This window comes from Sphingomonas yunnanensis (genome assembly GCF_019898765.1).
GTDB lineage: Bacteria > Pseudomonadota > Alphaproteobacteria > Sphingomonadales > Sphingomonadaceae > Sphingomonas > Sphingomonas yunnanensis.
Map to the genome: position 1 here is coordinate 564,158 of NZ_JAIOKB010000002.1, position 57,377 is coordinate 621,534.

The 57,377-nt window shown below is 71.5% G+C and carries 45 protein-coding genes and 1 pseudogene (2 of these 46 running past the window's edge); 17 read left to right on the forward strand and 29 right to left on the reverse strand.

What is annotated here, in order from left to right; genetic code table 11:
• Both K7957_RS08815 and K7957_RS08820 read left to right on the forward strand, forming a co-directional pair.
• Positions 1-787 carry the 3' portion of an MFS transporter gene (locus K7957_RS08815; RefSeq protein WP_343228353.1) on the forward strand. It extends 446 nt beyond the left edge of the window, so the window shows 787 of its 1,233 coding nt (coding positions 447-1,233); the start codon falls outside the window, past its left edge; the stop codon is at positions 785-787.
• A gap of 77 nt (positions 788-864) precedes the next feature.
• Positions 865-1,518, forward strand: a complete 654-nt coding sequence (locus tag K7957_RS08820) for an NADPH-dependent F420 reductase (RefSeq protein ID WP_223011586.1) — start codon at positions 865-867, stop codon at positions 1,516-1,518.
• Between the two features lie 141 nt (positions 1,519-1,659).
• On the opposite strand, the gene K7957_RS08825 is transcribed toward K7957_RS08820, so the two are convergent.
• Positions 1,660-3,807 carry an AsmA family protein gene (locus K7957_RS08825; RefSeq protein ID WP_223011587.1) on the reverse strand — a complete coding sequence of 716 codons (2,148 nt, stop codon included), beginning with the start codon at positions 3,805-3,807 and terminating at the stop codon, positions 1,660-1,662.
• 195 nt (positions 3,808-4,002) lie between these two features.
• Here K7957_RS08825 and rpmI point away from each other — a divergent pair, with 195 nt between their 5' ends.
• The 6 genes from rpmI (at position 4,003) to K7957_RS08855 (ending at position 9,591) form a co-directional block, all read left to right on the forward strand.
• On the forward strand, positions 4,003-4,206 hold the full coding sequence (rpmI, locus tag K7957_RS08830) for a 50S ribosomal protein L35 (protein ID WP_223011588.1): 204 nt from the start codon (positions 4,003-4,005) through the stop codon (positions 4,204-4,206).
• Between the two features lie 20 nt (positions 4,207-4,226).
• Positions 4,227-4,592, forward strand: a complete 366-nt coding sequence (gene rplT / locus K7957_RS08835; RefSeq protein ID WP_223011589.1) for a 50S ribosomal protein L20 — start codon at positions 4,227-4,229, stop codon at positions 4,590-4,592.
• A 306-nt stretch (positions 4,593-4,898) separates the two neighbouring features.
• The gene (locus tag K7957_RS08840; RefSeq protein ID WP_425517184.1) at positions 4,899-5,201 is read left to right on the forward strand and encodes a GIY-YIG nuclease family protein; all 303 of its coding nucleotides are present in this window, start codon (positions 4,899-4,901) and stop codon (positions 5,199-5,201) included.
• Positions 5,198-6,307 carry a phenylalanine--tRNA ligase subunit alpha gene (gene pheS / locus K7957_RS08845; RefSeq protein WP_223011591.1) on the forward strand — a complete coding sequence of 370 codons (1,110 nt, stop codon included), beginning with the start codon at positions 5,198-5,200 and terminating at the stop codon, positions 6,305-6,307. Before K7957_RS08840 ends, pheS begins: the two co-directional genes overlap by 4 nt.
• A gap of 25 nt (positions 6,308-6,332) precedes the next feature.
• Positions 6,333-8,723, forward strand: a complete 2,391-nt coding sequence (gene pheT, locus K7957_RS08850; protein WP_223011592.1) for a phenylalanine--tRNA ligase subunit beta — start codon at positions 6,333-6,335, stop codon at positions 8,721-8,723.
• Entirely contained in the window at positions 8,716-9,591 is an 876-nt protein-coding gene (locus K7957_RS08855) for an aldose 1-epimerase family protein (protein WP_223011593.1), read from the forward strand. The genes pheT and K7957_RS08855 overlap by 8 nt, the downstream gene beginning before the upstream one ends.
• A 297-nt stretch (positions 9,592-9,888) precedes the next feature.
• Here K7957_RS08855 and rpoZ read toward each other — a convergent pair whose 3' ends face one another.
• Positions 9,889-10,233, reverse strand: a complete 345-nt coding sequence (rpoZ, locus tag K7957_RS08860; protein ID WP_183922344.1) for a DNA-directed RNA polymerase subunit omega — start codon at positions 10,231-10,233, stop codon at positions 9,889-9,891.
• 136 nt (positions 10,234-10,369) lie between these two features.
• Here rpoZ and K7957_RS08865 point away from each other — a divergent pair, with 136 nt between their 5' ends.
• Entirely contained in the window at positions 10,370-11,542 is a 1,173-nt protein-coding gene (locus K7957_RS08865; protein WP_223011594.1) for a phospholipase D-like domain-containing protein, read from the forward strand.
• Between the two features lie 115 nt (positions 11,543-11,657).
• On the opposite strand, the gene K7957_RS08870 is transcribed toward K7957_RS08865, so the two are convergent.
• The 15 genes from K7957_RS08870 to K7957_RS08940 form a co-directional block, all read right to left on the reverse strand.
• Positions 11,658-13,250, reverse strand: a complete 1,593-nt coding sequence (locus K7957_RS08870) for a methyl-accepting chemotaxis protein (RefSeq protein ID WP_246616846.1) — start codon at positions 13,248-13,250, stop codon at positions 11,658-11,660.
• Positions 13,247-13,552 carry a hypothetical protein gene (locus K7957_RS08875; RefSeq protein WP_246616847.1) on the reverse strand — a complete coding sequence of 102 codons (306 nt, stop codon included), beginning with the start codon at positions 13,550-13,552 and terminating at the stop codon, positions 13,247-13,249. Before K7957_RS08875 ends, K7957_RS08870 begins: the two co-directional genes overlap by 4 nt.
• A 48-nt stretch (positions 13,553-13,600) precedes the next feature.
• Positions 13,601-15,019 (reverse strand): amino acid permease, encoded by a 1,419-nt coding sequence (locus tag K7957_RS08880; protein ID WP_223011595.1) that lies wholly within the window; start codon positions 15,017-15,019, stop codon positions 13,601-13,603.
• A gap of 277 nt (positions 15,020-15,296) precedes the next feature.
• Entirely contained in the window at positions 15,297-16,295 is a 999-nt protein-coding gene (locus tag K7957_RS08885; protein WP_223011596.1) for a 4-hydroxyproline epimerase, read from the reverse strand.
• A gap of 13 nt (positions 16,296-16,308) precedes the next feature.
• Entirely contained in the window at positions 16,309-17,223 is a 915-nt protein-coding gene (locus K7957_RS08890; RefSeq protein ID WP_223011597.1) for a dihydrodipicolinate synthase family protein, read from the reverse strand.
• 75 nt (positions 17,224-17,298) lie between these two features.
• Positions 17,299-19,020, reverse strand: a complete 1,722-nt coding sequence (locus K7957_RS08895; protein ID WP_223011803.1) for a DUF885 domain-containing protein — start codon at positions 19,018-19,020, stop codon at positions 17,299-17,301.
• Positions 19,021-19,052: 32 nt separating this feature from the next.
• Positions 19,053-20,072, reverse strand: a complete 1,020-nt coding sequence (locus K7957_RS08900; protein ID WP_223011598.1) for an Ldh family oxidoreductase — start codon at positions 20,070-20,072, stop codon at positions 19,053-19,055.
• Positions 20,069-22,450 (reverse strand): glycoside hydrolase family 127 protein, encoded by a 2,382-nt coding sequence (locus tag K7957_RS08905; RefSeq protein ID WP_246616848.1) that lies wholly within the window; start codon positions 22,448-22,450, stop codon positions 20,069-20,071. Before K7957_RS08905 ends, K7957_RS08900 begins: the two co-directional genes overlap by 4 nt.
• 297 nt (positions 22,451-22,747) lie before the next feature.
• Complete coding sequence (locus tag K7957_RS08910) at positions 22,748-23,503, reverse strand: gamma-glutamyl-gamma-aminobutyrate hydrolase family protein (RefSeq protein WP_223011599.1); 756 nt, start codon at positions 23,501-23,503, stop codon at positions 22,748-22,750.
• A 2-nt stretch (positions 23,504-23,505) separates the two neighbouring features.
• Entirely contained in the window at positions 23,506-24,456 is a 951-nt protein-coding gene (epsC, locus tag K7957_RS08915; RefSeq protein ID WP_223011600.1) for a serine O-acetyltransferase EpsC, read from the reverse strand.
• Positions 24,457-24,561: 105 nt separating this feature from the next.
• On the reverse strand, positions 24,562-26,043 hold the full coding sequence (gene rpoN, locus K7957_RS08920) for an RNA polymerase factor sigma-54 (RefSeq protein ID WP_223011601.1): 1,482 nt from the start codon (positions 26,041-26,043) through the stop codon (positions 24,562-24,564).
• 28 nt (positions 26,044-26,071) lie between these two features.
• Positions 26,072-26,866, reverse strand: a complete 795-nt coding sequence (gene lptB, locus K7957_RS08925; RefSeq protein ID WP_223011602.1) for an LPS export ABC transporter ATP-binding protein — start codon at positions 26,864-26,866, stop codon at positions 26,072-26,074.
• 287 nt (positions 26,867-27,153) lie between these two features.
• Entirely contained in the window at positions 27,154-27,702 is a 549-nt protein-coding gene (locus K7957_RS08930; RefSeq protein ID WP_223011603.1) for an LptA/OstA family protein, read from the reverse strand.
• A gap of 12 nt (positions 27,703-27,714) precedes the next feature.
• On the reverse strand, positions 27,715-28,347 hold the full coding sequence (lptC, locus tag K7957_RS08935; RefSeq protein WP_223011604.1) for an LPS export ABC transporter periplasmic protein LptC: 633 nt from the start codon (positions 28,345-28,347) through the stop codon (positions 27,715-27,717).
• Positions 28,340-28,960 (reverse strand): ribonuclease D, encoded by a 621-nt coding sequence (locus K7957_RS08940; protein ID WP_223011605.1) that lies wholly within the window; start codon positions 28,958-28,960, stop codon positions 28,340-28,342. The genes lptC and K7957_RS08940 overlap by 8 nt, the downstream gene beginning before the upstream one ends.
• 265 nt (positions 28,961-29,225) lie before the next feature.
• On the opposite strand from K7957_RS08940, the gene K7957_RS20540 reads away from it, so the two are divergent.
• Both K7957_RS20540 and K7957_RS08950 read left to right on the forward strand, forming a co-directional pair.
• Positions 29,226-30,056, forward strand: coding sequence for a cold-shock protein (locus tag K7957_RS20540; RefSeq protein ID WP_223011606.1), 831 nt, complete (start codon positions 29,226-29,228; stop codon positions 30,054-30,056).
• Positions 30,057-30,197: 141 nt separating this feature from the next.
• A complete protein-coding gene (locus K7957_RS08950) occupies positions 30,198-31,025 on the forward strand; it encodes an endonuclease/exonuclease/phosphatase family protein (protein WP_223011607.1) in 828 nt (275 codons plus the stop codon).
• 150 nt (positions 31,026-31,175) lie between these two features.
• Here the strand turns inward: K7957_RS08950 and K7957_RS08955 are convergent, their stop codons facing one another.
• The 5 genes and pseudogenes from K7957_RS08955 to K7957_RS08975 form a co-directional block, all read right to left on the reverse strand.
• A complete protein-coding gene (locus K7957_RS08955; RefSeq protein WP_223011608.1) occupies positions 31,176-32,276 on the reverse strand; it encodes an arabinan endo-1,5-alpha-L-arabinosidase in 1,101 nt (366 codons plus the stop codon).
• Between the two features lie 63 nt (positions 32,277-32,339).
• Positions 32,340-35,246: a TonB-dependent receptor gene (locus K7957_RS08960; RefSeq protein WP_223011609.1), complete on the reverse strand. Its 2,907-nt coding sequence runs from the start codon at positions 35,244-35,246 to the stop codon at positions 32,340-32,342.
• A 512-nt stretch (positions 35,247-35,758) separates the two neighbouring features.
• Positions 35,759-36,805, reverse strand: a pseudogene (locus K7957_RS08965) (glycoside hydrolase family 43 protein); the annotation flags it as partial.
• 11 nt (positions 36,806-36,816) lie between these two features.
• Complete coding sequence (locus K7957_RS08970) at positions 36,817-38,385, reverse strand: alpha-N-arabinofuranosidase (protein WP_425517185.1); 1,569 nt, start codon at positions 38,383-38,385, stop codon at positions 36,817-36,819.
• A gap of 103 nt (positions 38,386-38,488) precedes the next feature.
• Entirely contained in the window at positions 38,489-39,682 is a 1,194-nt protein-coding gene (locus tag K7957_RS08975) for a carbohydrate porin (protein WP_223011611.1), read from the reverse strand.
• 602 nt (positions 39,683-40,284) lie between these two features.
• Between K7957_RS08975 and K7957_RS08980 the strand changes: the two genes are divergently transcribed.
• The 3 genes from K7957_RS08980 to K7957_RS08990 are packed head-to-tail and all read left to right on the forward strand — an operon-like array spanning position 40,285 to position 42,208.
• Positions 40,285-40,869 (forward strand): EF-hand domain-containing protein, encoded by a 585-nt coding sequence (locus K7957_RS08980; RefSeq protein WP_223011612.1) that lies wholly within the window; start codon positions 40,285-40,287, stop codon positions 40,867-40,869.
• Entirely contained in the window at positions 40,866-42,014 is a 1,149-nt protein-coding gene (gene tgt, locus K7957_RS08985) for a tRNA guanosine(34) transglycosylase Tgt (protein WP_223011613.1), read from the forward strand. Before K7957_RS08980 ends, tgt begins: the two co-directional genes overlap by 4 nt.
• Positions 42,011-42,208: a hypothetical protein gene (locus K7957_RS08990; RefSeq protein ID WP_183922385.1), complete on the forward strand. Its 198-nt coding sequence runs from the start codon at positions 42,011-42,013 to the stop codon at positions 42,206-42,208. The genes tgt and K7957_RS08990 overlap by 4 nt, the downstream gene beginning before the upstream one ends.
• 114 nt (positions 42,209-42,322) lie before the next feature.
• Here K7957_RS08990 and K7957_RS08995 read toward each other — a convergent pair whose 3' ends face one another.
• From K7957_RS08995 to K7957_RS09015, 5 genes are all read right to left on the reverse strand, one after another.
• Positions 42,323-43,042, reverse strand: a complete 720-nt coding sequence (locus K7957_RS08995) for a GDSL-type esterase/lipase family protein (RefSeq protein WP_343228354.1) — start codon at positions 43,040-43,042, stop codon at positions 42,323-42,325.
• The gene (locus K7957_RS09000; protein ID WP_223011614.1) at positions 43,039-44,523 is read right to left on the reverse strand and encodes a carboxylesterase/lipase family protein; all 1,485 of its coding nucleotides are present in this window, start codon (positions 44,521-44,523) and stop codon (positions 43,039-43,041) included. Before K7957_RS09000 ends, K7957_RS08995 begins: the two co-directional genes overlap by 4 nt.
• Positions 44,524-44,762: 239 nt before the next feature.
• Positions 44,763-48,167, reverse strand: a complete 3,405-nt coding sequence (locus tag K7957_RS09005) for a glycosyl hydrolase 2 galactose-binding domain-containing protein (protein ID WP_246616849.1) — start codon at positions 48,165-48,167, stop codon at positions 44,763-44,765.
• Between the two features lie 46 nt (positions 48,168-48,213).
• On the reverse strand, positions 48,214-49,722 hold the full coding sequence (locus K7957_RS09010; protein WP_223011616.1) for a tryptophan halogenase family protein: 1,509 nt from the start codon (positions 49,720-49,722) through the stop codon (positions 48,214-48,216).
• A gap of 58 nt (positions 49,723-49,780) precedes the next feature.
• A complete protein-coding gene (locus tag K7957_RS09015) occupies positions 49,781-52,909 on the reverse strand; it encodes a TonB-dependent receptor (RefSeq protein WP_223011617.1) in 3,129 nt (1,042 codons plus the stop codon).
• Positions 52,910-53,218: 309 nt separating this feature from the next.
• Between K7957_RS09015 and K7957_RS09020 the strand changes: the two genes are divergently transcribed.
• The 3 genes from K7957_RS09020 to K7957_RS09030 all read left to right on the forward strand — a co-directional run bounded on the left by K7957_RS09020 (position 53,219) and on the right by K7957_RS09030 (position 55,657).
• A complete protein-coding gene (locus K7957_RS09020) occupies positions 53,219-54,250 on the forward strand; it encodes a methyl-accepting chemotaxis protein (protein ID WP_223011618.1) in 1,032 nt (343 codons plus the stop codon).
• A 48-nt stretch (positions 54,251-54,298) separates the two neighbouring features.
• Complete coding sequence (locus tag K7957_RS09025) at positions 54,299-55,177, forward strand: type 1 glutamine amidotransferase (protein WP_343228355.1); 879 nt, start codon at positions 54,299-54,301, stop codon at positions 55,175-55,177.
• Between the two features lie 63 nt (positions 55,178-55,240).
• Positions 55,241-55,657 carry a cupin domain-containing protein gene (locus K7957_RS09030; RefSeq protein ID WP_223011619.1) on the forward strand — a complete coding sequence of 139 codons (417 nt, stop codon included), beginning with the start codon at positions 55,241-55,243 and terminating at the stop codon, positions 55,655-55,657.
• Positions 55,658-55,705: 48 nt separating this feature from the next.
• Here the strand turns inward: K7957_RS09030 and K7957_RS09035 are convergent, their stop codons facing one another.
• Complete coding sequence (locus tag K7957_RS09035) at positions 55,706-55,948, reverse strand: glutaredoxin (RefSeq protein WP_246616850.1); 243 nt, start codon at positions 55,946-55,948, stop codon at positions 55,706-55,708.
• 71 nt (positions 55,949-56,019) lie between these two features.
• Positions 56,020-57,377, reverse strand: the 3' portion of a protein-coding gene (locus K7957_RS09040) for a coiled-coil domain-containing protein (RefSeq protein ID WP_223011620.1). Its footprint extends 370 nt past the window's final position; 1,358 of the gene's 1,728 nt are visible here — the last part of the coding sequence; the start codon falls outside the window, past its right edge — the gene reads right to left on this strand; its stop codon occupies positions 56,020-56,022.

Here is a 57,377-nt window from a genome sequence, read left to right on the forward strand (position 1 = left end):
CGGCGGGATGGGCGGGCGGCTGGTCGCCAGCCTCGTCGCCGCGGTGGCGGACTGGCGCTGGGCGCTGGCGAGCGTCGGGCTGATCGGGCTCGCGCTGGCCGAGGCGTTCCGCCGGCTCGCGCCGCCGTCGCGGCGTTTCGCGCCGGGCGACGCCGGCTGGCTCGCGCTGCCTCGCGGCGCCGCGGCGCTGTTCCGCGACCCCGGACTACGGCTGCTCTATCTCGAGAGCTTCCTGCTGATGGGCGCGTTCGTGACCATCTACAATTACGCCGGCTTCCACCTGCTCGCGCCCCCGTACGGGCTGGGGCAGGCGACGATCGGCGCGGTGTTCCTGCTCTACGTGCTCGGCTCGATCAGCTCGCGGCTGTTCGGTGGGCTGGCGGGGCGGCTCGGGCGCCGCCGCGTCTTCTGGGTCCCGGTCGTGCTGCTGATGGCGGGCGTGGCGCTCACCGCCGCGGCGCCCTTGTGGCTGGTGATCCTCGGCATCGCGGTGCTCACGATCGGCTTCTTCGGCGCCCACTCGATCGCGAGCGCCTGGGTCGGTCGCCGCGGCGGCGCCGCGCGCGGACAGGCGGCGGCCTGGTATCTTTTCTTCTATTACCTCGGGTCGAGCCTGCTGGGATCGGCCGGCGGTATCGCCTGGACACGCCACGGCTGGCCTGGGGTCGTCCTCTTCTGCACCGCGCTCGGCGGAATGGCGCTCCTCGGTGGCCTGCTGCTGGTGCGGGTGCGGCCGCTCCCCACGCCCGAGGACGCCATGACCCAGCCGCCGCCCGCCTCGGCGTGAGCCCAACACTCCCGACCGGGGCGACCGTCACGCTCCGCGAGCCTCTATAACGCTCTGAGGTGAGTGCGGGGTGAGCGGTGCGGGTCGGGATCATCGGGGCGGGTCAGCTCGGCCAGGCGCTGGCGCGGCGCGCGGTCGTGGCGGGGCATGAAGTGACGCTCGCCAACGCGCGCGCGCCCGAGACGATCTACGACCTCGCCGCGACGATCGGGTGTGCCACCGCGCGCGCCGACGACGTGCCCGGGCTGAGCGAGCTGGTGGTGCTCGCCATCCCCTTCACCGCGGTGTTCGCGCTCGCGCCGGGGCTGCTGGCGGGGCGAGTCGTCGCCGACGCCAACAATTACTACCCCGATCGCGACGGCCGGATCGCCGCGCTTGACTCGCGCTCGACCACGACCAGCGAGATGGTGGCGCGCCACTTTCCCGCGGCGACCGTGGTGAAGGCCTTCAACGCCATCCTCGCGCGCGACCTGCGCGCGCCGCCGGTGCTGCCGGGCGGGGCACGCCGCGCGCTGCCGATCGCGGGCGACGACGAGGGCGCCTGCGCGCAGGTGGCGGCGCTGCACGGGTCGCTCGGCTATGCCGCGGTCGACGCCGGACCGCTGCCGGAAGGGTGGCGCTTCGAGCGCGCCAAGCCGGCCTATTGCGTGCCGCTCGACCGCGCCGGGCTGGTCGCCGCGCTCGACCGCGCCGAGCGCGACGTCGACCTGCCCGAGGGATCGTGGCGGTGACCGCGGCCCAACGTCCGCTCCACCCCATCTGACCGGCAGCGTGCTCCGGCGGACACCGGAGCCCGGGGCCACCCACGTGACGTCCGCCGCTCTGGGATCCCGCGGGCGCGGGAGCACGTGTCCGCATCGGTGAGGCGGACGCTAGAAGATCCCCAGGAACTTCTTCCGCTTCGGCGCCGGCGCCTTGCTGGGTGTGCCGTTGCCGACGTCGGTGCGCGGCTCGCCCTTCTCGTCGCGCTGCGCCGCCGCGGTCTTCCCCGCGAGGATCGGAGCGCACTGCGCCGCCCTGGCGTCGCCCGGGTCGACGAACGCCAGCAGCGCCGCGACGGGCGTCGCCACCACCGCCAGGCCGAGCCCGACGCCGGCGCGCGCCACCAGCTGCGGCGAGATCACGTTGAGCTGCGGCTGCGCGAAATAGCCGCCGAGCCCGACCGGCGATTGCCCCGAGAAGAGGCTGAACTTCTTGGAGTCGGCGCGGAAGGCGAGGTCGAGCGCCTCGGTCTTGAAGCTGAAGCCGCCGCGCGCCAGGATCACGTTGTTCTTGGTGTCGATGAGGATAGGGTCGGTCGCAGCCACGCCGTCGCGCACGGTGAAGGCGATCAGCCCGCAGTTGATCTGCACCGGCTCCTTGAGCTCCTGCTGGAACATCTTCTGGACGAAGGTGCCGAGGTCGATCTCGGCGAGCTCGACGTTGCGCGTCCACATCGTGCCCGCCGGCATCACGAAGGCGATCCGGCCGCGCGCGCTGGCGAGTGAGTCGTGGATCGTGTCGCCGCGCCCCGCGAGCTGGATTCGGCCGCGGATCGTCCCCGACGTGCCCGATTCGGCGACGCCATAGCCGGCGAGCAGCCGGCCCATCGGCGTCGGGGCGAGGCGGATGTCGTAGCGGACCGCGCTGGGCCGCTCGCGCGTGTCGAAGATCGCGTCGGCGGCGACGTTGCCGCGCGCCATCGCGAAGGTGAGCGGCGACAGCGCCAGCCGGCCGCGCTCGAGATCGAGCACCATGTCGATGTCGGCGATCGGCACGCGCCGTGAGCGCACCACGCCGACGTGCCACTTCAGGTCGGCGTCGAAGCGCTGCATCGTCGCCACGGGCAGCGCGGCGTCGGGCAGGATCCGCGCCGGCGCCGCACCGGTCGCTGCGGCGGCGGCGATGGCGCCCTTCTCCGCGACGATGTCGGGATTGTAGCCGATGAACGGCGCGGCATCGACGATGTCGAGCCGCCGTGTCGTCAGCGTCGAATCGAGGTGGAGCCGCGCGCCGTTGGTGACGGTCAGCCGCCCGGCGACGTCGCTGGCGCCGAACGTGCCGCTCATCCGCGTGAAGCGATATTCGTTGCCGCTCTGCACCAGCTGCGCGCGCAGCCGGTAGGTGCGCGTGTTGGGGATCACCACGCCGATCACGTCGAGCAGAGTCGACAGGTTGCGCCCGGTCGCGCGCACCGCCAGCGGCACGTTCTCGAACTCGGCGAGGCTGGGGAGGGTCCCGGCGACGTCGATCGTGTTGCCCGCCGCCCGCGCACGCGCGACAAGCTGGTTGCGGCCGCGCGCGACGGTCGCGTCAGGCGAGAGCAGCCGCGCCGCCAGCGTGAAGGGCGTGTCGCGCAGCTGCCCGGTGCCGCTGAGCCCGACCGCCTGACCGATACGCGCGTCGGAGGAGCGGATCGTGTCCAGCGTGAGGTCCGCGAGCAGCTTCATCCGCGGGTCGCGGTAGCGCACCTGCGTCCCCGTGACGGTGGCGCGGTCGATCCGCGGCAGATCGAGCGGCCTGCCCGAGCCCTTGTCCTCGCTGAAAGTCCAGGTGTTGCGGGTGTGGGCGGGATCCCACTCGAGATCGGCCGCGCCGTTCGTGAGGTCAAGCCGGTAGAGCCGGCGCTTGCCGAACAGCAGCGACAGCGGCGCGATCCGCGAATCGATCCGCTCCGCGGCGAAGAGGTCCGGCCGGGTGGCCCAGGCGGGATTGGCGATGGCGAGTCGCTCGGCGTAGAATTTGATCTGGAGCGGCGCGAAATAGAGCTGGAAGTCGCCGCCGACGGTCACTTGGCGGTGGGTCAGCTTGCCGACGACACTCTCGAACGGGCGTTTGAGGAAGCGCCCTTTGGTGACGAAGAGCACCAGCCAGACCGCGGCGAGCAGCGCGACGAGCCCCAGGGCGACGTTGCGCGCGATCCGCCAGCCGCGCCCGCGTGAGGGTGCGCCAGGCGGCGGAGGGGACGGTGGCGGGCCACTCGCGCCGGCCGACACCGCGGTGGGAGCGGGCGCGACCGTGTCGGGCGGGATCGTTGCCATGGCGGTCCAATCGCGTGACCGGGCGGCGCGGTTCCCGCTCGCGCGCGCGCGACCGTGCCAGATGCGGGCGGTTGCTTTCCGCGGTGAGCGCAGCTAAGGCGCGCGCTTCTCCGAGCGATCGGCGGTGACGAACGGCCCGGCCATCCAGGGCTGCCGCGGCCGTTCCAGCCGAACGCTCCAGCAGAAAGGACGAAAATGCCCAAACTCAAGACCAAGAGTGGCGTCAAGAAGCGCTTCAAGCTGACCGCCAGCGGCCTGCTCAAGCACGGCGTCGCCGGCAAGCGCCACCGCCTCATCAGCCACAACGCCAAGTACATCCGCCAGAATCGCGGCACCAAGGTGCTGTCGAAGGCCGACACCGCCGCGGTGAAGGCCTGGGCACCGTACGGTCTCAGCTGAGCGACGAGGAGGAATAATCTATGGCACGCGTCAAGCGGGGCGTAACCACTCGCGCCAAGCACAAGAACATCCTGGAGCAGGCGAAGGGCTATCGCGGCCGTCGCAAGAACACCATCCGCGTCGCGCGGCAGGCGGTCGAGAAGGCCGGCCAATATGCCTATCGCGACCGCAAGGTGAAGAAGCGGACCTTCCGCGGCCTGTGGATCCAGCGCATCAACGCCGGCGTCCGCGCCGAGGGTCTGACCTACAGCCAGTTCATGCACGGGCTGAAGCTCGCGGGCGTCGAGCTGGACCGGAAGGTGCTGGCCGATATCGCGATGAACGAGGGCGCCGCCTTCGCCGCGATCATCGCCCAGGCGAAGGCCGCGCTGCCGCAGGCGGCGTGAGGCTTCCTCCACGATGAGATCGGGGGCGCTGGTGGCAACACCGGCGCCCTTTCTCGTCGGGGGGTGGTAGTGTGCCGTGATACTGCAGCGCCGGCGACGTCGGTTCTGGATCCCCGCCTGCGCGGGGATGACGGAGAAGGGGAGCGGGCCGGGGACAAGCCCGTAGCGCCATCGCGAGCCAACTCGCCCCGATCGTCATCCCCGCGCTGGCGCGGATCCAGATATGATGCGGTCAGCGAGAGCATGGCCGACCGCGCGTCAACCGGGTCCGCCGACCACCGAACGTGACCGATGAAAACTCCGTGCGTGTACATCACGGCGAGCGGGCCGCACGGCACCCTCTATATCGGCGTCACCGCCCATCTCACCGCGCGCGTGATTCAGCACCGCGAAGGATTGATCCCGGGTTTCACCAGCCGCTATCGCGTGAAGCGGCTCGTCTGGTTCGAGACGGCGGACACCATGGAAGCGGCGATCCGGCGCGAGAAGCAGATGAAGAAGTGGAAACGTGACTGGACGCTACGGCTGATCGACGCGACCAACCCGCATTGGCCGGACCGCGCGATCGATCTTGGCCTGGTACCGGCGACGAACGGAAGAGAGCAATGACCGACACCGACGAGCTCCAGACCCACCTGCTCGCCGCGATCGCCGCGGCCGCGGGGCTCGACGCGCTGGAGGCGGTGCGGGTCGAGGCGCTCGGCAAGCAGGGGCGCGTCACCGCTCTGCTCAAGACGCTGGGCGCGCTGTCGCCCGAGGAGCGCCAGGCGCGCGGCCCCGCGATCCACCGGCTGCGCGAGGCGGTCACCGCCGCGATCGCCGCGCGCAAGGCGGTGCTGGAGCAGGTCGCGCTCGACGCGCAGCTCGCCAGCGAGGCGCTCGACATGACGCTGCCGGTCGACCTGCCCGCGGGCGGCACGGTCCACCCGGTCAGCCAGGTGATGGACGAGCTGGCCGAGATCTTCGCCGATCTCGGCTTCGCGGTCGCCACCGGGCCCGAGATCGAGGACGATTGGCACAATTTCGGCGCGCTCAATATTCCGGACACGCACCCGGCACGCGCGATGCAGGACACCTTCTACGTCGCGCAGGCGGAAGGCGCCGCGGCCGCGCCGCTGGTGCTGCGCACGCATACCTCGCCGGTGCAGATCCGCACCATGGTCGAGGTCGCGCGCCGCCAGAACGGCGCCGGCGCGCCGATCCGCATCATCGCGCCCGGCCGCGTCTATCGCTCCGACTGGGACGCGACGCACACGCCGATGTTCCACCAGGTAGAGGGGCTGGTGATCGACAAGGGCATCACGCTGGGTCACCTGAAGTGGACGCTGGAGACCTTCCTCCGCGCCTTCTTCGAGCGCGACGACGTCGTGCTGCGGCTGCGCCCGAGCTATTTCCCGTTCACCGAGCCTTCGGCCGAGGTCGACGTCGGCTTCTCGGTCGAGAAGGGCAAGCGCGTCATCGGCGGTAGCGAGGGGTGGATGGAGGTGCTCGGCAGCGGCATGGTCCACCCGCGCGTGATCGCCAATTGCGGGCTCGACCCCGACGAGTGGCAGGGCTTCGCCTTCGGCTGCGGGATCGACCGGCTGGCGATGCTGAAATACGGCATCGACGACCTGCGCCCGATGTTCGAGGCCGACACGCGCTGGCTGCACCATTACGGCTTCGCCGCGCTCGACGTCCCGACCCTGTCGGGCGGCGTCGGCACCCCCGCCTGACCTTCCTTCAGCTTCGGACGAACCGATGAAATTCACGCTCTCCTGGCTCAAGGACCATCTCGACACGGGCGAGTCGCTCGATTCGATCGTCGCCGCACTCACCCGCGTCGGGCTCGAGGTGGAAGAGGTCGAGAACCCCGCCGCGCGGCTCGGCGGCTTCCGCGTCGCGCGCGTGCTCACCGCCGCGCCGCACCCGCAGGCGGACAAGCTCCAGGTGCTCACGGTCGAGGCCGGCCCCGAGGTCAACGGCGGCGCGCCGCTCCAGGTGGTGTGCGGCGCGCCCAACGCGCGCGCCGGGCTGGTCGGCGTGTTCGGCACCGCGGGCGCGACCGTCCCCGCCAACGGCATGGTGCTGCGCGTCGCCGCGATCCGCGGGGTCGAGTCGAACGGCATGATGTGCTCGTCGCGCGAGCTCGAGCTGGGCGACGACCATGACGGCATCATCGAGCTGGCCCCGGATGCGCCGGTCGGCGCCGCCTTCGCCGACTATGCCGGGCTCGACGACGCGGTGATCGACGTGTCGATCACGCCCAACCGCCCCGACTGCATGGGCGTGCGCGGCATCGCGCGCGACCTCGCCGCGGCGGGGCTCGGCACGCTCGTGCCGCTGACCGTGCCGGACGTGCCGGGCGAGGGCCCCGGCCCCGACGTGCGGATCGAGGATCCCGCGGGCTGCCCCGCTTTCTACGCGCAGGCGGTCACCGGTCTCGCCAACGGCGACTCGCCCGACTGGATGCGGCGCCGGCTGCGCGCGATCGGGCAGAAGCCGATCTCGACGCTGGTCGACATCACCAACTATCTCACCGTGGACCTCGGCCGCCCGCTGCACGTCTACGACCGCGCCCGCCTCTCCGGCGGCCTCGTCGCGCGCCAGGCCCGCGACGGCGAGAGCGTGGTGGCGCTCAACGGCCGCACCTACGCGCTCGCCGCTGGCATGACCGTGATCGCCGACGACGTCGCGGTGCACGATATCGGCGGCATCATGGGCGGCGCGCACTCGGGCGTCTCGGCGACGACCACGGACGTGATCATCGAGTGCGCCTATTTCGCGCCCGACGCGATCGCGCGCACCGGCCAGACGCTGGCGCTGACCAGCGACGCGCGCCAGCGCTTCGAGCGCGGCGTCGATCCGGCATTCCTCGACGACGGGCTCGCGATCGCCACCTTCCTCGTCCGGGAATATTGCGGCGGCACGGTGAGCGATGTCACGCGCGCGGGCACGCCGCCGGTGACGATGCCGAGCTACGCCTATGACCCGGCGCGCGCCGCGACGCTCGGCGGCCTCGACGTGCCGGCCGAGCGCCAGCGCGCGATCCTCGAGTCGCTCGGCTTCGCGGTCTCGCCCGAGTGGCAGGTCACCCCGCCGACCTGGCGCCCCGACGTCGACGGCACCGCCGACCTCGTCGAGGAGGTGATCCGGATCGAGGGGCTCGACCGCGTCGAGTCGGTCGCGCTGCCGCGCCTGTCCGGTGTCGCGCGGCCCACCGCCACCGCCGAGCAGAAGGTCGAGCGCCGCGTCCGCCGCGCCGCCGCGGCGCGCGGGCTCGACGAGGCGGTGACGTGGAGCTTCGTCGCGGAGCGCCACGCCGCGGTGTTCGGCGGGGGCGACTGGACGCTCGCCAACCCGATCAGCGAGGAGCTCAAGGTGATGCGGCCGTCGCTGCTCCCCGGGCTGCTCGCCGCGGCCGAGCGCAACCTGCGCCAGGGCAGCGACAATGTGCGGCTGTTCGAGCTGGGCCGGCGCTACCTGGCGAAGGACGGCGCCCCGCTTGAGCGCGTCACGCTCGGCATCGTGCTGGCGGGCGACCGCCGCCCGCGCGGCTGGCGCGAGGGCAAGGCCGCCGGCTTCGACGCGTATGACGCCAAGGCCGAGGCGCTCGCGCTGCTCGCCGCCGCCGGCGCGCCGGTCGACAACCTGCAGGTGATGGGCGAGGCGGGCGACGGCTTCCATCCCGGTCGCTCGGGGACGCTGCGGCTCGGCCCCAAGACGGTGCTGGCGGCGTTCGGCGCGGTCCACCCCGCGGTGCTGCGCGCCTTCGACCTGTCCGGCCCGGTCGCCGCGGTCGAGCTGTACCTCGACTCGCTGCCGGCGAAGCGCGGCACCGGCTTCATGCGCCCGGCCTATGCGCCGCCCGCGCTACAACCGGTGCGGCGCGACTTCGCCTTCCTCGCCCCCGCCGCGCTCGCCGCCGAGGCGCTGGCGCGCGCCGCCAAGGGCGCCGACAAGGCCGCGATCGTGCGCGCGCGCGTGTTCGACGTGTTCACCGGCACGGGCGTGCCCGAGGGGCAGAAGTCGGTCGCGCTGGAGGTGATGCTCCAGCCGGGCGAGAAGAGTTTCACCGACGCCGAGCTCAAGGCGATCGCCGACAAGGTGGTCGCCGCGGCGGGCAAATTGGGAGCGAGCTTACGTGGCTGAGTGGATCCGACTCTCGAACGGGGTGCTGGGCGCGGCGATCGACCCGCACGGCGCGCAGCTCTCCTCGCTGACCGACGCCGACGGGCGCGAGCTGATGACCGACGCCGACCCGCGCTTCTGGACCGGGCGCGCGCCGATCCTGTTCCCGGTGGTGGGCGCGCCCTCGGGCGAGACGATCCGCGTCGACGGCGTCGATTATCCGATGCGCAAGCACGGCATCGCGCGCCGCAGCGACTTCGCGGTGATCGAGGCGACACCCACCCGCGCGGTGTTCGCGCTGACCGACGACGCCGCGACGCGCGTGCACTACCCGTTCGCGTTCCGGCTCGAACTCGCCTTCGCGCTGGAGGATGCGACACTGGCGATCGAGGCGACCGTCGCCAACCCCGCCGACGTGCCGCTGCCGGCGAGCTTCGGCTTCCACCCCGCCTTCGCCTGGCCTTTGCCCTATGGCCAGGCGCGCGGCGTTCACCGCATCGTCTTCTCCGAGGACGAGCCCGCGCCGCTGCGCAGCATCGCCGCCGACGGCACGATCGCGGCGGCGACAGTGCCCTCCCCGCTCGACGGGCGCGTGCTGCGGCTCGACGACGCGCTGTTCGCGCATGACGCGCTGGTGTGGGACGCGGTGCGCTCGCAGTCGGTACGCTACGGCGCGGATGCCGGCCCGCAGCTGGAGATCGCTTTCCCGGACACGCCCAAGCTGGGGATCTGGACCAAGCCGGGCGCGGCGTTCGTGTGCGTCGAGCCGTGGCACGGCATCGCTGACCCAGAGGGCTACAGCGGCGAGTATCGCGACAAGCCGGGCGTGTTCCAGGTGGCGCCCGGCGGCGAGAAACGCATCACGATGAGCGTGACGCTAGTGGGGTGAGAGGGAGGGAATGGCGCCTGCGCCCTCCCACTCTATCATCCTGAACTTGTTTCAGGATCCACGGTGTCGCGCTCTTACCGGCGGCGGCTCCTGCCGCGCGGTGGATCCTGAAACGAGATCAGGATGACGCCGGGGAGAGGCGGCCGTGACAATCCTGCCGCCGGCGCCACTCAAGCGCTTCTCAAACCCAAGTCCTTCCGTGCTCCGGCGCACGCCGGAGCCCAGAGCCACGCGACGCAACGCTCGTCATCCTGGCCTCCTGCCTGCGCAGCAGCACAGGGAGGACGCCGGAACGCCTCAGCCGTCGTAGTCGGCGCCGAGGTTCTGGTTACGCGGCGGCGCGACCGCGGTGAGGCGCAGCGCCTCGGCCGAGGCGGCGAGGCTGCCGATCGCGTCGGCCTCCTCCTCGTCGTCGATCTGGACGCGCTGCAGGCTCTGCACCACCGACTCATGGAGCTCGTCGGGCTTGACCGTCTCCTCGGCGATCTCGCGCAGCGCGACCACCGGGTTCTTGTCGCGATCGCGGTCGATCGTCAGCTCGGCGCCGCCCGACACCTGCCGCGCGCGCTGGGCGGCGAGCAGGACGAGATCGAAGCGGTTCGGGATCTTGTCGACGCAATCCTCGACGGTGACGCGCGCCATCGCGTATCCTCTTGTCGTAAACTTCAGGGAAGGATGGGCATTTAGTCGAGCACCGGCCAGCCGTCAAGGAAGCCGCGCCCCGCGCCGGGGCAGTGGCGCGCTTGCCCGCCGCGGCGCGACCCGCCATCTGATAGCGATGGATGACGCTCCCGCCCAGCCGACGTTCACCGTGGACGGCAACCTCCTGACGCTGCTCGATACCGGCCCGCGCCGGTTGGAAGCGCTGATCGCGCTGATCGACGGCGCGCGCCGCTCGCTGCGCGTCCTCTATTACATCTACGCCGACGATGACTCGGGCCGCCGCGTCAACGCCGCGCTCGCGGCCGCGGCGCGGCGCGGGGTGCGCGTGGCCCTGGTGGTCGACGGCTTCGGCAGCGAGGGCGCGGACCCCGAGTTCTTCACGCCGCTGGAGCGCGCGGGCGTGTCGGTGTGTCGCTTCTCGCCGCGGCTGGGGCGACGCTACCTGCTGCGCAACCACCAGAAGCTCGCGCTCGCCGACGCGGAGACCGAAGGTGCGCGGATCATCATCGGCGGCTTCAACATCGAGGACGATTATTTCGGCACGCCGCGCGAGCAGGCGTGGCGCGACCTCGGCCTGCTCGTCGAAGGTCCCGCCGCGGCGCGGATGGCGGGTTATTTCGACGCGCTGGAGCAGGGCATCCACGGCCGCAGCCGGGTGCGCCGGCTCAACCGCGCGCTGGCGCGGTGGAGCGAGAGCGAGGGCAGGCTCCGCTGGCTGATCGGCGGGCCGACCCGCGAGCTGTCGCCCTGGGCGCGCGCGATCCGCGACGACATGCGGCGGGCGACGCGCATCGACGTGATCGCGGGTTATTTCACGCCGAGCCCGACGCTGCTGCGCGCGCTCGATCGCGCCGGCCGCCGCGCCGCCGCGGTCCGAGTGATCACCGCGTCCAAGTCGGACAATAACGTCACGATCGCGGCGGCGCGCTTCACCTACGCGGGCCTGCTGCGCCGCGGCGTCCGGATCTTCGAATATGCCGCCACCAAGCTCCACACCAAACTGTACGTGGTCGACGACGCCACCTGGATCGGCAGCGCCAACCTCGACATGCGCAGCCTGTTCATCAACCTCGAGCTGATGCTGCGGATCGACGACCCCGCCTTCGCCGCGCACGCGCGCGCCTATGTCGAGGGCGAGATCGCGCAGTCCAACGAGGTGACGCGCGAGGCCTATCGCGACGCGACCGGCTGGTGGCAGCGCGGCAAGCAGCTGGTCGCCTACGCGCTCACCGCGGTGGCGGACCCGGCGATCTCGCGCGGGCTCAACTGGGGAATAGACGAGGGCTAGAGTTCGATCCGCCCAGCGTGGATCGTGCTCCGCGGGACGCCGGAGCCGAAGCTCGGGCATCACGCTCTCCGCCCGAGGCCCCGCGTGGGCGAGGCACATCGTATGCGCTAGTCCGCTATGCCGCGCGGCGCGGCACCTCGCCCTTGAGGAAGCCGACGAAACGCTCGGTCGCGCCGTCCAGCGCGCGCGCGCTGGCGGCGAGCTCGCCGGCGCTGCCGCGCACCGTCTGCGACAATGAGGCGGTGGTGCGCACCGCGGCGGCGACCTCGTCGATGCGGCGCTCGATCAGCTCGGCACCGCTCGCCGTACGAGACGCGCCCGCCTCGATCCCGGCAGCGAGCTGGCGCTGGTCCGACACCGAGGCGGCGATCCCGCCCGCCGCGCTGGCGACCTGCGCCACCGCCGAGTCGGCGCGCGTCAGCGCCGCGGCGGCGTCACCCACGCCGGCGAAGATCGCGCCGAGCAGGGCGCTGATGCGATCGCTCGCACGCGTCGAATCGGCCGCGAGCGAGCGCACCTCGCCCGCGACCACGGCGAAGCCGCGCCCGGCCTCGCCCGCGCGCGCCGCCTCGATCGTCGCGTTGAGCGCGAGCAGGTTGGTCTTCTCGGCGATGTCGCGGATGTCGCCCACCAGCTGGCCGATGCGCTGGCCATGCTCCTCGAGCTCGCCGATGCGGCCGACGCCGCTGCCCGCCGCCGCCTGCGCCACCGCGGTGAGCGCGCTCTGCTGGTCGGCCGAGTCGGCGATCGCGCGGATCGAGCCGCCCAGGTCGCGGATCGAGTCGGCGACGTGGCGGATCTGCGTGGTCGCCTCGACCGCCTCGCTCGCCACCGCCGCGGCCTGCACCCCGGCACCCGCGGCGAGATCGTCGAGCGCGATCGAGGAGCGCTCGAGCTGGGCCGCGGCGGCGCCGATCGCGCGCACCACCTGCGCGACCGAGCCCTCGAACGCCTCGGCGACGGTGAGCAGCTCGTCGCGGCGCCGCGCCGCCGCGTCCTGCTCGACGCCGCGCAGCCGCGCGCGCTCGGCGGCGGCGGCGTCCTCGGCGGCGCGCGCCTGGCGCAGCGCCTCGGTGGCGACGGCGCGCGCCTGCTCGGCGGCGGTGCGCGCCTCGTCCGCCTCGGCGACCAGCGCGCGGCTGCGCTCGAGCGAGAGCCGCTGGCGCTCGAGCAGCCGCTCGAGCGCGCCCGTCACCAGCCACAGCACGCCCGCCTGCATCACCACGGCCAGCGCGTGGACCAGCACGCGGCCGAGCCGCCCCTCGCCCGCGAACACCCAGGCCGGCGCGAACCACTCGAGCAGCAGGTGGTGAAGCGCGATCAGCCCCGCGGCGAAGACGATCGGCCGCCAGTCGCACAGCACCACCAGCGCGGCGAGTGCGACGAAGAAGAACATATGCCCGTCCATCTGCCAGGGATGGCCCTCGAGCACATAGACCAGCAGCGCGGGCGCGGTGGCGGCAAGCGTGCCGGCAATGGTGCGCGCCTGCGCGTCGGTGCGGCCCTTGATGGCGAGCCACGTCGGCGCCGCGGTGAGCGCGATCCCCGCGCCGAGCAGGAGCGGATCGACGCCGCCGGTGAGCATCAGCTGGATCACGGTCACCGCCGCGAGCGCGACCCAGCCCAGCGCGACGATCAGCCGCATGCCGAGAAGACGCATCTGCGCCAGCGTCAACGTATCGAGCGCGCGCCAGCCGGTCACGGTCATGCCCGCTCTCCGACATCGTCGCCGCACAGGGGAGAGGGCGCGGCGAGCAGCAGCGCGTCGCCGAGGCGGAGGCGCGCCGTGATCCGGTCGCGCGTGCCGCGCACCACCAGGCTCCGTCCCGGTCCGCGCCCGACCAGCCGCGCGTCGGCAGCGAGCGCGGCCGAGGCGAGCGCCCCGGGCGCGGCCACGATCGGCACCAGCAGCATCGTTCCTTCCGCCGGCGGCCGCAGCGCCAGCACCAGCAACAGCATTGCGAAGAGCGCGGCGTGGAGCAGCAGCGGGAATGACGCACGGCGGGTCATGCAGACCGTCTAGACGAGGCTCCTTAACACGCCCTTTCTTCGCCTAGATCAAGTCCCACCCGCCGCCGCCGCGCGCCGGAGCCCCCGCCTCCGCCCGTAGGCCAGGTAGAACAGCGACCCCACCGCGTTCCACAGCAGGAAGCGCGTGATCGTCGCGCTCGGCAGGCTCCACAGCAGGTAGAGGCAGCCGAGGATGGCGAGCGATCCCACGACATAGGGCAACGGGCATCGGAACAGCCGCGGCGCGTCGGGCGCGGTGCGGCGCAGCACCATCAGGCACGCGCCCGCCGCGATGAAGGCGAGCAATGTCCCCGCGTTGGCCAGCTCGGCGATCTCGTCGAGCCGGAACAGCCCCGCCACCACCGCGATCGCGACCCCGGTCAGCAGCGTGATGCGTGTCGGCGCGCCGCTGCGCGCGCTCACCGTGGCGAGCCCGCGCGGCAGCAGCCCGTCGCGCGCCATCACGAAGAAGATGCGGCTCTGCCCGTACATCATCACCAGGATCACCGAGGGCAGCGCGATCACCGCGGCGAGCGCGATCAGATGGCCGGCGAGCGGCTGGCCGAGCGAGCGCAGCACCAGCGCGAGCGGCTCGGGCGAGTTGGCCAGGCGGGTGAAGGGCAGCGCACCGATCGCCGCCACCGCCACCGCCATGTAGATCGCGGTGCACACCAGCATCGAGCCGACGATGCCGATCGTCAGGTCACGCCCGGGCCGCTTCGCCTCCTCGGCCGAGGTCGCCACCGCGTCGAAGCCGTAGAAAGCGAAGAAGACGATCGCCGCCGCCGCCATCACGCCGCGCTTGTGCCCGCCGCTCTCCGCCGCGGCGAAGCCGTAGGGCATGAACGGGTGGAGGTTGGCCGGATCGAACGCGGGCAGCGCGAAGACGATGAACACCGCCAGCGCGGCGAGCTTGACCACGACGAGGACGATGTTGAGCGTCGCGCTCTCGCGCGTACCAGCGACCAGCATACCCATGACGGCGAGCGCCACCGCCACAGCGGGCAGGTTGACGAGGCCGCCACCGTGCGGTCCGGCGAGCAGCGCGGTCGGCAGCGTCACCCCGGCGGACTGGATCCAGCCGACGAGATAGCCCGACCAGCCCACCGCCACGGTCGAGCAGGCGAGCGAATATTCGAGGATCAGGCTCCAGCCGACGACCCAGGCGGCGGTCTCGCCCAGGGCGGCGTAGCTGAAGGTATAGGCGCCGCCCGCGGCGGGTATCATCGTCGCCAGCTCGGCATAGGCCAGCGCGGCGCAGGCGCAGACCGCGCCGGCGATCGCGAAGGCGAGGATCACCGCGGGGCCGGCGCGCTCGGCGCCGACGCCGGTGAGCGTGTAGATGCCGGTGCCGACGATCGCGCCGACGCCGAGCGCGATCAGGTGCGGCCAGGAGAGCGTCTTGGCGAGCGCGCGGCCCTCTTCATGCCGGGTCACGTCGGCGAGTGACTTGCGCTGGCCCAGCATGATCGTGTCTCCTAAGCAGGTGGATGCGGTGAGTGATCGCTCCGCGCGATCGGCCCGGACCCGGTCGAGCCCCTCGCCCCACTCATGCTCTCCCGCGCACGCGGGAGCCCAGCCGGCGCGGACGTCGCCCGTCGTTGCTCTGCTCTGCCCTGGAGCCCCGCGTTCGCGGAGAAACACCCCGATGGGGTTCGGCCGCTGCTCAGCGGCCGCCGACGAGGCGGACGAGCGAGGTTCGGACGAGGTCCGGCATGACGCGAGAGGGGCGCGCCAGCCTCGCTCACGTCACCTGGAAGCCGGACCAGAACGGATCGTCGCGGTCGATCCAGATGGTGTTGAAGCCGGTCGCGACCGCCGATCCCTCGATCGAGGGGATGATCGCGGGCACGTCGCCCAGCGTCGTCGCCGCCTCGACCCGGCCGATGAAGCGGCTGCCGATATAGCTCTCGTGGACGAAGCGGTCGCCGACCCTCAGGTCGCCGCGATCGGCCAGATGCGCGAGCCGCGCCGAGGTGCCGGTGCCGCACGGCGAGCGGTCGATCGCCTTGTCGCCGTAGAAGACCGCGTTGCGGCCGTCGGCGTCGTTGCCGCGCGCGCGGTCCGCCCAGAGCACGTGGCTCACCCCGCGGATCGTCGGGTCGAGCGGGTGCACCGGCTCGACCTTCTCGCGCACCGCGGTGCGCACCAGCCGCGAGGCCGCGATCAGCCGGTCCGCCCCCATCGCGTCGAGCCCCGCATAGCCCCCCTGTGGCTCCACGATCGCGTAGTAATTGCCGCCATAAGCGACGTCGACGCTGAGCCGGCCGAGATCGGCGACGTCGACCTCCACGCCGCGCGCCGCGACATAGCTGGGCACGTTGGTGATACGGACCGAGGTCACCTTCTCGCCCGCGATCGCGTAGGCGATGTCGATCACGCCCGCGGGCACCTCGACCTTGAGCCGCCCCGGCGTCGCCGGCTGGATCAGCCCGTGCTCCAGCCCGAAGGTGATCATCCCGATCGTGCCGTGGCCGCACATGGGCAGGCAGCCGCTCGTCTCGATGAACAGGATGCCGACGTCGGCATCGGCGGTGGTGGGCGGGTAGAGGAAGCCGCCCGACATCATGTCGTGGCCGCGCGGCTCGAAGCAGAGCCCGGTGCGGATCCAGTCGTAGCGGGCGAGGAAATCCTGCCGGCGCTCGGACATGGAGGCGCCGCGCAGCAGCGGCGCGCCCCCCGCGACGAGCCGCACCGGGTTGCCCGCGGTGTGGCCGTCGATGCAGAAGAAGGTGTGGCGCATGCCGCCTCGGCTATCAGGCCGCGGCGGGCAGCGACAGCGTGGGGCGCGTCGCCGCGGCGCGCTCGACCATCGCGATCACCTCCGCGCGGCGCTCGCCGGTGAGCACGTAGCGCGGCGGCAGCACGCGCTCCGAGCCGCGCCCCATCACCTGCTCGGCGAGCTTGATCGACTGGACGAGGTCGTGCTCGGCGTCGAGGTGGAGCAGCGGCATGAACCAGCGGTAGATCTCGAGCGCCTTGGCGTGATCGCCGCGCTCGAACGCCGCGACCAGCTCGACCGACTCCTTCGGGAAGGCGTTGGTCAGGCCCGAGACCCAGCCCTGCGCGCCGAGGTACAGCCCCTCCAGCGCGACGTCGTCCAGGCCGGCGAACAGCACGTAGCGGTCGCCGAGATCGTTGCGGAAGTCGGTGAAGCGCCGCGTGTCGGGCGCCGATTCCTTCACCGCGACGATGTTCTCCACCGGCACCAGCTGCTCGAGCACGTAGCGGTCGATCACGGTGCGATAGGCCGGCGGGTTGTTGTACAGCATGATCGGCAGCGCGGTGCGCTCCGCCACGCCGCGGAAGTGCGCCACCAGCTCGTCGGGCTTGGGCACATAGACCATCGGCGGCAGCAGCATCAGCCCGTCCGCCCCGGCCTTCTCCGCCGCCTGGGCGTAGCGGACCGCGCGGCGGGTGTCATACTCGGAGACGCCGGTGATCACCGGCACGCGCCCCTTCACCACCTCGACGATGGCGGAGAGCACCGTGACCTTCTCGTCATAGTCGAGCGAGTTGTTCTCGCCCACGGTGCCCAGCGCGATGATCCCGGTGACGCCGTCGCGGATCAGCTCGTCGACGACGCGCTGCGTGTCCGACAGGTCGAGCGTGAGATCCTCGCGCACCTGGGTCGTCACCGCCGGGAACACGCCCTTCCAACCGATCGCCATTGCCGACACTAGCCTCTCAATTTTCTCAGACACAGATCGTATACTAAGCAGATCGCGTGAGCGCAACCTGTCCGACTATTCCTCGTCGGGGTATGGGCCGCGGCCGCCGTCGCGGATCAGCTGGTCGACGCGGCGGTCGATCTCGCTCACGGGCACCGAGCCGAGCGCCAGCACCGCGTCGTGGAAAGCCTTCACGTTGAACTTGGGGCCGAGCGCCTGCTCGGCGCGGGCGCGGGCGCGCTGGATCGCGAGCTGGCCGGTGTAATAGCTCAGCGCCTGCCCCGGCCAGGCGATGTAGCGGTCGACCTCGGTGGTGACCTCGTGGTCGGACAGCGCGGTGTTGTCGCGCAGATAGGCCTGCGCGCGCTCGCGGCTCCAGCCCATCGCGTGGATGCCGGTGTCCACGACCAGCCGCGACGCGCGCCACGCCTGATAGCTCAGCATGCCGAAGAGGTCATAGGGCGTCTCGTACATCCCCATCTCCTCGCCCAATGTCTCGCAGTAGAGCGCCCAGCCCTCGCCGTAGACGGAAAGGTAGGTGTCGCGGCGGAACGGCGGCAGGTCCTTGTTCTCGGCGGCGAGCGGCATCTGGAAGGCGTGGCCGGGCGCGCTCTCGTGCAGCGTCAGCGCGGGCATGGCGTAGAGCGAGCGCGCGGGCAGGTCGTAGGTATTGACCAGATACACGCCCGGCCCGCCGCGTCCCGCGGTGTAGAAGGGCGCGACGTCGGCGGGCACCGGTTTGATCGCGAAGCGGCTGCGCGGCAGCCGGCCGAAATACTGCGCCGCCTTGCCGTCGAAGGTCTTGGCGATCCACGCCGCGCGATCGAGCAGCTGCTGCGGCGTGGTGGCGTAGAAACGCGGGTCGGTGCGCAGGAAGGTGAGGAAGGCGGGCAGGTCGCCCTGGAACTTCACCTGCGCCATCACCTGCAGCATCCGCGCGCGGATCTTGGCGACCTCGGCGAGGCCGATCGCGTGGACCTGTTCGGGGGTCTGCGCCAGCGTCGTATATTCCGCGATCTTCGACTGATAATAGGCCTTGCCGTCGGGCAGGTCATAGGCGGCCAGCGCGGTGCGCGCCCCCGGGATATAGTCCTCGCGCAGGAAGGCGAGCAGCCGGCGGTGCGCGGGCAGCACCGAGTCGCGGATCGCCGCCTCGCCGGCGCGGCGCAGCTCGGCCTGGGTCGCGGCCGGGATCTGCCGCGGCATCGTCGCGAAGGGCGCGTAGAAGGGATTGTCCGCGATCGACCTCGCCTCGACGACCTGCGCGACGCCGATGTCGCGCCCCGCCAGCGTCACCCTGGGCGGGGTGAAGCCGCGCCGGAGCCCGGCGCGCATGTTGGCGATCTGCTGGTCGAAATAGCGCGGCAGCTCGCTGAGCATCGACAGATAGGCGCGATACTCCTTCTCGTTCGCGAGCGGGTCGCGCGCCGAGGCGGCGACGTCGCCCCAGAAGCTGGTGTCGGCGGTGAGCGGCTTCTCATAGTCGCGGAAGCGCTGCTCGTTGAGAAGTGCGTCGATCTGCTGGCGGTAGACCGCGTCATTGACCTGCTCGGCGGGCGAGAGATCGGTGGGGCGGATCGCGCGCAGCCGCGTCGCGGTCTCCTCCCAGCGCCTGAGCCGCGCCGCCTGCGCCGCCGGCCCGACGTCGGGCAGGTGCGCGCGCGCCTCGCGGCGGCTGTCCTCGTCGGCGGCCATCTGCTGCTGCCGCCAGCCATATTCGTCGGTATAGAGCCGGCGCAGCGTCGCGTCGGCACTCCCCACCCGCGGCGCCGCGGTCACCGGCGCCGCCACCATCATCGTCGCGCCCAGCAGCGCCGCCAGTATCTGCCTCACTCAACCTCCCCGATCGCGATGATGTCGGCGTAGAGTGCGGCCGGCACCAGCACACCCTCTTTCTCGCTCCGCGCGCGCGCCGCGTAGCGCCGCGCCGACGGGAGCCGCGCGCCCTGGCCCTCGATCGCCGCGAACAGCGCCTCGGCGCGCGCGAGATGCTCGGCCGCGGCGGCACCGAGGAAGCCCGCGGGATCGAGCGCGACGATCAGCTCGCCCCCGCGCGGCGAGGCGCCGCGTCCGGCGTCGGCGGCGAGCGACTCGGCGCTGGTCATCTCGCCGATCAGCGGGCCGGCGAGCAGCTCCACCATCGCCGCCAGCGCGGATCCCTTGTGCCCGCCGAAGGTGCGCATCGCCCCGCCCAGCACCGCCGCGGCATCGGTGCTGGGCCGCCCCTCCGCGTCATAGCCCCAGTCGTCGGGGATGGCGCGGCCGGCGCGGCGGTGCAGCTCGATCTCGCCCCGCGCCACCGCGCTGGTGGCGAAGTCGAAGACGAAGGGAGGCGCGCCGGGGCGCGGCCAGCCGAAGGCGATCGGGTTGGTGCCGAACACCGGCCGCGTCCCGCCCGCGGGCGCGACCCAGGCGTGGCTCGGCGTCATCGCCAGCGCGACCAGCCCCGCCTCGGCCAGCGCCTCGACCTCGGGCCAGAGCGCGGCGAAGTGGACGACGTCGGTCAGCGCCAGCGCGGCGATGCCGCCCGCGCGTGCCTTGGCCTCGAGCAGCGGGCGGCCCGCGGCGAAGGCGAGCTGCGCGAAGCCGCCGCCGCCGTCGACCCGCACCAAGGCGGCGGCGGGCTCGCTCACGCGCGGCACCGCGTCGCGCGCGACCGCGCCGCTGCGCAGGCTGTGCGCGGCGACGAGGAGGCGGTAGACGCCGTGACTGGCGCAGCCGTCGCGCTCGCCCGCGACCATCGTCTCGGCCACCGCCTCGGCGTGCGCGGGCGCGAGCCCGACCCTGCGGAGCGTCGCCCGCGCCAGCGCGCGCACCTCGTCGAGCGTCAGCCGGACGGCGTCGCTCACGCCGCGGTTCCCGCGCGCGCGGTGTAGAGGCGGACGCCGAACACCGGCCCGGCGCTGCTGCGGTCGTGCGGCAGGAACTTGACGCGGACGCTGCTCTTGCCCGCGGTCAGCCCCGGCGGCAGCGGATAGTCGCGCTCGATGAAGGCGCCGGGCTGGTCGTTGTCGAGGTGCTGCGTGGCGACCCTGACGTTGTCGACCAGGATGTCGAAGTCGCGCGCGCGCTCGCCGCCCCAGTAGCTCGCCTGGAGCACTAGCGGGCCGGGCCGCACCTTCATCGTGAACTCGATATAGCCGCCCGAGCGCGCGTCGCGCCCCTGCCGGCCGCGATAGGTGACGGGATAGCTCAGCTCGCTCGCCAGCTGGTGGTCGCGCTCGGGCTGCATCTCGCCGAGGAACATGACGTCGACCGAGCGCGCCGCCAGGTCGCGCAGCCGCGTCTGCTCGGCGGTGTAGGCGGCCTCGGCCTCGGCCCAGCCCGCGTCGGTGAAGCGCTTGAAATAGACCGCGCTGCGCCGCCGATACTGGCGGTAGAAGGGGACGAAGTCGGTGTCGCCGGGCCGCACCACCCCGCGCGTGGCGTAACGCGCCGCGGCGGCGTCGCGCAGGCCGAAGCCGGCGAGCACGTCGGCGCCGACCAGGGCGGGATCGGCGCCGTCCCACGTGCCCTCGGCGGGGCCGAGGTCGGCGGCGAGCACCATCGGTCCGCGCAGCACCGCGATCATATCGGGATCGCCCGGCGCGCTCTCGGTGCGCAACGCGAGCGGCAGCGTCAGCGCGACCGTGTCGCCCGCTCTCCAGCGGCGCTCGACGATGGCGTAGCCGCGCGCGCGCGTCGGCGTGACCGCGGCGCCGTTGACGGTCACGCGCACGCCCTCGCCCGCCCAGCCGGGCACGCGCAGCGCGACGGGGAAGGTGCCGCCGCGCAGCTCGGTGAAGCGCAGCGCCGCCTCGCCCTCGTACGGGTAACGCGTCGCGAGGGTCACCGTCGCGCGCCGCGTCGCCCAGCGCGCCTCCGCGGGGATGTAGAGGTTGACGTAGAAGGTGCCGTCGTCGCCCTCCCAGAAGATCGACTCGCCGTGCTTGGCGTGGCTCTCCATCCCCGAGCCGACGCAGCACCAGAACACGTCGTCCCTGGTGGTGGAATAGTCGCGCGCCGCGCCGCTCAGCAGCGGCGTCATGTAGGTGAAGCCGCCGGTGGCCGGGTCCTGCGCGCTCATCACGTGGTTGAGGTGCGCGCGCTCGTAGAAGTCGAACAGCGCGCCGTCGGGCTGCCACGACCAGAGATGTCGCGCCAGCTTGAGCATGTTGTAGGTGTTGCAATGCTCGCAGGTCTGCTCGGTGACGTGCTGCGCGACCGCGTCGGGCTGGAAGAAATATTCGCGGTCGGCGTTGCCGCCGATGGCGTAGCTGTGGTGCCGCGTGACCCGCTCGAAGAAGAAGCGCGCCGCCGCGGCCTTGGCGGGATCACCGCCGCTCACCTCGTGGATCCGCGCGAGACCGACCAGCTTGGGCACCTGCGTGTTGGCGTGGAGGTTGGCGAGCTTGTCCTCGCCCGCGGCGAGCGGGTCGAGCACGCGATGATCGTAGAACAGCCGCGCCATGCGCAGCCAGCGCTGGTCGCCGGTGCGTGCGTACAGCTCGGCGTAGCTGTCGTTCATCCCGCCATATTCGCAGCCGAGCACCTCCTCCAGCCGCGCGGCGTCGAGCGCGGTGAAGACGCGCTCGACATAGCCGGCGAGCCCGGTGGCGACGCGCAGCGCCTGCGGGTTACCCCAGGCGGCATGGACGTCGAGCAAGCCGGCGAAGAGCTTGTGGACGGTGTACATCGGCGACCAGGAGCCGTTGAGGTCGAACCCGCCCGACCGGATCTCGCCGCGCACGATCTCGGGGAAGATCTCCTCGCCGTCGACGATCGTGCCGTCCTTCCGCTTGCGCCCGAGCGCGCCGACATAGCCGGTGCCGCGCCTGGTCTGCACCGTCGCCAGCTCGTCGACGATATAATCGGCGCGGCGGCGCAGCTCGGGGTCGCCGGTCTGCTGCCAGGCGAGCGCCAGCGCGCTGAGATAATGGCCGAGCGTGTGGCCCGCGATCGTGTCGCTCTCCCAGCCGCCGTAGATCTCCCCCTTGGCGGGGAGGCCGGCATAGGTGCGGAAATTGTGCAGCAGCCGGTCGGGCTCGAGCCGGTGGAGATAGGCGCGGTTGATCTCCACGGCGGTGCGATAGTCGGACGGGGCGAGCCGCACGTCGGCGAGCGGCAGCGGGCGCGCGCGGACGACGCGCTGCGCCGGCGTGGCGGCGCGCGCCGTGGCGGGCAGGAGCGCGAGCGGCGCCAGCGTCGCGGCGCCCGCCATCAGGTCGCGACGGGTCGTGCTCGGCATGGTCTCTCCTGGTGCGTGATGACGGTGACGTGAGGGGAGTGTGTCACGGCGCGACGGCAGGCGCAATAGAATCGTATACGAACGACGATGGTGTTCGTGCTGCTCCCTATCACGCTGCCTCTGAGATCCTCCCCGCTCGCGGGGAGGGGGACCGCGCACGAAGGGCGTGGTGGAGGGGGCTCTCCACTTGGCGCAGCGCTTGTGGAAGCCCCCCTCCACCAGCCGTCGGCTGGTTCCCCTCCCCGCCATGCGGGGAGGATCCATTTCACCTGCCGCCCTGCCCTTATGCCTTTGCCCTCAGTGCACCCGCTCGCTCTCGCCGCGCAGCGCGGCGCCGATCAGCGTGAAGAAGGCCCGGCTGCCCGCGCTCGAGTCGACGTCCCACTCCGGGTGCCATTGCACCGCCAGCACCTCCGCGCCGCAGCCCGGCGCCGCGACCGCCTCGATCACGCCGTCGTCGCTCGACCGCGCCTCGACCCGCAGGCCCCCGCCGAGCCGGTCGATCGCCTGCTCGTGGACCGAGTGGACCGTCAGCTGCCGCTCCCCCGTCGCGCGCGCCAGCCGGCCCTCGGGCGCGAGGCGGACGTCGTGGCGCAGCGTGAACAGCTCGGCATAGTCGCGCTGCGCCCAGCTGCCGCCGCGCAGGTGACGGCCGCAGCACGGGTCGGCCGAGAGCGAGCCGCCGAACAGCACGTTGATCTCCTGCAACCCGCGGCAGATACCGAACACCGGCTTGCCCGCGACGATCATCGCGTCCGCCAGCGACAGCGCCACCTCGTCGCGCTCCGGATCGAGCGCCTCGGGTGGCAGGTCGAGTGTGCCGCCGTAGCGCGCGGGCGCGACGTGCGAGCGCGAGCCCGTCAGCAGCAGCCCGTCGAGCGGCGCGGCGAGCGCGGCCGCGTCATTGGCGCCGGTCAGCGCCGGCACCAGCAATACGGTCGCGCCGGACACCGCGGCGAGCGGGCGGACGAAGCGGCTCGCCACCGCCTGCACGGGGCGATGCGCCACCTCGTTGCAGCACAACACCCCGATCAGCGGTCGCCGCGACGCCATGCTCAGTCTCCCGCCAGTCCGTCGCGCCAGCGCTCGCCGTCCGCTGGCGCGAGCACGCGCGCGACCGGCTGCGCGACGATCCGCCCGGGCGGTACGTCCTCGAGCAGCCAGACATTGCCGCCGACCATCGCGCCGCGCCCGATCGTCACGCGCCCCAGGATCGTCGCGCCGGCGTAGATCACCACGTCGTCCTCGACGATCGGGTGGCGCGCATAGCGCTCGCGCGGGTGGTCCGAGGCGTCCGCCAGCGGGGTGCGCGCGCCGAGCGTGACATGCTGGTAGAGCCGCACGCGCTCGCCGATGACCGCGGTCTCGCCGATCACCACACCGGTGCCGTGGTCGACGAAGAAATGCGCGCCGATCGTCGCGCCGGGGTGGATGTCGACCCCGGTGCGCTCGTTGGCGATCTCGGAGATCAGCCGCGCGGTGATCGGCGCGCCGAGCTGGTAGAGCGGGTGCGCGATGCGGTGGTGCAGGCTGGCGATCGCGCCGGGGTAGCAGACCAGGATCTCGTCCGCGCTGCGCGCCGCTGGGTCGCCGAGAAAGGCGGCGGCGACGTCGCTGTCGATCAGGCGGCGCACCTCGCCGAGCGTGGCGAGAAACAGCCGCACGATCGTCGCGGGCTGCTCGGGATCGAACGCGCCGGTGCGCGCCTCGGCCTGCCAATAGGCCAGCTCGGCGCCGATCTCGCGCTCCAGCTCGGTCGCGGCGGCGAGCAGCTTGGCGGCGACGAAGCCGTCCTCATCGCCCGCGGCGCCGCGATACTGGCCGAGCCGGCGCGGGAAGAGCGCGGCGGCGAGCGTCTCGACCACGCGCTCCAGCGCAGCGCGCGAGGGGAAGGAGCGCGCTTCCTCCGATGGATGGCCGACGCGCCAGGCCTCGCGCGCGGCCCGCAGCGCGAGCACCGCCGCGGCGATCGCCGAGCCCTCGCCATTCGCCGCACCGTCGCTCATCGCACGCCCCTCACCAGCCCGATCGAGCCGCGAGTCATACTCTACTAGCCGAGTAGGTGATCCAAGCTTTTCTTGCGCGGCGAGGAGGTTCGCGCGCCGCATCGGTCAGGCGCGCTGCAACGCGCGGGCGCGGCGGCGCTGCACCGAGCTGCCGATCCCCATCGCCTCGCGATATTTCGCGACCGTCCGCCGCGCGATCCCGAAGCCCTTGGCGTTGAGCAACTCCACCAGCGTGTCGTCGGACAGGATCGTCTCGCCCTCGCCCGCGATCAGCGCGCGGATCGCGCTCTTCACCGCCTCGGCGGAGACCGCGTCGCCACCGTCCGCAGCGGCGATCGCCGAGGTGAAGAAATACTTCAGCTCGAACAGCCCGCGCGCGCAGCTCAGGTATTTGTTGCTGGTGACTCGGCTGACGGTCGATTCGTGCAGCTCGATCGCGTCCGCCACCTGACGCAGCGTCAGCGGGCGCAGGTGCGCGACGCCGTGAAGGAAGAAGGCCTCCTGCTGGCGCACGATCTCGGTGGCGACGCGGATGATGGTGCGCTGGCGCTGGTCGAGCGCCTTGACCAGCCAGTTGGCGCTGGCGAGCTTCTCGGCGAGCCAGGTCTTGCCCGCGCGATCCTGCGCGCCGCCCGCCAGTTCGCTGTAATAGCTCTTGTTGACCAGCACGCGCGGCAGCGTCGCGGCGTTGAGCTCGATCGCCCAGCCGCCGCGCGCGCGGGTCACGGTGAGGTCGGGGATCACCGGCGCGGGCGGGTCGCCGCCGTAGCGGAAGCCCGGCTTGGGGTCATAGCCGCGCAGCTCGCGGATCATGTCCGCCATGTCCTCGTCGTCGGCGCGGCAGAGCTTCTTCAGCCGCGCCAGCTCGCCGCGCGCGAGCAGGTCGAGGTGGTCGAGCAGCCGCGCCATCATCGGGTCGTAGCGGTCGGCGTCGCGCGCCTGGATCACGAGACACTCGGCGAGATCGCGCGCGCCCACCCCGGTCGGCTCGAACTTCTGGACCTCGGCGAGCACCGCCTCGACCTGCGCGAGCGGCACGCCGAGCCGCTGCGCGACGTCGTGCAGGTCGGCGCGGAGATAGCCGGCCTCGTCGATCTGGTCGATCAGCGCGCGCGCGACGAAGAGATCGGTCGCGTCGAAGCGCGCGCCGGCCTGCGCGAGCAGCACGTCGGCGAGGCTCTCGCTGGTGTCGGCGAACGAGTCGAAGTCGATCGCCTCACCGCTGCCGCTGCCGCTGCCCGGGCCGAGGTCGCCGATCCGTTCGGCGGCCGACTCGCTCGGGCCGTCGTCGAACCGCTCGGCGGCGATGTCGACGTCGAGCGACTCGCCCGCCCCCTCCCCCGCCATCACCAATTCGTCGGCACCCGCGGGTTCGTCGCGCGGTGCGTCGGCGGTCTCGGGTGGCGCGGAGACGCTATCGTCGACGGGCGCACTCGACTCGAGCAGCGGGTTGCGCTCGATCTCCTCGGCGATCACGCCCTCGATCTCGAGGTTGCTCAGCGCCAGCAGCTTGATCGCCTGCTGGAGCTGCGGCGTCATCACCAGCGACTGCGACTGGCGCAGGTCGAGGCGGGGGGCGAGGCTCACGGGATGACGGGTCCGCGGCGCGCCGGCCTCACAGCGTGAAGCTCTCGCCCAGGTAGAGGCGGCGCACGTTCTCGTCGCGTACCAGCTCCTCGGGGCTGCCGGTGAACAGCACCTTGCCGTCGTAGATGATGTAGCCACGATCGACGATGTCGAGCGTCTCGCGCACGTTGTGATCGGTGATCAACACGCCGATGCCGCGCTCCTTGAGCTGGCACACCAGCCCGCGGATGTCGGCGATCGAGATCGGGTCGATGCCAGCGAACGGCTCGTCGAGCAGCATGATCGAGGGGTCGGCCGCGAGCGCGCGCGCGATCTCGGCGCGGCGGCGCTCGCCGCCCGAGAGCGCCATCGCGGGCGCGTCACGCAGCCGGGTGAGCCCGAAATCGGCGAGCAGCCGCTCCAGCTTCTCGGCGCGCGCCGCGGCGTCGGGCTCGGACAGTTCGAGCACGGTGAGGATGTTCTTCTCGATCGTCAGACCGCGGAAGATCGAGGTCTCCTGCGGCAGATAGCCGAGGCCGAGGATGGCGCGACGGTACATCGGCAGGCCGGTGATGTCGTCGCCGTCGAGCATGATCCGGCCCGAGTCGGGCTTCACCAGCCCCATCACCGAATAGAAGCAAGTGGTCTTGCCCGCGCCGTTGGGGCCGAGCAGCCCGATCACCTCGCCGCGCCCGACCGACACCGACACGTCGGTGAGCACCACGCGCTTGTCATAGCTCTTGGCGATCGAGACGACCTGGAGCCCGCTCTGTACCGGCGCCTCGTGGATCGGCGCGACCTGGTCGAGCGACTCGCGGTCGCGCTGGGTGGTGACGCTGTCCATCGCCGTCGGGCCTCGCATAACAGGGTTACCGGAGCGCTAACGGGGCACCGGTTGGCAGGGAACGTGCATGCCCGATCGGCGCCGCCGTTTGAAGGGGGGACGTGACGGGCGGTGCGCGGGCGGGGGTGAAGGGCGACCTTCGATCCTCCCCTGGAAGGGGGGTGGCGCGCGCAGCGCGACGGCGGGGTATCGCCGGTGGTGAGTCCAGCGACGATCGCCGGCCGGGTTACCCCTCCGTCGGCGCTGCGCGCTGCCACCTCCCCCTCCCAGGGGGAGGATCACTTGCCTCAATTCCTTTTGGGTACCGAGAACGTCCCCGTCACGCGCCCGCTCGGCGCCTGCGTCACGTTGCCCGCGCTACCGCCGCCGCCCGCCACCGCCGAGCCGTCGATCACCGCGCGCCCGGTGTCGAGATTGATCGTCAGCCGTCCGCCGCTGACGGTGTTGCCCGCCTGGGTCAGCCGCACCCCGCCCAGCATCGTGATGACGCGGCGGTTGAGGTCGTACACCGCATAGGTGCTGCGCGCGGTCTGGTCGGGCCGGGTCACCGTCACCCCGCCCGCGGCGTCGAGCCGTGACACCTGCGGGTTCCCGTTCTCGACCTGCCCGGTATAGGCGACCGTCATCCGCGCCGCGTCGAGCGTCATCTCGGCCTGGCGCACCTTGACGTTGCCCGCCAGCACGGCGCGGTTGGCGCGGTCCTGCAGCTCGATATGGTCGGCGCCGAAGTCGATCGGCGCGGCGCTGTTATGGCGCGTCTGCGCGGCCGCGCCGCCGGCGATCAGCAGCGCCAGCAGCGGGACTCGGCAGGCGACCGGGGCGAAGGGGCGCAACATCCAGCGCTCTTTCTATTTTCTCGGGTCGATCCGCAAGCGCGCATTGCCGTCGAGCGTGACGGTGCGTGCCTCCAGGTCGGCGCGCATGCTGTCGCCGCTGAACGTGCCCTGCCGGACCGTACCGGTGACCGCCGCGGTGGAGCGCAGCCGGCGAGTCTTGAGGTCGACCACCGCGTCGGTGGTGTCGAGCGCGTAATTGTTCGGCCCGCGCACCTTGATCGGGCCCGCGACGTTCACCTGCTCGCTGTCCATGTCGTAGCGGCCGGTCGGCGCGGTCATCTCGGCCGGGCCGTCCGACAAACGGATCGCGGCGGCGAGGTCGCGGATGTTCACCACCGGTTCGGCCGAGCTCTTCTGCAGCGCCGAGCCCGCGGTGAGCGCGAAGGGCTGGCCCTTGGCATCGGTGCCGCGATAGCGCGCGCGCTGGATCTTGAGCCGCTCGCGCGCGACCTCGACCTTGTTCTTGTCGAGCACGAAGGAGGCGTCGCCGCCCATCGTCAGCGGCGCCATCACCAGAAAGGCGAAGAGCACGCCGATCGAGAGCGGCAGCAGGCGGTTGGCGGAGGCGATCAGGCGATCGTGGCGCCCGCCGGGCTGCGCCCAGCGCTGGCGCTCCGAGCGCGTCCGGATCGCCACCTCAGACATGCGCGAAGATGTCCACCTCGGGCCAGCCGGCGAGATCGAGCTCGGCGCGGGCGGGGAGGAAGTCGAAGCAGGCCTGCGCCAGCGCGGTGCGCCCCTCGCGCGCCAGCCGCCGGTCGAGCTCGTCGCGCAGCCGGTGGAGGAAGCGCACGTCGGAGGCGGCGTAGTCGCGCTGCGCCTCGCTCAATTCGGGGCCGCCCCAGTCGGACGACTGCTGCTGCTTGGAGATGTCCTGCCCGAGCAGCTCGCGCACCAGCTCCTTCAACCCGTGCCGGTCGGTGTAGGTGCGCACCAGTCGCGACGCGGTCTTGGTGCAATAGACCGGCGCCGCCACGACGCCGAGATAGTGGCGGAGCGCGGCGATGTCGAAACGCGCGAAATGATACAGCTTCACCCGAGCGGGATCGGCGAGCACGGCGCGCAGCACCGGCGCGGCATAGTCACTGCCCGGGTTGAAGCGGACGAGATGCTCGTCGCCGGTGCCGTCGGACAATTGCACCAGGCAGAGCCGGTCGCGCGGGGTGATCAGCCCCATCGTCTCGGTGTCGACCGCGATCGCGGCACCCGGGGCGAACACGTCGCCGGGCAGATCTTCCTCATGAAAATGAACAGCCATGCCGGAGGCTGTAGCGGGGTGGCGGCGTGGGCTCAACGCGTTCGTTGGGTTGCGTCTGCGACAGACGGTGTTCCTCGCGGGATAAGAAGCAAGTGATTGGCCCATCTGCGAAGAAAAGACTCGCACAACGATTCGACGGCGCTGGATTGTTCGGCTATGACGGGCGATGCGGCGCAATAGGATATGCGCCCGGGGAACCGCGTTCGCCGTCCTGCGCGTGGTCTCGTTGAGAATGTTCGGGCGGACCGGGAAGACGAACAGGGTTATGGGTTACGACAAGGGCGGCCGCGGCAATCGCGGCGGACGTGGGCGCGACAAGCGCGACGGTTTCGGCGGCGGCGGTGACGACTTCGGCGGCGGCGGCGGGTTCGGTGGCGGCGGCTTCGGTTACGAGGACCGCGGCGGCTTCGGCGGCGGCGGTGGCAATCGCGGCTTCGGCGGCGGTGGCTTCGGCGGCGGCGGCGGCGGTGGTCGCGGCTTCGGTGGTGGCGGCGGCGGGTTCAGCGGCGGCGGTGGTGGCGGCTTCGGCGGCGGCCGCGGCATGCCTCCCCAGGTCGTCGGCGAGGGCACCGGCGTCGTCAAGTTTTTCAACGCGCAGAAGGGTTTCGGCTTCGTCGTGCGCGATGACGGCGGCGAGGACGTGTTCGTCCACATCTCCGCGGTCGAGCAGGCCGGCCTCGCCGGCCTGGCCGAGGGTCAGCCGCTCGGCTTCACCCTGGTGGATCGCGGCGGCCGCATCTCGGCGACCGACCTCAAGATCGAGGGTGAGCCGATGCCGGTGACGGATCGCGCTCCCCCGCGCGAGGGTGGCTTCGGCGGTGCAGCGGGCGGCGGTGCCGGTGGCGCGCGCGGCGGCGGCGCCCCGCAGCGCCAGCTGACCGGCGAGAAGGCCACGGGCACGGTCAAGTTCTTCAACGCCATGAAGGGCTTCGGCTTCATCCAGCGCGACGACGGCCAGCCCGACGCGTTCGTCCACATCTCGGCGGTCGAGCGCGCCGGCATGCCGACGCTCAACGAGGGTGACCGGCTGGAGTTCGAGATCGAGGTCGATCGTCGCGGCAAGTACGCCGCGGTGAACCTCTCCTCGTCGAGCTGATCGGCTCGCCGAACGGCTGAGAGAAGCGGCCCGCCCGACCTCGTCGGGCGGGCCGTTCTCGTATCTGCGCCGCGCCGATCGTCGCGTGGCGCTTGCCCCCGCCCCCGCACTCGCGCATCGCGGCGGGGAGGGAGCCCTGCCATGATCGAACGCCTTCGCCTCGCCCACGCCGCCGCGCTCGCGCTCGTCGCGCTCACCGGCGCCTGCGCGCCATCGCTCAAGGTCATGACCTACAACGTCCGCTACGCCTCGGACGACGGGCCGCAGCCATGGCCGTCGCGCCGCCTCGCCGCGATCGCGATGCTGCGCCGCGTCCACCCGGATGTGATCGGCACACAGGAACTGCTCCAGCGCCAGGGCGATGACATGGTCGCCGCGCTACCGGAGTATCGCTGGTTCGGGCGCGACCGCAGGGGTGCCCACGTGGACGAGCATATGGGCATCCTCTACCGCACCGACCGGCTGACGCTGCTCCGCCACGGCGACTTCTGGCTCTCCGACACGCCCGAGGTGGTGGGTAGCCAGAGCTGGGGCACCGACCTGCCGCGCATGGCCAATTGGGGCGAGTTCGCGCTGAAGCGCGATCCCCGGCGCCGCTTCCTGCTGGTCGACACCCATCTCGCGCATCGCGACCAGGACGATGGCGCGCGCGACCGCGCCGCCGCGCTGCTGCTCGAGCGCATCCCGACGATCGCGCACGGGCTGCCGGTGGTGCTGACCGGGGACTTCAACGCCACGCCCGACAGCGCCGCCTATCGTCGCCTCGCCGCGGCGATGACCGACGCCTGGGGAAAGCGACCGGGCGGCCTGAGCTTCCACGATTTCACCGGCGTCGCGGACCGGCGGATCGACTATATCTTCCTCGACGGTGCGCGCGCGAGCGGCACCGCGGTGGTGACCGACCGGCCCGGCGGGGTCTATCCGTCCGACCATTTCCCGGTCACCGCCAAGGTGACGCTGCTGCGCTGACCGACCGCGCGGGGGACAGGCGTGTGATCCGGCTGGTGTGAGCCAGCGAGGTGCTCCTGCGAACGCAGGAGCCCAGTGCCTCGAGCGTCGCGCCTGCGGCCCTGGGCTCCGGCGTTCGCCGAGCTCGAGTCCATCGAGGTGGATCAGGCGCTAGCGCGCCGTCGGCCAGCCGTCCGGATCCCAGGCGAGCGGCTGGATCTGCAGCGTCGGCGCGCCGTTCCGCCGCGTGTCATAGGCGTGGTAGACGATATAGTCGCCGTCGGGGCGCTGCAGGATCGCGGCGTGGCCGCGCCCGACATAGCGGTCCCCGGACCCCTGCCCCGAGGCGAGCACCGGCGTGCCGCCGCCCCTGAGCATCGCGGTGCCGGCGCGGTCGACATAGGGCCCGGTCGGCGCGGCGGACCGGCCCACCACCGTATTGTAACTGCTCGCCGCGCCGCGGCAGCAGAAGTCGAACGAGGCGAAGAGATAGTAGAAGCCGCCGTGTCGGATCACGAACGGCGCCTCGATCGCGCCGGGTGCCGGGCGCGCGGCGAGGCTGCGCAGCGGATCACCGTCGCGCCGCTTGCCCGTGGCGGGATCGAGCTCGATCAGCTTGATCCCGCTCCAGAAGCTGCCGAAGACCAGCCATGACCGCCGGTCCGCGTCGGTGAAGGCGTTCGGGTCGATCGCGTTGTAATCGTCGGTCACGTCCGACCGGATCACCGGCCCCTGGTCGACCCAGTGGGCGGCCGGCGCGGCGGGGTCGATCAACGTCGCGGTGGCCAGGCCGATCGCCGAGCGATTGCTGCCGAAGGTGCTGATCGAATAATAGAGACGGTACTCGCTGCCGGCCTTGGAGATGTCGGGCGCCCACATGCCGGACGCGCCGGGTACCGCGCGCGCGGCCCACGCGGGCAGCGCGGCATAGGAGCCTCCGCGCAGCGTCCAATGTTTGAGGTCGTCCGAGGTGCGCAGGCCGAGCAGCCCGGCGGCGTCTCCGGCGTTGCCGGTGGTGAAGAGATAGAAGCGGCTTTCGTCGGCGAGGATCGCGGGATCGTGGACCGGACTGATCGCGCCGGTGAGCGCGATCGAACCGGTCGCGGGAGCCGGTGCCGGCGTGGGGGTCGGCGGGGGGCTCGGCGCGGGGGCCGGCGCCGCTGCCACCGGTGCGAGCGCCGCCGCGCCGTTGCCTCCGGTGCCGCCGCACCCCGCCAGCAGCGCGCTCGCACCGGCGAGCGCCGTCGCGGCGCGCCTCGTTCTGCTCGCCATCGTCTCTCTCCCCGCGTGACGTGACGCGGGCGGGGCCCGTGACCCTCGCCCGACGACATGCGCTCAGTCGAACGTGTAGCGCACGCCGATCGCGAAGGTGCGCGGGATCAGCAGCGTGCCCAGGTTGAACTGGTCCTGGTTGCCCGCCGAGTCGAAACGGTAATATTCCTGCTGCTTGGCCTTGGTCAGGTTGGTCGCGTCGAAGGTCAGGCCGAGATCGTCGGTGAGCTTGGCGGTGAGCTGGAAATCGAGGCTCTTGTCGGGCCGGCGCCACACGCCGATCGGGTTGGCGAACAGCGCGGCCTCGTTGCGCTGTAGGAACTCCTTGCGCCACACATAGGAGAGGCGCGCGCCGATCGGCCCGTGATCATAGGCCAGGGTCGCGTTGTACGAGAGGTCGGAGACGCCGAAGAAGGACGAGCGCAGCTGCCCCACCACCGCGCCCGACTCGTCGAACTCCGGCACGTTCTGCGACGAGTCGAGGATCGTCACGCTGCCCTGCGCGCCCAGGCCGTCGAGGAAGCTCGGCAGATAGTGCGGGAAATAGACGAAGCCGAGCTCGGCGCCTTTGAGCACGCCGTTCGACGCGTTCTCGGGGCGGTTGACGACGAAGCTGCTGGTGTTGAGCCCGGTGTCGAGCACGGTCACGCGCGAGCGCGCGCCGACCACCAGCCCGTCGATCTCGCGCCGGAACAGCGTGCCGTACAGCGCGCTGTCGCGGTCGAAATACCATTCCAGGCCGAGATCGTAGTTGGTCGACTGGGTCGGGCGCAGGTTGATGTTGCCGCTGCTGCCAGTGCCGTAGCCGACGCTGGTGAGGTCGCCGGTCAGGTTGTAGTTCGGGTTGAGATCGCCGAACGCCGGGCGACGCAGCGTTTTGCCGAAGTTGAAGCGGGCGCGGAGCGTCCGGGTGATGTCGTAGCGGAGCGTCGCCGAGGGCAGCAGCTTGCTGGTGGTCTGCGAGCCGCGCAGCTGCGCGCCCGCGCTGTAGCGGTCGACGAAGGTGAAGTCGGTGTCGACGTCGACGTAGCGGGCGCCCGCCTCCAGGCTCAGCGGCCGGCCGAAGATCGAGAGCTCCGCGTCGGCCTGGATATAGGCCGACATCGTCTTCTCGCTGATGTCGAACACGCGCGTGAGCGAGAGTTGGTCCGCGGTGAGGATGTTGGGGAATTTGGTCTGGTACAGCCGGCGGATCTCGTCGGTGTTGTTCCCGAGATAATAGCCGTTGGCATTGACCCAGGAGGTCGGCACGTCGGCCTCGCCGTCGAAGAAGCCCTTGTTGACGTAGCGCAGGCTGTCCGAGAGCGTCCCGAAATTGACGCCGAGTCCGCCGTTCGTGTCGGCGGCCTGGGTGCGCACCTCGCTCGCCGCCTTGCGCGCGTCATAGCGCAGCCCGGCCTTGATCTTGCGGAAGAAACCCGAGTCCCACGACTGGTCGGCGTCGACCGTGGCGGTGAAGGCCGAGCCGGTGTCGCGGTTGGCATTGTCGTAGAACTCGCCCGCGGTCCACTGGCCGGGGTCGAGCAGCAGCGCGTTGTCGCTGAAATTGTACGAGGGAATGCCGTCGCGCGCGTTGAAGTCGACGTCGATCCGGCTGGCGACCCGGTTGATCCGCATCGCGGTGAAGGTCGTGTCGTTGCGGCTTGTCTGATAGGCCGCGTCGGCGACGATCTTGCCGTCGCCGACGTCCCACTTGCCGTTGAGCGCGTAGACGAAGCTGTCGGTGGAGGTGCGCGTCAGGTCGCCGCTGTTGAAGCCGAACACGTCGCCGACGCTGCGCGTCTTGATGATGTTGGTCTCGGGATAGAGCGAGATCGTCGAGCCGGGATCGGCGCCGAGGCTGCCCCACCAGTCGACGAACGAGAACATCAGGCTGTTGTACGTGGTCTGGCGGAAGCCGCTCCAGAAGAACTCGGCGGTGTAGGTCGAGCTGGCATTGGGCGACCATTGCAGCGCGGCGTTCACCGCCGGGCGCTCGCGCTTGCCGTAGAGGTCGCCGCTGAACACCGCGTCGCGCGAGAGATAGTAAGGCGTGTCGACCCCGTTGACGAGCATGGTCGAGCCCGGCGCATAGGGCAGGCCCTCGCGCGTGCCCGGGGACCAGGCGCCGAGGCCGGGTGCGGCGGGCGCGAAGCCGGTCGCGCTGTCCGCGTCGGGGGCGAGCGGGAAGATGCGCTGGAGCGGGGTCAGCCCCGATCCGGCCGGCGGGTTCTCGGTGGCGAAGGGCACCTGCGCGCCGGCGGCGACCGACATGGTGCGGAACTTGGTCCGCGCATAGCTCGCGTTGACGAGCACGCCGACGTCGCCGATGCCCGTCTCCCAGCGGTCGCTGATCAGCGCCGAGACGTTCGGATTGAACGTATCCGCCTGCTCATTGTAGATCCCGCGCGCCACCGCGGAGATCGCGAAGCCGTCGAAGTCGAACGGGCGCCGCGTGAACACGTCGATCTGGCCGGCGAGACCGGTCTCGATCTGGTCGGCGGCGCGGGTCTTGTAGACGTCGACCCGCTTGACGAGGTTGGCGGGGATGTCCTGCAACGCGAACGACTGGCCCGTCGTGGTGAAGATGACTCGGCCGTTGAGCGTGGTGAGCGGGTCGGAGAGACCGCGGATCGACAGCGCGCCCGCCTCGGCGTTGCCGCGATCGGTGACCTGGACGCCGGTGACGCGCTGGAGCGCCTCGACTACGTTATTGTCGGGCAATTTGCCGACATCCTCGGCCACGATCGAGTCCACGATCTGAACTGAGTCGCGCTTGACGTTGAGCGCGCCGATGATCGAGGCGCGCACGCCCGTGACGACGATGTCGTCGGCGCCGGCCGCGTCCTCCGACGGGGTACCGCCCGGCGCGGGCTGCGACTGCTGCGCGGCGGTGCCGGGCGCGAGCGGCGCGTCCTGCGCCGCGGCGGCACTCGCCAGCAGCAGCGATCCCGCCGAGACCGACACCAAGAAAGCGGCTCTCATCGCCATCATCCCCTCCCTCACGCTGCTACCGGGCGCCTGCTGCACCTTCTAATACTCCGACATATGCCTGTTCGAAGAGACTGGCAAGCGCGATTGTGGATGGGGCGGCGAGCGAGGCTGTTCGGGTATGTCGCCGGTGTATCAAGCATTCACGCTCTAGTCCCGCTGCATAGACCCAGGCGGTCGCTTGGGATTAGTCCGACAGTCCGCGCAGACGCACCTCGAACCGGGGTGGGCCGCGGAGTCAGCTCGTCGAGAGCGGCCCTCGCGCGCATCGTCTCACTCGCGCGACCGCACCTGTTCGGCACGGCATGCCCGATCGGCGACGTGTGCCGAGAAGGAACGCTGCGCCGCCGCGAACGGACGATCTCGGCGACGCTGCCCGCGCGATCCGGGCGGCCCGCCGTGACGGTGGGGTCGCCGGACCCGCGCCTGTCGACGGCTCCAGATCGGTTAGGTCTGCCGGGACACCGGGCGCGGGCGCGAAGCCCGCGCCGCCAGGCGTGTCAGCCGCGCGCCAGCGGCCCGTTCGCGACCGGCGGATCGAACAGCGGCGTGCCGTCCGCGGCGTAGCGGATCGGCTGGACGCGCGTGTGGCGATTGGGGTCGAACAGCGGGTCGCCCTCGATCGCCTCATAGTCGCGCGCGTGGAACACCAGCATGTCGCGGCCGCGCTCGTCGACGGTGAAGCTGTTGTGTCCGGGGCCGAAGATGCGGTGCGCGCGCGAGGTCTTGAGCACCGGCGCGGGCGACTTCGCCCAGCTGCGCGGGTCCATGATGTCCGCGTCGTCGCGCGCGGTGAGCATGCCCAGGCAGTAGCGCGCGTCGGTCGCGCTCGCCGAGTAGGTCAGGAACAGCCGGCCGTTGCGCGCCAGCAGCGCGGGCGCCTCGTTGACCTTGAAGCCGCGGATCTCCCAGTCGAGCTCGGGCACCGAGAGGCGCGCGGGCGTGGCCGCGAGCGTCAGCGGCGTCTTGAGCGGCGCCAGGTAGAGGTTCGAGTTGGTCTCGATCCCCGGCTCGCGCTGCGCCCAGGCGAGATAGCGCGTGCCGCGATGGACGAAGCTGGTCGAGTCGAGGTTGAAACTGTCCCACGGCGTCTCGAGCTGGCCCAGCACCCGCCAGCCGCCCGTCATCGGGTCGGCGCCGTCGCACACCACGGCGTAGGTGCGGATGCGGAACACGTCCTCGCCGCCGCCGCTCGGGCCGGCCGCGAAATACATGATCCACTGGCCGCCGATCAGGTGGAGCTCGGGCGCCCACAGGAAGCCCGACATCGGCCCGCTCTTCTCGTGCCGCCACAGCACGCGCTCGGCGGCGGTCGAGAGGCCGGCGAGCGTGCGCGCGCGGCGCAGCACCAGCCGGTCGTACTCGGGGACCGAACCGGTCATGTAATACCAGCCGTCGGTATGACGGAACACCTGCGCGTCGGCGCGCTGGCGGACCAAAGGGTTGACGATCGTGTCCGCCCCCGCTCCCGCCGCACCGCGCCGGCGCTGCGCCAGCGCGGGCAGCGCCGCCACGCTCGCGCCGCCCGCGAGGACGAGGCGGCGCGAGAGCGATGTCATGCCGTCCTCGCTCACTGCAGCGTCAGCATGACGACCGACTTGGCCGGCAGCGTGACGCTGAGCTGCCCGCCGGCCACCTGCGCGCCGGTGAAGGCGGCTGGGGCGACCGCGTTGGGCTGGTCGAAGGTGTTGACCGCGTTGATCGCCGGCGCGGTCAGGATCTGGCCGGTCGCGCCGCTGGCGTTGAGCCCGGCGAGCGCGGCCTGCACCGTGACCGCGCGGTTCGGGTCGGCGTTGGCGAGCGCGACGTGCACCACCCCCGCCTTGTCGCGCACCGCCGAGGCGCTGACCGCGGGCATCACATACTGGTCCTTGTTGTACCAGGGCGACTTGAGCTCGATCGGCAGCACCGTGCCGTCGATGTACGGCTTGTACATGTGGAAGACGTGGTAGGTCGGCGTCAGCACCATCTTGCTGCCGTCGGTGAGGATCATCGCCTGTAGCACGTTCACCATCTGCGCGATCGCGGTCATGCGGACGCGGTCGGCGTGCTTGGCGAAGATGTTGAGGTTGATCGCCGCCACCAGCGCGTCGCGCAGGCTGTTCTGCTGGCGCAGGAAGCCGGGGTGCGTGCCGGGATCCTGCGCGTACCAGGTACCCCATTCGTCGACCGCGAGGAAGACGCGCTTCTTCGGATCATATTTGTCCATGACCGCGCTGTGGCGCGTGATCAGCTCCTCCATCTTCCAGGTCTTGGCGAGCGTGTCGGCCCAGCCGGCCTCGTCGAAGTCGGTCGCGGAGGCTTTGGGCGGCCAGCCACCGCCGCCCGGCACGGTGTAATAATGGAGCGAGAGGCCGTCGAGCTGCTCGCCCGCCTCGCGCATCATCACCTCGGTCCAATTGTAATCGTCGCCGTTCGCGCCGGAGGCGATCTTGAGCACCTTGGTGCCGGCCGGTGCCTTGATGAAGGTGGCGTAGCGCTTGGTCACGTCGGCGGCATATTCCGGGCGCATGTTGCCGCCGCAGCCCCACAGCTCGTTGCCGATGCCGAAATAGGGCAACTTCCACGGCGCCTTATGCCCGTTGCGCGCGCGCTCGTCGGCGAGCGTCCCGGCGGGTGAGGTGACATATTCCACCCATTCCGCCATCTCCTGCGGCGTGCCGTTGCCGACGTTGCCGGAGATATAGGGCTCGGCGCCGACCTGCTCGACCAGCTCCATGAACTCGTGCGTGCCGACGCTGTTGGGCTCGGTCACGCCGCCCCAGTTGGTGTTGATCTTGACCGGGCGCTTGTTCTTCGGGCCGACGCCCTCGCGCCAGTGATATTCGTCGGCGAAGCAGCCGCCGGGCCAGCGGATCACCGGCACCCCCAGCTCCTTCAGCGCGCCGATCACGTCGTTGCGGAAGCCGCGCGTGTTGGGGATCTTGCGGTCGTTGCCGACGTAGAGGCCGCCGTAGATGCCCTCGCCGAGATGCTCCGCGAACTGGGTGAAGATGCGCTTGTCGTAGGTCGGCCCCGGCTGGTCGCCGTGCACGGTGGCGGTCGCGGCGGGCGCGGCCGTCTCCTGCGCGATGCCCGCCGCCGGCGCGAGCGCCGCCAGCATCAGCGCGCCGGTGAGCGCGAACACACGTCCCTTCATCCCATCCTCCCGTTGGTCGGCGGCGCGTTCCCCGACGCGGCTCACCCAGATCACGATTACTCAGACATTATGAGCGCGCCCGCCCGAACGCAACGACTTTGCGTCAGCGCCCGACCTTGACGCGCAGCGCGAGCACCAGCGCGTCGGGCGTGCCGCGCCGGCCGCTCGGGTCGACGACATATTGCGCGTCGGGCTCGAGGCTGAGCCACGGCGCTGCGACCCAGCGATAGGCGCCCTCGAGCACCAGCTCGCGCGCGGTGGTATCGGCGATCGCGCGGTGGCGCTCGCCGAACCAGGCGCAGGCGAACGACACGCCGAGCTGGTCGTCGTCGCGCCCACGCCACGTGCCCGAGCGCACCAGCCCGCCGCCGAGATAGCGCGCGATCGCGTTGTAGCGCGGGTCGGCGACGCCGTAGCGCAGCCAGCCGCTCACCCCCGCGCCGCCGCGCGTGTCGCCGACGAGCTGGCGCTCGGCCAGCACATAGCCGCCGCCGTTGCCGCGGCCGCGTGCCGCGGGCGCGCCGATCGGCGCGAATGCGGCGGTGTAGCGCCAGCCGCCGATCGCCACTTTGGTCGCGCGGTCGAGCCAGCCGAGCTCGCCGACCAGCAGCGCGCCGTCGGCGCGACGAAGGCGGATCGCGGTCGCCGCCGGGCGGTCGGGATCGCCCGGCACGCCGTCGAGCACCGCGGCGTGGAACAGCCAGTGCGTCCCGAAGCCGATCTCCCCGCGCAGCGCGAGCGAGGTCACCGGGAAGATCGATGGTCCCCTGCGCCCCGACTGCGCCAGCTCGGGGCCGACGCCGTGCGACGACAGGCGGAACAGTCCGCCGCTCACGGTGGTGTCGAACTCGGCGTTGAGGTTGTACAGCCCCGCCTTGACCGAGCCGCGACGACCGATGTCCTGCTCGACCCAGGCCTCGAACAGGCGGGTGGCGGGCACCGCGGTCTCGATGTTCGACACGCCCTGCGAGTCGCCGCTGAGCGCGGAGAGGCCCACCCCGGTGTCGCGGATGACATAGCCGAAGGCGCGCGCGCCGTGCCAGCGGGCCAGCCGCTCCAGGTCGAGCGCGGCCTGCAGGTCGAGGTTGTCGAGGTAGCGCGCCCCGCGCGCGCGTCCGCCGGCGACGTCGGCGGCGAGGTCGGCGGTGTAGACCGCGGAGAGCGTCAGCGTGCCGTCGCGCCGCTCGTTGGCGGAGCGCGGATAGCCGGTCGGGCGCTCGTCCTGCGCGCGCGCCGGGGCGGCGATCAGCGTCAGGCACGCGAGCGGCAGCGCGATGCGCGTCGATCCGGCCCCCATGTCGCCCTCCGCTTCCCCCTGGCGCGCGGCGCTTAGCCGAGCGCGGGCGGGGCGAACAGGGGGTGGCAGGCGGGCGGTGCCTTGGCGGGGCTCGGGTGGATGGCGGTGGTGAGACGCACGGATGTCCCCCACTTCGCGCCCGGCTCAAGCCGAGAACGAGCGCGCCGTCTGCGGCGGGGCCGGTGATGGTAGCGATGGCCCGGGCAGGATGAGCGGCTGATGGCGCTTGGGGCAACTCCTCAGATCCTCCCCGCTCGCGGGGAGGATCTGCGATGGACCACGGACATGCATCACCGCTGCCGCTGTCCTACACCGCGCAGGCCTGCCACACGCACGGCCGCTGTGTCTCATCGTCGCCGGCCGCCGTCGCCGTCAGCGACGCCTGTTCAACAAGATCCCCGACCGCCCGCGGCGGACTCAAGGTTCGCGCGCACCGCGCCAACGACTCAACATTCGCAACATTCGCGCCCCCGCGGCAACCACCGGCACGGTGACAACACGCCTGCTCCGCCACTTGGCCGACCGACGCGCTGTCGCCCTCCACCGTCGCGCGACCGCCCGCCCCCTTGGCCCGCGCCGCCGCTTCTGCCACGGACGGCGGCATGTTCGCGTTCGCCCTTCTCCTCGCCGCCGCGCCCGCGCCGCTCCCGCAGCAGGAGGGCGAGACGGTGACGGTGCGCGCGCCGCTGCCCGCCGCGCCGCAGACCCCCGCCACGCTCGTCGCCGAGCCGGTGGCGATGATGATCGCGACCTTCGATACGAACGGCGACGCGATGGTCGATCGCGCCGAGCTGGAGGAGGGCGTTCGCCGCTCGTTCGAGGCGATCGACACCGCCAAGACCGGCAAGCTGCGCTACATCGCCTTCTCCGACTGGGCGCTGCGCTTCCTCGGGGACCAGCACGCGCTGCCGAGCCCCTATGAGGTCGACCGCGACGACGACGATGCGATCACGCTCGACGAGCTGGAGAATCATTTCTCGCGCCTGTTCGCGCGCTACGACCGCGACGGCGACCATCTCGTCAGCCGCGCCGAGCTGCTGACCTATCGCACCATGCCGGTCGACGCCCAGGGCCCGACCGCGGGGCGCCGGCCGCCGAAGAAGGACAAGGGCGACAAGCCGAAGGACGAGGGCCGTCGCGGCCCGCCGCCCGCGGACCGCGACGATCTGGCCGGAGGCGCGCGATGAGCGCCGCGCCGCGCTTCGCCTTCCAGGTCGACGCCACCGACGGCGCCGCGCGCACCGGCGCGATCCGGATGGAGCGCGGCACCATCCGCACCCCCGCGTTCATGCCGGTCGGCACCGCCGCGACGGTGAAGGCGATGAAGCCCGCGGACGTCGAGCGCGCCGGCGCCGACATCATTCTCGGCAACACCTATCACCTCATGCTCCGGCCGGGCGCGGAGCGGGTGGCGCGGCTCGGCGGGCTCCACGCCTTCATGGGCTGGGAGCGACCGATCCTGACCGACTCGGGCGGCTATCAGGTGATGAGCCTCAGCGAGCTGACCAAGCGCTCGGAGGAGGGCGTCGCCTTCGCCTCGCACCTCGACGGCACGCGTCACCTGATCACGCCCGAGCGCTCGATCGAGATCCAGCGGCTGCTCGGCTCGAACATCGTGATGGCGTTCGACGAGCTGGTCCCCACCACCTCGACCCGCGAGGTGCAGGCCGCGGCGATGGAGCGATCGATGCGCTGGGCCAAACGCAGCCGCGACGCCTTCGACGGCGGCGGCGCGCACGCCGAGCACAGCGCGATCTTCGGCATCCAGCAGGGCGCGCTCGACCAGGGGCTGCGCCGCGCCTCGGCCGACGCGCTGGTCGACATCGGCTTCGACGGCTATGCGATCGGCGGGCTCGCCGTGGGCGAGGGACAGGCGGCGATGTTCGGCTGCCTCGACTATGCGCCGGCGCAGCTCCCCGCGGACAAGCCCCGCTACCTGATGGGCGTGGGCAAGCCCGACGATATCGTCGGCGCGGTCGAGCGCGGGGTCGACATGTTCGACTGCGTGATGCCGACCCGCTCGGGGCGCACCGGCCAGGCGTTCACGCGCGACGGCCCGATCAACATCCGCAACGCGCGCTTCAACGAGGACCAGGCGCCGCTCGACCCGGACTGCGGCTGCGCGGTGTGCGCCACTTGGACTCGCGCCTACCTCCACCATCTGGTTCGCAGCGGCGAGATCCTCGGCGCGATGTTGATGACCGAGCACAACATCGCCTTCTATGAGGCGTTGATGGCGGACCTGCGCGCGGCGATCGCGCAGGGCGTGCTGGCGACGTTCGCCAACGCGTTCCGCGCGCGTTATGGCGCGGGCAAAGGAGAGTTCCGATGAGCGACCAACCCAACGAGATCCTCGCCGAAGTGGCCGCCGCCAAGGCGCATGAGGAAGCCGGCGCGGGCAAGGCGGCGCAGCAGCGCCGCGATCGCCGCTGGCAGGGCGGCAAGACGTGGCTGGCGGCCGGCATCGGCTCGGCCGCGGTGGCCGCGGCGGTGCTGTTCGCCAACTCGCGGCGCGACGAGAAGTAAGCGAGGTTCCCTATCGCTCGTGCTCCGGCGCATGCAGGAACCCAGGGCGGGCAAGCGTAGCGCTGGTGCCACTGTGCTCCTACCTTCGCGAGAGCACAGTGGCCGGACACCTCGCTACAGCTTCATCCCGCGCAGCACCGGCTCGATCACCGTCGCCATCGCGTCATAGCCCTGCTCGGTCGGGTGGACGCCATCATAGGCCAGCCCCGGACGCATCCCGCCGGCCGCGTCCGCCAGCACCGGGGTGTAGTCGACGAAGCGTGCGCCCAGCCGCGGCGCGGCCTCGCGCGCCCAGGCGTTGAAGGCGCGGATCGGCGCCACCGTCTCCAGCCCCGGTCGCCACGGGAAGTTGGCCGCGGGCGGGATCGAGCCGAGCAGCACCGCGATCCGATTGGCGCGCGCGAGCTGCACCATCGCGGTGACGTTGTCGCGCGTCTGCCGCGGCGTCATCGGGCCGGTGTTGCCGGCGATGTCGTTGGTGCCCGCCATCAGATGGAGCGCGCGCGGGCGCAGCGCGACCACGTCGGCCATCACGCGCAGCACCATCTGCGGCGTGGTCTGCCCGCCGATGCCGCGGTTCACGCGCCCCGACGTGAAGAAGCCTGGTCGCTTGCTGCCCCAGCCCTCGGTGATCGAGTCGCCGAGGAAGACGATACCGACCGCCGCGCGCGCCTCGATCAACCGGCGGTTCTCGGCGGCGTAGCGGCCGAGCCACGGCCAGTCCTCGTGGAGCCGGCGCTCGGCGGCGTCGTCTGCCGCGGTGGCAGGGGCGGTGAGCGCCCCGGCGGCGATCCCACCGGCGACTCCCAGCAGCGCGGCGCGTCGATCGATCACAGCGAGTCTCCCCAGCGGCACACGTCCTCGACGGGTGGGACGGCGACGCGCGCGCCGGCGGCGTCGAGCGCCAGATAGGTCTGCGCCGCGTCGGCCGCGGGCCAGACCGACAGGCCGGCACCGTTCGGGTCACCCGTCTTCACGAAATTGGCCCAATAGTCGATCAGGCGGAGCGCGCCCAGCGGCTGATCGGCGTAGATGAAGGGGATCTCGAGCGCGTGCCGTGTCGGCGCGCCGGTGGCGCTGCCGTCGAACAGATAACGCCACACCTTGCCGCCGCGCCGCGCCATCGTCGCGGCGAAGCGTTGCGCCGGGCAGCGGAAGGTCGCGTCGGTGGCGATGCGCTGGTCGCGCGTGCCGTCGCGGTCGGTCGCGCCCGCGCGCGGCTCGGGCTGGTCGAGCCGGTAGAAGCGCCGCGCCTCCGCCTCGCGGCCGGGATAGCTCAGCGCGACGAAGGCGTCGCGGCGCGTGTGCCCGCCGGGCAGGTCGAGTTCGATCCGGTTGGTGCCGATCAGCACGTCGACGCCCGGCGCGGCGGCGAGCAGCCGGTCGGGCGCCTCGGGGAAGACGGTGCCGTCGACGGTGGTGCGCAGCCAGCGGTAGCTGTCGTCGGTGAGCGACTGGTCGTGCGTCGTCTCGCCCGCGACGAGCAGCGGCCAGGCCGCGACCGACCGCATCGCGGCGGCGTCACCGCGCGCGCCGAGTGCGTCATCGACCTGGTCGCCGAGCCGCAGCGCCTCCTCGCGCGAGCGCCACGGCAGGCCGAAGCCCGGGGTGCCGCTCTCCATGATCGCGCGGCGGAACAGCCCGCGCGCGGCGGGCGCGGCGACGAGCAGCCCGACGTCCTGCGCGCCCGCGCTCTCGCCCGCGATCGTGACTCGGTCGGGATCGCCGCCGAAGCGCGCGATATTCTCGCGGACCCAGCGAAGGGCCGCGATCTGGTCCTGCGTCGCGAGGTTGCCGCCGCCCGCGCTACGGTGGTGGAGGAAGCCGAGCGCCCCGAGCCGGTAGCGCACGCCGACCATGACGATCCCGCGCGCCACGATCGGCGACTCGGCCATGTCACCGGGCGAGCCGGCGTAATTGGCGCCGCCGTGGATCCAGACGAGGACGGGGCGGCGCCCGGTGAGCGCCTCGGTGCCGACGTCGAGCGTCAGGCAGTCCTCCGACTGGTGGAGGTGATCGGCGCGGTTCCAGCCATAGTCCTGCTGGGTGCAGGCCGGCGCGGTGGCGGCGGCGTCGCGCACACCCGGCCAACGCGCGGGTGGCGCCGGCGGCGCGAAGCGGCGCGGCGCGAGCGGCGGCGCGGCATAGGGGAGGCCGCGGAAGACGAGGTGGCCGCCGGCGCTGGTACCGCGCACGCTGCCGAGGCTGGTGCGCGCGACCGGGGCGGCGGCGGCGACGTGCTCCTGCGGAGGTAGAGGCCTAGGGTCACGCGCGCCGGCGTTCGCGGTGCTGGGTTCCTGCGCGCGCAGGAACACGGTGCCTGTAGCGGGCGGCGAAGCGCCACCCGCGCCCAACTCCGTCGTCCCGGACTTGGTCCGGGATCCACCGTTCCGCACATAAATCGCGCGGGAGGTGCGCGGCGACGTGGTCCCCGGAACAAGTCCGGGATGACGCGAGAGGATGGGCGCGTGAACGTCGGTCAGCACGCGGACGTCGGACGCCTTCGCCGCAGTCGTCGCCCCCACCAGCGCCATTGCGGCGAGCAGCGCGCGCCTCACTTCACCGCCACCTTGCTCTCGCGGACGTTCCAGCCCGCCAGCGTCACCGCCGCCGCGGTCGCGCCGGCGGCGGGGTAGCGGATCGCGATCACCTTCTTCTCCCCCGGCAGCAGCGCGACGTAATTGTCGTCGTAATAGGCGGGCAGCACGCGCTTACCCGCGGCGTCGACCAGCGTCAGCTTGGCGTTGAGCGCGGGCACGGCACCGTCGTTGCCCAGCGTCACCCGCACGACCCGGTCCTCGCCCTCGGTCGCGCTCTCCACCGAGGTCGCCAGCGCCACCGGCGCGAGGTCGTTGAGCGCGCGGTAGGCGCCCTCGTCGCGCCCGCGCCAGTAGACGTTCTCCGACACGGTCTTCCCCGCGCCGTCGCTCAGCACCAGCTTGACCAGCACCATCGGGTGCTCGGCGAAGAGCCGGTCGAGCGGCACCGCCGCCAGCGTCGTCGCGGCGTTGGCCGCGGCGTCGAGCCGGTCCTCGCGCGCGAACAGCGCGCGATTGTCGAGCCCGACCACGCTCACGCGCGCGGTCAGCCCCGGTGCTGCGGCCTGCGTCGTGTTGAGCACCACCAGTTCGTTGCCGGGCAGGTTGAGCTGGACATGGAGCGGCTCGGTCGCCTTCTTCGCGCCGTAATAGGCCGCGTGCGTGTCATAGTCCCAGGAGTAGATCTGCCACGCGTTGGACGGCCAGGCGGGATGGGTCATCCACAGCAGCCGCCCCGAGTTCTTGGTCCAGAGATGGCCGAGGAAGCCCTCGTACATCGCCTTGTGCGTCTCGAGGTTCATCATCTGCGCCTTGCGCTCGAAGTCGGCGAAGCTGGTGCCCGCGCCGAACATCCGCTCGAGCGTGGCGGTGAACGTCTTGGTGTCGCCGTTCCCGCTCACGTGCCAGTCGTGATAGGCCAGCACGTCGCCGAGTGGCCAGCGGTCCGCCGCGGGCACGTAGCTCGCGATCGACTCCGCGGTGGACAGCGACGGCGTCCCGGTCTCGACCGAGAAGCCGGTGGCGAGATCGGTGAAATAGCCGACCGGCGGCCGGTAATTGTACGGCCCCGAGCCCTGCAGGTTGACCACGTTCGAGCTGCCGGTGAACCAGCGCGTCCCGTCCAGCTCGAACACCGCCTGGTCGAGCCCCTCGTTGAGCGTGGGATAGGGCACGCCCTCGTTGCGGCCGAACCACAGCACGATCGAGGGATGGTTGCGGTAGCGCGCGATCGTGTCGCGCGCGTTGGCGAGGAAAAGTGAGGGGTCGTCCGGCTCGACCTGAAAGTTCTGCGTCGACTGCCAGAAATCGTTGAGCACCATCATGCCGTTCTCGTCGGCGAGATCGAAGAACTCCTCCTCGTCGTTGTTGCCCATCCAGTTGCGTATGACGTTCATGTGCGCCTCGCGCTGGAGCCGGAAGAAGGGCTTGAGCCAGTCGTAGCTCACGCGCTTCATCGCGTCGTCCATGCCCCAGTTGCCGCCGCGCGCGGCGATGCGCACGCCGTTGACGCGCAGCGTGAGGTGCGGCTCGGGCAGGGTCTCGGCGATCGGCGTCACCGCCTTCGAGGTCGCGCCCGCGGGCGTGAGCGACTCGGCCCAGCCGCGCGGCGATTCCTTGATCGCGCCGTGGCGCACGTCGATCAGCCTGGTGCCCGCGAGCGCGCCGTCGGTGGTCTGGACGTTGACCCGGCGCAGCGCGCCCGCGGGGTCGAACAGCGAGAGATCGTAGCTCACCTCACGGATGCCGAAGCGGCCTTTGCGCAGGTCGGATACGCCCGCGGCGTCGCTCACCTGATAGGTGACGTCGTAGAGATGCGGCGCGCCATAGCCGTTCGGCCACCACAGCTGCGGGTTCGCGACGCGCAGCTGCGGGAAGTCACGCGGGGTAAAGGCGACCTCGCTATGCCCCGGCGCGGCGGTGACCTGGCGCTCGACCGTGATACCGCCGAAGGCAACGCGCACCGTCACCGGCGCGGCGGCGCCGGCGTTGTCGAGCGGCACGGTGACATAGACGTCCGCGCTGTCGGTGCGCGGCAGCGGCAGGTCGGTGACGACGTGCGGGTCGCCGATCTTCACCGCGCCCGTCGCGACCAGCTCGACCGGACGCCAGATGCCGGTGTTGCGGTCGCGGATGCCGGGGATCCAGTCCCATCCCTCGGTGGCGACGAAGGTGGGGCCGTCGATCGCGAGCTGGCCGCCGTTCTCGCCGACGCCCGCGACGACCGACTGTTCGTGCGGGATGCCGGGGTGCGGCGGCGGCGAGACGCGCACCACCACGACATTCTCGCCCGCCGCCGGCGTGTAGGCGAACTGCCCGCGGATGAACGCGCCGCGCGTCGTGCCGAGCCGCTCGCCGTTGGCCCACACCTCGGAGGCGTAGTTGATGCCACCGAAGACGAGCGTGAGCCGCTTGCCCGCCGCCTCGGGCGGGACGGTGAAGCTCGTGCGGTACCAATAGTCTTGCCGCGCGAGCCGCTCGGGGATCTGGAGGTTGTTGAGGCCGTAATAAGGATCGGGATAGACGCCGCGGTCGACCAGCGTCTGGAGCACCGTGCCCGGCACGGTCGCGACGCGCCACGCGTCACCCTTGGCCGCACCGGGGCGCGACAGCGCGGCGCCGTCACCGGCCACCTCGGGCGCGGCGGCGAGCTGCCAGCCGTTGAGCTGCCAGTGGCCCGGCGCGGTCGGCTGTACCACGGGCCGCTGCGGCACGGGTTTGACGACAGGCTTGGTCGTCGCGTCGGCGCGCGACCGGGGGAGCGTCCAGGCGTCCTGCTGGACGGTGAGCCCGATATTGGCGCTCTTCTGGAACGGCCAGCCGACGCCGATCTCGGTCATCTGCACCGTGTCGAAGTCGGGGCGGGTGCGCGCCGCGGCGGCGAGCGCGCGCGCGTCGGTCGCGCCGCTCTCCGCGGTCGCACCGACGAGCGCGCCGCCGAAATGCGTCGCGCCGGGTGGCGCGATCGCGATCACGGGCGTCACCGCGGTCGCGCGCGCCGCGCCACTACCGACACGGTGCCCATCGACGTAGAGCGTCGCCCGCGCGCCATCGGACACCGCCGCGACATGGACCCACTTCCCCGGGGTCAGCGCGGGCCCGCGGACCGTCGCCGCGCCGTCGTGCAGCGCCAGCCGGCCGCCGTCGAGCAGCAGCGCGCGCTGCGTCGGCGCGGCGCCGAGCGCGATCAGCGTGACCGCGCCGTCCTGCGCCGAGTCGGGGCGAACCCAGGCGCTCAGCGTGTAGGGCGCGCCCGCCGCGGCAAGCGCGTCGGCGCGCGCGAGCGGGCGCTCGATCCCGATCCCGCCCGCCAGGCTGCGGACGTTGTACGGCCCACCGTTACCCGGCACGTCGGCGCGCGCCGCGATCGTCGCGCCCAGCGTCAGCCCGGTCCCCGCCAGCAGCCATGCCGCCCGCCTCATGCTCGACCCCATCGTCTCTCTTCCCGGTTCGCGCCGCGGCGCTCTGTCACTGCCCCCCGCCGGCGACGCGGCGAAGGAAATCCTGGTGCGGCTCGGCCAGCCGCAGTGTGCCCGCGATCGCCTCGCGCATCCGCGTCAGGCTGTCGGTGAGCGTCGCGACGTCATATTGTTCCGCCATCGGCGACGGGCGCGGCGGCAAATCGTCGAAGCCCGCGTAGAGGCTGAGCCAGCTCGGGTCCTGGAACGTGTCCCACTCGCGCCGAACGAACTCGCCCGCGGCGCGCCACGCGTCGAGCTTGGCCTGGAGCCCGTCGGTCGGCGGCACCGCGCGGATCGCGTCCCAGAAGGGCTCGCCCTCACGCCGGTTGGGCAGATAGTGCAGCAGCAGGAAGTCGCGGATCCGCTCGAACTCGAGCACCGACTGGCGGTTGTAGGTCGCCGCGAGCCGCGGGTCGAAGCCCTGGTCGGGGAACAGCGGCGCGAGCCGGTCGAGCCCCGACTGAATCAGCGAGATACTGGTCGACTCGAGCGGCTCGAGGAAGCCCGAGGCGAGCCCGAGCCCGACGACGTTCTTCTCCCAGAAGCGCGCGCGATGCCCCGCGGTGAAGCGCAGCCGGTTGGCGGGCGCCAGGGGCTCGCCCTCCAGGCTGTCGCGCAGCAGCGCCTCGGCGTCGTCGTCGCTCGTAAAGTCGGAGCAATAGACATAGCCGTTGCCGGTGCGGTGGCGCAGCGGAATATGCCACTGCCACCCCGCCGGGCGCGCCGCGGCGGTGGTGAGCGGGCGATGCGGCCCCGACGCACGGCACGGGATCGCCACCGCGCGGTCGCACGGCAACCAGCGGCGCCAGTCGACGTAGGGCACGCCCATCGCCTCGCCGAGCAGCAGGCTGCGGAATCCGGAGCAGTCGATCCATAGATCGCCCTCGATGCGCATCCCGTCCTCGAGCCGCACCGCGTCGACGGTGCCGCGCTCGCCGTCGCGCAGCACCTCGGTGATCCGGCCCTCGACGTGGCGGACATGATTGGCGAGCGCGAGCCGCTTGAGCAGAGCGGCGAACTTGGAGGCGTCGAAGTGGAGCGCGAAGTTGAAGACGCCGAGATCGTTGGCGGGTCGCTCCGTCGGCGGCAGGAACAGGTCGCGCTCGGCCAGCTGGGTGGCGAGGCAGTAGGCGCCGAGCGGGGTCGGATCGCCCGCCTGGCGGAGCTTGAGCCAGTAATGGTGGAAGGCGACGCCGCGCGCCGCCACGCCGTAGAGGCCGAACGGATGGAAGAAGTCGTGGCCGTCGCGCTGCCAGTCGCGGAAGCGGATGCCGTATTTGATCGTGCCCTCGGTCTCGCGCAGCACCTCGGCCTCGCCGAGTTCGACTGCCGCGAGAAAGTCGCGGATCGCGGGCACGGTCGCCTCGCCGACGCCGACCGTGCCGATGGCGGCGCTCTCGACGACGGTGATGGCGAGCCGAAGATGGGCGAAGCGGCGTGCCAGCCAGGTCGCCGCCATCCAGCCGGCGGTGCCCCCGCCGACGATCGTGATCGAGCGGATCGGTGCGTGCGTCATGATGCGTCCCTCACCCGCCACCGCTCCTGCCCGAGGGCGGGAGCGGTGACCAGGGCGATCAGAAGCGGACGCGCGCGCCGGCGATGAAGCGCCGCTCGTAGATGTTCTCGTACAGCACCTGATCGGGCCAGGTGAGATAGTAGCGCTCGGTCTCCGCGGTCAGGTTGGAGGCCTGGCCGTAGAGGGTGAGGAACGAGGTCACGTCATACGAGATCGAGGCGTCGAGATAGTTGGTCGGCTGCTGATACTGCGCGAGGCCGTCGATCCCGCCATAGTTGGACGACACCAGCCGCTTCGAGCGGTAGTTGTAGGCCACGCGCGCCTGCAGACCGTATTTCTCGAACCAGAGCGCGGCGTTGATCTGGTGCTTCGAGTTGTCCTGGAACGGCTGGTTGTTGCCGGCCAGGTCGACGAGGCCGGCGTCGCCCAGCGACAGCGTGTAATTGGCGTCGACGCCGAAGCCGCCGAACAGCCCGTTGACGCCGTAGTCGGCGAGCGACTGGCGCGCCGAGAGCTCGATCCCCTTGAGCGTGCCGCCCTCGCCCTGGCGGAAGGTGTTGGTGACGACCTGGCGGCGGATCACGCCGTCATTGTCGGGGATGTCGCTGCGCAACTCGGTGGTGCGATCGATGAAGCTGTCGACCGCGATGTAGAATGCGCCCGCCGCGATCAGGCTCGACCGACCCGTGTAATATTCGAGGCTGCCCTCGACGTTGGTGGCACGCCACGGGTTGAGGTTGGGGTTGCCGAGCGAGTCGGCGGTACGCGCCTCGAACAGGTTGGTCGCGGTGTTGATCGCATAGTTGATGTTGAGACCGCCGCCCCATTGCTGGAAGTCGAGCAGCGTCATGGTCTTCGAGAAAGCGGCGCGGGCGCGCAGCTTGTCCGTCACGTCGAAGGCGACGTTGATCGACGGCAGGAAGTCGGTGAACTCGCGCTGCGTGCGCACGTCGCCCGCGTCCACGCCCGCGACGCCGTAGGGCTGCGGCACGCCGACGATGTTCTGCCGCACGTTGAGGCGCGTGTTGACGACCTGCAGACCGCCGTTGGCGCGGAACGGCATGCCGAGCAGCTCGCCCTCGCCCGACACCTGGGCATAGCCCGAGATCTGGCGCGTGTTGACGTCGAACGACAGCGCCGGGTTGATGACGTTCACGCTGCCCGGGTAGAATTTGTTCTGCCAGGCCTCGCTGTCGTCCATCGCCTTGGGATCGAGCGCCCACAGCGTCGGCGCGCCGGCGGCGGGGAGCTGGTATTGCTTGATCTGGCCGGCGAAGATCGGGTCGGTCGCCTGACGCGTCAGCCCGGCGGTGTAGCCGCGGCCCTGCGCGTCGAGGACGGGGCAGTATTTGTCGTCGAGGTTGACGTCGAACGCCTTCCACTTGACGAGACAGCCCGCCGCCGGGTTCGCCGGATTGTCGGTGTTGCCGGCATAGACCGGCGAGGCGCGGTCGAAGGTATATTGGTTGACGCTACGCTCGCCGTAGCGTGCGCCGAAGGCGATCTTGAGCTCGTCGTTGGGCTGCCACTCGCCGTCGGCGCGCAGCGCCCAGATGTCGCCCTTCTGGTAGACGTTGCCCTCGGACGAGACGGTCTTCAGGCCGTAGCGCGAGGCGTCACCCGCCTGCGCGAGGAAGCCGGGCGAGAAGCCGAAGACGGGCGTCCCGCTCGAATAGTCCACCGTCGCGGTGTCGCTGTAGACCTGGTAGCCGGTCGGGTTGAAGGTCCGGTCGCCGCCGACCGAGGCGGGGTAGTTGCCGAGCCCGCCGTTGGCGACGCCGGTGCTCCGCGGTGTGCCGTCGGCCTGATAGCCCCACTGGCGGCCGTTGGTCAGGCTGAACTGGGTGTACGACTGGTCGCGGTCGCGATTGGCCTTGCCGTAGATGCCGCGCACGGTCGCCTTGAACGTGTCGCTCGGCTTCCAGTCGAGCTGCACGTTGTAGTTCTGCGACTCGCTCTTGGTGCGGAAGGTCTCGGAGTAGCTGTCGAAGCTCGGCAGCGCGTAGGTATATTGCTGGACGGTGTTGACGTTGTAGCCGCCCGAGGTCGCGCCGGTGTCGCGCGACTTGGTCGGCGAGAAGGGCGACGACAGCCAGTCGATGTTCTGGAACTGGAAGCCGGCGGTGCGGTCATACTGCGTCTGGCGCGTGTAGAAGCCGTCCGCGGTGAGCCGCAGCGCGTCGTTGATCTCGAACTGGAACGACGCGTTCGCGCCGAAGCGCTGGCGGTCGGTGATGCGGTTCCACGCGGTGTGCGACTGCGGCGTGATGAACGCATCGTTGGCGTCGCCGTCGCCGTTGACGTCGTAGCCGGTGATGTTGCCGCTCGCGTCGCGCACCGGCGTGCCGCGGCTGACGCCGTTGTTGCCGACCGCGAAGTCGCCCTGGTTGGTGGCGCTGCCCGACTCGTTGCGCAGCGCGACGCCATAGTCCTGCACGCCGCGAAAGCTGTTCGCCAGCGTCAGGTCGCTGTACGACGCCGACACCAGCAGCCCGACGCGGTCGCCGTGGAAGGCGATCAGCCCGTTGAACGACGGGTTCCACTTCTCGGTCTTGTCGCCATACTGGCCCTCGCCCGCGGCGGAGAAGGTGAGGCCCTGCTTGAGGTCGAACGGGCGCCGCGTCAGCAGGTCGATCGTGCCGGTGAGGCCGGCCTGCTGGAGCGAGGCGGTGGGCGACTTGAACACGGTCGCGCCCGAGAAGAGCTGCGACGGGATGTCGGTGAAGTTGGGCTGGACCGTCGTCACCGAGTTGGCGCCGAGGAACTGCTCACCGTTGAGCAAAGTGGTCACCTGCGGCAGGCCGCGAATGTTGACCGCGGCGCCCTCGCCGGCGTCGCGGCGGATCTGCACGCCGGGGATGCGCTGGAGCGAGTCGGAGATGGTGACGTCGGGCAGCTTGCCGATGTCCTGCGCGCTGATCGCCTCGACCACGCTGTCGGCGTTGCGCTTGACCTCGATCGCGCGCGCCTGCGAGGCGCGGATGCCGGTGACGACGATGTCGGCGGGTTCCTCGCCGGCCTGATCCGGCGCCGCGACACGGTCGGGATCGGTGGTCGCAGCGTCTCCGGTCGCAGTGCCGGCGCCGGTCTGCGCGATCGCGTCGAGCGGCAGCCCGAGCAGCCCCACCAGCGACACGGCGGCGAGCAGCTTCGCGCGGCTCGCGTTCAACCCATTGAGCCCCTTCATAAATCCCCTCCTTGGCAGACGCGCTCTTCGGCGATACGTCAATTAAATTGATTTAATCTGAGGAAGCGCTGACGCTGTCAAGGAGCTAACCCGGCCAGACGACGGATGATGTGAACGTTCTCCCCGTACAGTGCATTTCCTCGGTCGAATGTGGCGGAAATGGCACAGTAGCTCGTCGCTACCGCCGTCATCCACGACGACGCTCCGCGCCGACGGACCGGCGACACGATGTCGCGACCGCATGCTCCAGGTGGGTTACGCGCCGTTTACCCTCTTTGATTATACCGGCCGCTCCACCCAGGAATAACTATGCCGCGTCGCATCCGCTCACTGCTAGGATCGCTCAGCACCGAGGTCCGCGCCCACGCCGACCGCTCCGAGGCGATCGCGGCACAGACCAAGTTGCTGGCGCTCAACGCGGCGATCGAGGCCGCGCGTGCGGGGGAGGCGGGGCGCGGCTTCGGCGTCGTCGCGCAGGAAGTGAAATCGCTCGCGGCGCAGGCGAGCAGCTCGTCACACGCCTTCCGCGAGGAACTGCTCGGCCGACTGCGCCAGGGCAGCGAGATAGCGGCAGAGCTCGTCAGCGAGCTGGAAGGCGGGCGGCTCGGCGAGCTGGCGCAGTCGATCGCCGACGCGCTGGCGCGCATGCTGCACGACCGATCGGTCGACGTGCGCTTCCTCGCCTCGGACCATGCCATCCGTGAGAGCCTGCTGCTCGACACCGATCCCCGCGCGGAAGCGCGCGCGCTCGAGCGGCTACGCGCGCTGCTCGGTTACTCGCCTTACTTTCTCAACGCCTTCCTGGTCGACGCCGAGGGCAAGGTGCGGGTCTGCGCGCACGAGAATATGGCGGTGCGCGACGTTCATTTCGCCGACTTCGCACAGTTCCGCCGGGTGCTGTCGGGCGGCGCGACCGCCGGCTGGGTGACCGATGAGGTCTGGGTCAATCCCTGGTCGAACGACCGCAAGGTGCTGATCTACGTCGCGCCGGTGAAGTGCGAGGGGGTGATCGTCGGGATCTGCTACCTCGAGTTTGACTTCGAAGGGCAGGTGGCCGATCTGATCGGGGTGATGAACCGCGCCGCACGCGCGACCATCTCGATCGTCGATCCCGCGGGCCGCGTCGTCGCCACCACCGGCGGCTACCGTCACCTCGACGCACACCCGCACGTCGTTCCCGGCAGCGAACGGCTGACCCGCTCGCTCGACGGCCTCACCGTCGCCCAGGCGCGGGTGCCGAGCGACCATGGCATGCCCGGGCTCGGCTTCCGCTGCGTGATCGAGGATCACGTCGCCTCCGAGCGCGAGATCGTCTCCGCGCTGACGGGGCGATCGCGCTAAGTCACTGACGGTTGGACCCGATCATGCGCCGACACGTTCCAGCGCACCGTGTCCGATCAGTCCATCGCCGCTCTGTCCTTCCTCGTCGCCGAGAGCGAGCCGCCAGAGGCGCGCGCACATCGGCGCGACAGCGTGGGGCGCAGCTCGGGCGAGACCTATGCCGCCCTGCTCGAGGGGATAGCACCGAGCGCGGCGGTCACCCGCATCACCCCCGCCGATGACGGCGCGACGCCGCCGAGCGCCGCCGAGATCGCCGGTTATGACGCGGTGTTCCTCACCGGCTCGCCGCTCCATCTCTACGACGACAGCCCCGCGTGCCGCCGCATCATCGCCTTCATGCGCGACGTGTTCGGCGCGGGCGTGCCCGCGTTCGGGTCATGCGCCGGGTTGCAGGTCGCCGCCGTCGCGGCGGGCGGTCGAGTCCGGGCGATGGGTGAGCGCCGCGAGGCGGGCTTCGCGCGCCGCATCGCGCCGACCGCGGCGGGGCGCGACCACCCGCTGCTGCACGGTCGGCCGCTCGCCTATGACGCGCCCGCGATCCACACCGACGAGGTCGCCGAACTTCCGGAGAGCGCGACGCTGCTCGCCGGCAATGCGGTGACCGCGATCCAGGCCGCCGAGATACGCCACGGTGACGGCGTGTTCTGGGGCGTGCAATATCACCCGGAGATCGACCTCGGCGAAGTCGCCGCCGCGCTGCGGCGCCAGGCCGATGATCTCGTCGAGCATCGGCTCGCGCGTGACGAGGCGGACGTCGCGACACAGGCCGAGCTGGTGGAGGCGCTGCACGCGGATCCCGACCGGCGCGATCTCGCCTGGCGGCTCGGGCTCGACTCGCAGGTCATCGACGCGGCGACCCGCTCGACCGAGATCCGCAACTTCATCGAGCGGCTCGTACTGCCCACGCGGGCGCGTCGGCGCGGCTGAGCCGCGGGAACGCTCTGCCCGGCTCGAACGTCAGGCTTCACGAGACATCAAGGAGGACATGCCGTGACGATCTTCAACAAGGATATGGTCGAGCTCGCGTCGAAGAACGAGCTGTGGCAGAAGGAAGTCTACCGCGACGCCAAGGTGCAGATCGTGCTGATGAGCATCCCTTCGGGCGAGGAGATCGGGATGGAGACCCATCCCGCCGACCAGACCACCTTCATCGTCGCGGGTGACGCGCAGGTGGTGATCGACGGTCACTCGACCAAGGCAGGGCCGAACCACCTCGTCGTGGTGCCCAAGGGTGCGCAGCACAATATCGTCAACAAGGGCAGCGGCGAGCTCAAGCTGTTCTCGGTCTATGCGCCGCCCGCCGAGCCCGAGGGCGCTGCCTTCCGCACCAAGGAAGAGGCGGAGGAGGCCGAGAAGGGCTTGCTCGCCAAGGCCGCCGACAAGGTCCGCGAGGCGATTGGCCACTGATTACGGCGGCGGGGGCAGGGCGCCCCCGCCCGCCGGTTCGGCGGCGCCTCAGCCGCGCTGGAGCCAGCGCTCCAGCTTGTCGCTGCCGCCGATCCGCTCGCCGTCGATGAACACCTGCGGGGTGGTCTCGACGTCTTGCTCGCGCTCGAACGCGTCGACCGCCTCCCGTGTCGTCAGGATCTGGTCGTCGACGTCGAAGCCCGCCTGCTCCAGCATCGCCTTGGCCCGCACGCCGAAGGGACAGACATGCTCGGGCAGTACCATGCGATAGAGAGTGGCCTGCTGGGTCATCGTTTTATCCTTATCGTTCCGTAGGGATAACCGACCCAAGCGACGCCGGCGCCGCAGGTTCCCGGCGCCGCTCAGAAGAGGCCGTCGTCGTCGGCCTGCGGAAGCGCATCCTCGCCGCGACGCATCGTCATGCCGGGCAGCAGGAACAGCGCGTGGATCTCGCGCTCGCGTGCCATCGTGTAGAGGCCGGCGACCCACGGCAGCAGCGTGCGCAGACTTGCCGTGTCGGCGTCGCTCAGCGCCTCATGTCCCTCGGTGCAGTCGCGCAGGGAGCCCGACGCCGACTCGAGCGCGCTGATGAACATCTGCTGCTCGTGCAATTCCTCCATGCTGTGCTCGAGCGCCGCGACGACCCGCCGCGCCGCGTCTCCGCTACCCGCGACGGCCGCGTCCGAGCGGTCGGACGCGGCGCGTACCACCGCGAGCGCGTCGCGCAGCGTCGCGCGCGTGTCGCCGCCGGTGGCCGGGCCGTCGCCGCCCAGCGCGACTCCGTCGAGCGCGGCGACCTGCTCGGCCACCGCACCGCGCAACCGCTCGAGCTTGCGCGCGCAGGGGTCGATCTCGGTCGCGATCACCGCCACCGCGCGCCCGGTCTCACCGTGACGACGGCAGAGCAGCCGCGTATTGGTGGCGATGTCCTGCACGTCGAGCGTCACCGCCCGGATCGCCTGCAGATCGCGACCGAGGTCGACGACCGTCTCCTCGACGAAGGCAGCCAACATGCCGAGCTGTTCATCGGTATCGAACAAACGGGCGGTGATGTCCCCCAGCGCCGCGATGCCCTGCTCCAGCCGCCCCAGCGCGCCGCCGCCACCGCCGGCCAGCGCGGCAGTCTCCCCGACGCTTGCCGCCTGCGCCTCGACCAGCGTGAGCAGGTCGGCGGCGAGCGGGCCGAGCCGCGCGAGCGAGTCGAGCAGCGCGATGCTCTCGTCGCGGAAATCGTCCGCGATCGCGCGCATCTGCGCCGCGACCAAGCGCGCGACATGGGCCACCGCGCCGCGTGGAGGCGGCGCCGGCCGCTCGCCGGTGAGCTCCGCCGACGGATCGATCACGCGCAGCACCGCGACACAATGTTCGACGCGCTGGCGCACGCTATCCCCGATCTGGATCGCACCGAGCACGCGCGCCACCTCGCCCTGCACCGTGCGCGTGATCCCGCTCACCTCATGCGCGGTCCGCGCGACCGAGGCGAGCTGCGCCTCGAGCGCGTCGGCGCTGGCGGCGAGCTCGACCGGCGCCTGCACGCCCACCTTGGCGCACTCCCCGGCGAGTCGCGCATCGGTTGCCTGCAGCTCGGCGACGATCCGCATGAATCGCTCCAGCTCCTGCGCGAAGCGGCGCAGCTGCTGCTCGCTGCCGTCCAGCTTGGCCTGCATCACCGCCACGAACTGGAAGAAGGCCGGCTCGCCCGCCGAGGCGATCTTGATGC

What these genes read in the sequence shown, in the direction of transcription:
- K7957_RS08825 (WP_223011587.1), bottom strand. Translation starts at nt 3,807, where the DNA reads ATGGCAACGATCCCGCCCGACACGGTCGCGCCCGCTCCCACCGCGGTG.
- rpmI (WP_223011588.1), top strand. Translation starts at nt 4,003, where the DNA reads ATGCCCAAACTCAAGACCAAGAGTGGCGTCAAGAAGCGCTTCAAGCTG.
- rplT (WP_223011589.1), top strand. Translation starts at nt 4,227, where the DNA reads ATGGCACGCGTCAAGCGGGGCGTAACCACTCGCGCCAAGCACAAGAAC.
- pheS (WP_223011591.1), top strand. Translation starts at nt 5,198, where the DNA reads ATGACCGACACCGACGAGCTCCAGACCCACCTGCTCGCCGCGATCGCC.
- pheT (WP_223011592.1), top strand. Translation starts at nt 6,333, where the DNA reads ATGAAATTCACGCTCTCCTGGCTCAAGGACCATCTCGACACGGGCGAG.
- rpoZ (WP_183922344.1), bottom strand. Translation starts at nt 10,233, where the DNA reads ATGGCGCGCGTCACCGTCGAGGATTGCGTCGACAAGATCCCGAACCGC.
- K7957_RS08865 (WP_223011594.1), top strand. Translation starts at nt 10,370, where the DNA reads ATGGATGACGCTCCCGCCCAGCCGACGTTCACCGTGGACGGCAACCTC.
- K7957_RS08870 (WP_246616846.1), bottom strand. Translation starts at nt 13,250, where the DNA reads ATGACCGTGACCGGCTGGCGCGCGCTCGATACGTTGACGCTGGCGCAG.
- K7957_RS08875 (WP_246616847.1), bottom strand. Translation starts at nt 13,552, where the DNA reads ATGACCCGCCGTGCGTCATTCCCGCTGCTGCTCCACGCCGCGCTCTTC.
- K7957_RS08880 (WP_223011595.1), bottom strand. Translation starts at nt 15,019, where the DNA reads ATGCTGGGCCAGCGCAAGTCACTCGCCGACGTGACCCGGCATGAAGAG.
- K7957_RS08885 (WP_223011596.1), bottom strand. Translation starts at nt 16,295, where the DNA reads ATGCGCCACACCTTCTTCTGCATCGACGGCCACACCGCGGGCAACCCG.
- K7957_RS08890 (WP_223011597.1), bottom strand. Translation starts at nt 17,223, where the DNA reads ATGGCGATCGGTTGGAAGGGCGTGTTCCCGGCGGTGACGACCCAGGTG.
- K7957_RS08895 (WP_223011803.1), bottom strand. Translation starts at nt 19,020, where the DNA reads ATGATGGTGGCGGCGCCGGTGACCGCGGCGCCGCGGGTGGGGAGTGCC.
- K7957_RS08905 (WP_246616848.1), bottom strand. Translation starts at nt 22,450, where the DNA reads ATGCCGAGCACGACCCGTCGCGACCTGATGGCGGGCGCCGCGACGCTG.
- K7957_RS08910 (WP_223011599.1), bottom strand. Translation starts at nt 23,503, where the DNA reads ATGGCGTCGCGGCGACCGCTGATCGGGGTGTTGTGCTGCAACGAGGTG.
- epsC (WP_223011600.1), bottom strand. Translation starts at nt 24,456, where the DNA reads ATGAGCGACGGTGCGGCGAATGGCGAGGGCTCGGCGATCGCCGCGGCG.
- lptB (WP_223011602.1), bottom strand. Translation starts at nt 26,866, where the DNA reads ATGGACAGCGTCACCACCCAGCGCGACCGCGAGTCGCTCGACCAGGTC.
- K7957_RS08930 (WP_223011603.1), bottom strand. Translation starts at nt 27,702, where the DNA reads ATGTTGCGCCCCTTCGCCCCGGTCGCCTGCCGAGTCCCGCTGCTGGCG.
- lptC (WP_223011604.1), bottom strand. Translation starts at nt 28,347, where the DNA reads ATGTCTGAGGTGGCGATCCGGACGCGCTCGGAGCGCCAGCGCTGGGCG.
- K7957_RS08940 (WP_223011605.1), bottom strand. Translation starts at nt 28,960, where the DNA reads ATGGCTGTTCATTTTCATGAGGAAGATCTGCCCGGCGACGTGTTCGCC.
- K7957_RS20540 (WP_223011606.1), top strand. Translation starts at nt 29,226, where the DNA reads ATGGGTTACGACAAGGGCGGCCGCGGCAATCGCGGCGGACGTGGGCGC.
- K7957_RS08950 (WP_223011607.1), top strand. Translation starts at nt 30,198, where the DNA reads ATGATCGAACGCCTTCGCCTCGCCCACGCCGCCGCGCTCGCGCTCGTC.
- K7957_RS08955 (WP_223011608.1), bottom strand. Translation starts at nt 32,276, where the DNA reads ATGGCGAGCAGAACGAGGCGCGCCGCGACGGCGCTCGCCGGTGCGAGC.
- K7957_RS08960 (WP_223011609.1), bottom strand. Translation starts at nt 35,246, where the DNA reads ATGGCGATGAGAGCCGCTTTCTTGGTGTCGGTCTCGGCGGGATCGCTG.
- K7957_RS08970 (WP_425517185.1), bottom strand. Translation starts at nt 38,385, where the DNA reads ATGAAGGGACGTGTGTTCGCGCTCACCGGCGCGCTGATGCTGGCGGCG.
- K7957_RS08975 (WP_223011611.1), bottom strand. Translation starts at nt 39,682, where the DNA reads ATGGGGGCCGGATCGACGCGCATCGCGCTGCCGCTCGCGTGCCTGACG.
- K7957_RS08980 (WP_223011612.1), top strand. Translation starts at nt 40,285, where the DNA reads ATGTTCGCGTTCGCCCTTCTCCTCGCCGCCGCGCCCGCGCCGCTCCCG.
- tgt (WP_223011613.1), top strand. Translation starts at nt 40,866, where the DNA reads ATGAGCGCCGCGCCGCGCTTCGCCTTCCAGGTCGACGCCACCGACGGC.
- K7957_RS08990 (WP_183922385.1), top strand. Translation starts at nt 42,011, where the DNA reads ATGAGCGACCAACCCAACGAGATCCTCGCCGAAGTGGCCGCCGCCAAG.
- K7957_RS09005 (WP_246616849.1), bottom strand. Translation starts at nt 48,167, where the DNA reads ATGAGGCGGGCGGCATGGCTGCTGGCGGGGACCGGGCTGACGCTGGGC.
- K7957_RS09010 (WP_223011616.1), bottom strand. Translation starts at nt 49,722, where the DNA reads ATGACGCACGCACCGATCCGCTCGATCACGATCGTCGGCGGGGGCACC.
- K7957_RS09015 (WP_223011617.1), bottom strand. Translation starts at nt 52,909, where the DNA reads ATGAAGGGGCTCAATGGGTTGAACGCGAGCCGCGCGAAGCTGCTCGCC.
- K7957_RS09020 (WP_223011618.1), top strand. Translation starts at nt 53,219, where the DNA reads ATGCCGCGTCGCATCCGCTCACTGCTAGGATCGCTCAGCACCGAGGTC.
- K7957_RS09035 (WP_246616850.1), bottom strand. Translation starts at nt 55,948, where the DNA reads ATGACCCAGCAGGCCACTCTCTATCGCATGGTACTGCCCGAGCATGTC.